At 71.2% G+C, this 55,044-nt stretch carries 51 protein-coding genes, 1 pseudogene and 1 riboswitch (1 of these 53 only partly in view); of the genes and pseudogenes, 24 read left to right on the forward strand and 28 right to left on the reverse strand.

The annotated features are described in order from the left end of the window. The first annotated feature begins 255 nt into the window (after nucleotides 1–255). The 3 genes from NFT33_RS07250 to NFT33_RS07260 all read left to right on the forward strand — a co-directional run bounded on the left by NFT33_RS07250 (nucleotide 256) and on the right by NFT33_RS07260 (nucleotide 3,484). Nucleotides 256–1,932, forward strand: a complete 1,677-nt coding sequence (locus NFT33_RS07250) for a long-chain-fatty-acid--CoA ligase (RefSeq protein WP_251674186.1) — start codon at nucleotides 256–258, stop codon at nucleotides 1,930–1,932. A 47-nt stretch (nucleotides 1,933–1,979) separates the two neighbouring features. Further along, entirely contained in the window at nucleotides 1,980–2,648 is a 669-nt protein-coding gene (locus NFT33_RS07255) for a hypothetical protein (protein WP_251674188.1), read from the forward strand. Between the two features lie 65 nt (nucleotides 2,649–2,713). After that, complete coding sequence (locus NFT33_RS07260) at nucleotides 2,714–3,484, forward strand: 5'-methylthioadenosine/adenosylhomocysteine nucleosidase (RefSeq protein ID WP_251674190.1); 771 nt, start codon at nucleotides 2,714–2,716, stop codon at nucleotides 3,482–3,484. On the opposite strand, the gene NFT33_RS07265 is transcribed toward NFT33_RS07260, so the two are convergent. From NFT33_RS07265 to NFT33_RS07275, 3 genes are read right to left on the reverse strand one after another with little or no spacing between them, the layout of a single operon-like run. After that, nucleotides 3,471–4,748, reverse strand: coding sequence for a serine hydrolase domain-containing protein (locus NFT33_RS07265; RefSeq protein WP_251674192.1), 1,278 nt, complete (start codon nucleotides 4,746–4,748; stop codon nucleotides 3,471–3,473). The two genes, NFT33_RS07260 and NFT33_RS07265, sit on opposite strands and share 14 nt — an antisense overlap. 49 nt (nucleotides 4,749–4,797) lie before the next feature. Further along, entirely contained in the window at nucleotides 4,798–6,297 is a 1,500-nt protein-coding gene (locus NFT33_RS07270) for a M20/M25/M40 family metallo-hydrolase (protein ID WP_251674194.1), read from the reverse strand. Between the two features lie 52 nt (nucleotides 6,298–6,349). After that, complete coding sequence (locus tag NFT33_RS07275) at nucleotides 6,350–6,856, reverse strand: hypothetical protein (protein ID WP_251674196.1); 507 nt, start codon at nucleotides 6,854–6,856, stop codon at nucleotides 6,350–6,352. Nucleotides 6,857–7,039: 183 nt separating this feature from the next. Here NFT33_RS07275 and NFT33_RS07280 point away from each other — a divergent pair, with 183 nt between their 5' ends. Continuing rightward, a complete protein-coding gene (locus tag NFT33_RS07280) occupies nucleotides 7,040–7,738 on the forward strand; it encodes a GGDEF domain-containing protein (RefSeq protein ID WP_251674198.1) in 699 nt (232 codons plus the stop codon). Here the strand turns inward: NFT33_RS07280 and metW are convergent. Then, nucleotides 7,719–8,303, reverse strand: a complete 585-nt coding sequence (gene metW, locus NFT33_RS07285; protein ID WP_037481606.1) for a methionine biosynthesis protein MetW — start codon at nucleotides 8,301–8,303, stop codon at nucleotides 7,719–7,721. The two genes, NFT33_RS07280 and metW, sit on opposite strands and share 20 nt — an antisense overlap. Beyond that, a complete protein-coding gene (gene metX, locus NFT33_RS07290) occupies nucleotides 8,300–9,433 on the reverse strand; it encodes a homoserine O-succinyltransferase MetX (protein ID WP_220787865.1) in 1,134 nt (377 codons plus the stop codon). The genes metW and metX overlap by 4 nt, the downstream gene beginning before the upstream one ends. Nucleotides 9,434–9,498: 65 nt before the next feature. Continuing rightward, nucleotides 9,499–9,570: riboswitch (SAM riboswitch) on the reverse strand. Nucleotides 9,571–9,756: 186 nt separating this feature from the next. On the opposite strand from metX, the gene NFT33_RS07295 reads away from it, so the two are divergent. Further along, nucleotides 9,757–10,551: a sensor histidine kinase gene (locus tag NFT33_RS07295; RefSeq protein ID WP_251674200.1), complete on the forward strand. Its 795-nt coding sequence runs from the start codon at nucleotides 9,757–9,759 to the stop codon at nucleotides 10,549–10,551. Here the strand turns inward: NFT33_RS07295 and NFT33_RS07300 are convergent, their stop codons facing one another. The 7 genes from NFT33_RS07300 to NFT33_RS07330 form a co-directional block, all read right to left on the reverse strand. Then, the gene (locus tag NFT33_RS07300) at nucleotides 10,552–11,181 is read right to left on the reverse strand and encodes a glutathione S-transferase family protein (protein WP_251674203.1); all 630 of its coding nucleotides are present in this window, start codon (nucleotides 11,179–11,181) and stop codon (nucleotides 10,552–10,554) included. It abuts the gene before it with no gap. Nucleotides 11,182–11,296: 115 nt separating this feature from the next. Continuing rightward, nucleotides 11,297–12,589: an amidohydrolase family protein gene (locus NFT33_RS07305; RefSeq protein WP_251674205.1), complete on the reverse strand. Its 1,293-nt coding sequence runs from the start codon at nucleotides 12,587–12,589 to the stop codon at nucleotides 11,297–11,299. Between the two features lie 34 nt (nucleotides 12,590–12,623). After that, the gene (locus NFT33_RS07310) at nucleotides 12,624–13,670 is read right to left on the reverse strand and encodes a diguanylate cyclase domain-containing protein (protein ID WP_251674208.1); all 1,047 of its coding nucleotides are present in this window, start codon (nucleotides 13,668–13,670) and stop codon (nucleotides 12,624–12,626) included. 204 nt (nucleotides 13,671–13,874) lie between these two features. Next, entirely contained in the window at nucleotides 13,875–14,528 is a 654-nt protein-coding gene (gene upp / locus NFT33_RS07315; RefSeq protein ID WP_149502023.1) for a uracil phosphoribosyltransferase, read from the reverse strand. A gap of 36 nt (nucleotides 14,529–14,564) precedes the next feature. Continuing rightward, nucleotides 14,565–15,818, reverse strand: a complete 1,254-nt coding sequence (locus tag NFT33_RS07320) for a URC4/urg3 family protein (RefSeq protein ID WP_251674210.1) — start codon at nucleotides 15,816–15,818, stop codon at nucleotides 14,565–14,567. Continuing rightward, nucleotides 15,811–17,091, reverse strand: coding sequence for a GTP cyclohydrolase II (locus NFT33_RS07325; protein ID WP_251674212.1), 1,281 nt, complete (start codon nucleotides 17,089–17,091; stop codon nucleotides 15,811–15,813). Before NFT33_RS07325 ends, NFT33_RS07320 begins: the two co-directional genes overlap by 8 nt. A gap of 16 nt (nucleotides 17,092–17,107) precedes the next feature. Next, complete coding sequence (locus tag NFT33_RS07330) at nucleotides 17,108–17,947, reverse strand: HDOD domain-containing protein (protein WP_251674214.1); 840 nt, start codon at nucleotides 17,945–17,947, stop codon at nucleotides 17,108–17,110. Nucleotides 17,948–18,270: 323 nt separating this feature from the next. Between NFT33_RS07330 and NFT33_RS07335 the strand changes: the two genes are divergently transcribed. After that, on the forward strand, nucleotides 18,271–19,101 hold the full coding sequence (locus NFT33_RS07335) for a hypothetical protein (protein WP_251674217.1): 831 nt from the start codon (nucleotides 18,271–18,273) through the stop codon (nucleotides 19,099–19,101). A 21-nt stretch (nucleotides 19,102–19,122) separates the two neighbouring features. Here the strand turns inward: NFT33_RS07335 and NFT33_RS07340 are convergent, their stop codons facing one another. From NFT33_RS07340 to NFT33_RS07350, 3 genes are all read right to left on the reverse strand, one after another. Further along, entirely contained in the window at nucleotides 19,123–19,929 is an 807-nt protein-coding gene (locus NFT33_RS07340; protein WP_220787856.1) for a hypothetical protein, read from the reverse strand. A 163-nt stretch (nucleotides 19,930–20,092) separates the two neighbouring features. Further along, nucleotides 20,093–20,356, reverse strand: coding sequence for a hypothetical protein (locus NFT33_RS07345; protein WP_149502034.1), 264 nt, complete (start codon nucleotides 20,354–20,356; stop codon nucleotides 20,093–20,095). A gap of 124 nt (nucleotides 20,357–20,480) precedes the next feature. Then, the gene (locus NFT33_RS07350) at nucleotides 20,481–21,794 is read right to left on the reverse strand and encodes a DUF445 domain-containing protein (protein ID WP_251674219.1); all 1,314 of its coding nucleotides are present in this window, start codon (nucleotides 21,792–21,794) and stop codon (nucleotides 20,481–20,483) included. 167 nt (nucleotides 21,795–21,961) lie between these two features. Between NFT33_RS07350 and NFT33_RS07355 the strand changes: the two genes are divergently transcribed. From NFT33_RS07355 to NFT33_RS07370, 4 genes are all read left to right on the forward strand, one after another. Further along, on the forward strand, nucleotides 21,962–22,762 hold the full coding sequence (locus NFT33_RS07355; RefSeq protein ID WP_251674221.1) for an IclR family transcriptional regulator domain-containing protein: 801 nt from the start codon (nucleotides 21,962–21,964) through the stop codon (nucleotides 22,760–22,762). A 24-nt stretch (nucleotides 22,763–22,786) separates the two neighbouring features. Beyond that, nucleotides 22,787–23,989, forward strand: a complete 1,203-nt coding sequence (pobA, locus tag NFT33_RS07360) for a 4-hydroxybenzoate 3-monooxygenase (RefSeq protein WP_251674223.1) — start codon at nucleotides 22,787–22,789, stop codon at nucleotides 23,987–23,989. Nucleotides 23,990–24,087: 98 nt separating this feature from the next. Then, complete coding sequence (locus NFT33_RS07365) at nucleotides 24,088–25,896, forward strand: SulP family inorganic anion transporter (protein ID WP_251674226.1); 1,809 nt, start codon at nucleotides 24,088–24,090, stop codon at nucleotides 25,894–25,896. A gap of 135 nt (nucleotides 25,897–26,031) precedes the next feature. Then, the gene (locus tag NFT33_RS07370) at nucleotides 26,032–26,922 is read left to right on the forward strand and encodes a DMT family transporter (RefSeq protein ID WP_251674228.1); all 891 of its coding nucleotides are present in this window, start codon (nucleotides 26,032–26,034) and stop codon (nucleotides 26,920–26,922) included. Between the two features lie 12 nt (nucleotides 26,923–26,934). On the opposite strand, the gene NFT33_RS07375 is transcribed toward NFT33_RS07370, so the two are convergent. The 11 genes from NFT33_RS07375 to NFT33_RS07425 all read right to left on the reverse strand — a co-directional run bounded on the left by NFT33_RS07375 (nucleotide 26,935) and on the right by NFT33_RS07425 (nucleotide 38,199). Then, nucleotides 26,935–27,231, reverse strand: coding sequence for a hypothetical protein (locus NFT33_RS07375; RefSeq protein ID WP_149502046.1), 297 nt, complete (start codon nucleotides 27,229–27,231; stop codon nucleotides 26,935–26,937). A 71-nt stretch (nucleotides 27,232–27,302) separates the two neighbouring features. Then, nucleotides 27,303–29,108 carry a feruloyl-CoA synthase gene (locus NFT33_RS07380; RefSeq protein ID WP_251674230.1) on the reverse strand — a complete coding sequence of 602 codons (1,806 nt, stop codon included), beginning with the start codon at nucleotides 29,106–29,108 and terminating at the stop codon, nucleotides 27,303–27,305. 12 nt (nucleotides 29,109–29,120) lie between these two features. Next, nucleotides 29,121–29,834, reverse strand: coding sequence for an ABC transporter ATP-binding protein (locus NFT33_RS07385; protein ID WP_251674232.1), 714 nt, complete (start codon nucleotides 29,832–29,834; stop codon nucleotides 29,121–29,123). Beyond that, nucleotides 29,834–30,598 carry an ABC transporter ATP-binding protein gene (locus tag NFT33_RS07390; protein ID WP_251674234.1) on the reverse strand — a complete coding sequence of 255 codons (765 nt, stop codon included), beginning with the start codon at nucleotides 30,596–30,598 and terminating at the stop codon, nucleotides 29,834–29,836. The genes NFT33_RS07385 and NFT33_RS07390 overlap by 1 nt, the downstream gene beginning before the upstream one ends. Then, entirely contained in the window at nucleotides 30,595–31,569 is a 975-nt protein-coding gene (locus tag NFT33_RS07395; RefSeq protein WP_251674236.1) for a branched-chain amino acid ABC transporter permease, read from the reverse strand. Before NFT33_RS07395 ends, NFT33_RS07390 begins: the two co-directional genes overlap by 4 nt. A 7-nt stretch (nucleotides 31,570–31,576) precedes the next feature. Further along, on the reverse strand, nucleotides 31,577–32,443 hold the full coding sequence (locus tag NFT33_RS07400) for a branched-chain amino acid ABC transporter permease (RefSeq protein WP_251674237.1): 867 nt from the start codon (nucleotides 32,441–32,443) through the stop codon (nucleotides 31,577–31,579). Between the two features lie 3 nt (nucleotides 32,444–32,446). Next, a complete protein-coding gene (locus tag NFT33_RS07405; RefSeq protein ID WP_251674239.1) occupies nucleotides 32,447–33,619 on the reverse strand; it encodes an ABC transporter substrate-binding protein in 1,173 nt (390 codons plus the stop codon). A 44-nt stretch (nucleotides 33,620–33,663) separates the two neighbouring features. Next, nucleotides 33,664–34,491 carry an alpha/beta fold hydrolase gene (locus tag NFT33_RS07410; protein ID WP_251674241.1) on the reverse strand — a complete coding sequence of 276 codons (828 nt, stop codon included), beginning with the start codon at nucleotides 34,489–34,491 and terminating at the stop codon, nucleotides 33,664–33,666. 16 nt (nucleotides 34,492–34,507) lie between these two features. Then, nucleotides 34,508–36,109, reverse strand: a complete 1,602-nt coding sequence (locus NFT33_RS07415; RefSeq protein WP_251674243.1) for a benzoate-CoA ligase family protein — start codon at nucleotides 36,107–36,109, stop codon at nucleotides 34,508–34,510. A gap of 15 nt (nucleotides 36,110–36,124) precedes the next feature. Beyond that, complete coding sequence (locus NFT33_RS07420; RefSeq protein ID WP_251674246.1) at nucleotides 36,125–37,717, reverse strand: 3,4-dehydroadipyl-CoA semialdehyde dehydrogenase; 1,593 nt, start codon at nucleotides 37,715–37,717, stop codon at nucleotides 36,125–36,127. Nucleotides 37,718–37,725: 8 nt separating this feature from the next. Beyond that, nucleotides 37,726–38,199 (reverse strand): 4-hydroxylaminobenzoate lyase, encoded by a 474-nt coding sequence (locus NFT33_RS07425; RefSeq protein ID WP_251674248.1) that lies wholly within the window; start codon nucleotides 38,197–38,199, stop codon nucleotides 37,726–37,728. A 113-nt stretch (nucleotides 38,200–38,312) separates the two neighbouring features. Between NFT33_RS07425 and NFT33_RS07430 the strand changes: the two genes are divergently transcribed. The 9 genes and pseudogenes from NFT33_RS07430 to NFT33_RS07470 all read left to right on the forward strand — a co-directional run bounded on the left by NFT33_RS07430 (nucleotide 38,313) and on the right by NFT33_RS07470 (nucleotide 48,490). Next, nucleotides 38,313–39,260, forward strand: a complete 948-nt coding sequence (locus NFT33_RS07430) for a helix-turn-helix transcriptional regulator (protein WP_251674251.1) — start codon at nucleotides 38,313–38,315, stop codon at nucleotides 39,258–39,260. Nucleotides 39,261–39,459: 199 nt separating this feature from the next. Continuing rightward, nucleotides 39,460–41,136, forward strand: coding sequence for a 2,3-epoxybenzoyl-CoA dihydrolase (gene boxC, locus NFT33_RS07435; protein ID WP_251674254.1), 1,677 nt, complete (start codon nucleotides 39,460–39,462; stop codon nucleotides 41,134–41,136). Between the two features lie 29 nt (nucleotides 41,137–41,165). Beyond that, nucleotides 41,166–42,593: a benzoyl-CoA 2,3-epoxidase subunit BoxB gene (gene boxB, locus NFT33_RS07440; RefSeq protein WP_251674255.1), complete on the forward strand. Its 1,428-nt coding sequence runs from the start codon at nucleotides 41,166–41,168 to the stop codon at nucleotides 42,591–42,593. A gap of 33 nt (nucleotides 42,594–42,626) precedes the next feature. After that, on the forward strand, nucleotides 42,627–43,910 hold the full coding sequence (boxA, locus tag NFT33_RS07445; protein WP_251674417.1) for a benzoyl-CoA 2,3-epoxidase subunit BoxA: 1,284 nt from the start codon (nucleotides 42,627–42,629) through the stop codon (nucleotides 43,908–43,910). A gap of 113 nt (nucleotides 43,911–44,023) precedes the next feature. Then, the gene (locus NFT33_RS07450; RefSeq protein ID WP_251674257.1) at nucleotides 44,024–44,833 is read left to right on the forward strand and encodes an enoyl-CoA hydratase-related protein; all 810 of its coding nucleotides are present in this window, start codon (nucleotides 44,024–44,026) and stop codon (nucleotides 44,831–44,833) included. Next, nucleotides 44,830–46,393: pseudogene (locus NFT33_RS07455) on the forward strand (3-hydroxyacyl-CoA dehydrogenase). Before NFT33_RS07450 ends, NFT33_RS07455 begins: the two are co-directional and overlap by 4 nt. Continuing rightward, entirely contained in the window at nucleotides 46,390–46,830 is a 441-nt protein-coding gene (locus NFT33_RS07460; protein WP_149502083.1) for a MaoC family dehydratase, read from the forward strand. Before NFT33_RS07455 ends, NFT33_RS07460 begins: the two are co-directional and overlap by 4 nt. A 23-nt stretch (nucleotides 46,831–46,853) precedes the next feature. Then, complete coding sequence (gene pcaF, locus NFT33_RS07465) at nucleotides 46,854–48,056, forward strand: 3-oxoadipyl-CoA thiolase (RefSeq protein ID WP_251674259.1); 1,203 nt, start codon at nucleotides 46,854–46,856, stop codon at nucleotides 48,054–48,056. 23 nt (nucleotides 48,057–48,079) lie between these two features. Continuing rightward, the gene (locus tag NFT33_RS07470; RefSeq protein ID WP_251674261.1) at nucleotides 48,080–48,490 is read left to right on the forward strand and encodes a cupin domain-containing protein; all 411 of its coding nucleotides are present in this window, start codon (nucleotides 48,080–48,082) and stop codon (nucleotides 48,488–48,490) included. Between the two features lie 15 nt (nucleotides 48,491–48,505). Here the strand turns inward: NFT33_RS07470 and NFT33_RS07475 are convergent, their stop codons facing one another. After that, nucleotides 48,506–48,988 carry a MarR family winged helix-turn-helix transcriptional regulator gene (locus NFT33_RS07475; RefSeq protein WP_220786816.1) on the reverse strand — a complete coding sequence of 161 codons (483 nt, stop codon included), beginning with the start codon at nucleotides 48,986–48,988 and terminating at the stop codon, nucleotides 48,506–48,508. Nucleotides 48,989–49,083: 95 nt separating this feature from the next. Between NFT33_RS07475 and NFT33_RS07480 the strand changes: the two genes are divergently transcribed. From NFT33_RS07480 to NFT33_RS07500, 5 genes are all read left to right on the forward strand, one after another. Then, nucleotides 49,084–50,322 carry a 3-hydroxybenzoate 6-monooxygenase gene (locus NFT33_RS07480; protein ID WP_251674263.1) on the forward strand — a complete coding sequence of 413 codons (1,239 nt, stop codon included), beginning with the start codon at nucleotides 49,084–49,086 and terminating at the stop codon, nucleotides 50,320–50,322. A gap of 21 nt (nucleotides 50,323–50,343) precedes the next feature. After that, the gene (locus tag NFT33_RS07485; RefSeq protein WP_376744136.1) at nucleotides 50,344–51,414 is read left to right on the forward strand and encodes a cupin domain-containing protein; all 1,071 of its coding nucleotides are present in this window, start codon (nucleotides 50,344–50,346) and stop codon (nucleotides 51,412–51,414) included. A gap of 67 nt (nucleotides 51,415–51,481) precedes the next feature. Then, nucleotides 51,482–52,183 (forward strand): fumarylacetoacetate hydrolase family protein, encoded by a 702-nt coding sequence (locus NFT33_RS07490; protein WP_220786819.1) that lies wholly within the window; start codon nucleotides 51,482–51,484, stop codon nucleotides 52,181–52,183. Between the two features lie 11 nt (nucleotides 52,184–52,194). Beyond that, nucleotides 52,195–53,181 (forward strand): Bug family tripartite tricarboxylate transporter substrate binding protein, encoded by a 987-nt coding sequence (locus tag NFT33_RS07495; RefSeq protein WP_251674267.1) that lies wholly within the window; start codon nucleotides 52,195–52,197, stop codon nucleotides 53,179–53,181. Nucleotides 53,182–53,236: 55 nt separating this feature from the next. Beyond that, complete coding sequence (locus NFT33_RS07500; protein WP_149502095.1) at nucleotides 53,237–53,896, forward strand: DUF502 domain-containing protein; 660 nt, start codon at nucleotides 53,237–53,239, stop codon at nucleotides 53,894–53,896. Nucleotides 53,897–53,929: 33 nt separating this feature from the next. Here the strand turns inward: NFT33_RS07500 and NFT33_RS07505 are convergent, their stop codons facing one another. Next, on the reverse strand, nucleotides 53,930–55,044 hold the 3' portion of the coding sequence (locus NFT33_RS07505) for an ATP-binding protein (RefSeq protein ID WP_251674270.1). Its footprint extends 481 nt past the window's final position; 1,115 of the gene's 1,596 nt are visible here — the last part of the coding sequence; its start codon lies off the right edge, out of view; its stop codon occupies nucleotides 53,930–53,932.

The raw sequence follows: 55,044 nt of genomic DNA on the forward strand, positions 1-55,044 counted from the left end.
AGCTCGACGCCAGCAAGGGCAGCCAGAAGACCAAGCGCAAGCGCATGGGCTGGAGCGATGACTACCTGCAAGGGCTCTTCGGTTTGACGCCCGGTTCAGTCAGCCATGCACAAACTTCGAGCGATGGCTAATGCAATCGCCCTGGTGACGTGAGGCCTTGATATGAGTAACAAGGGCGACAGCTTCTGAATGAATCCCCTGATGTCCGCCTGAGCGGCCTCCACCAGAATAGTCCGCAGCACTGGAGACATCTGAATGGACAAAGTCTGGTTGAGGCACTACCCCGAAGGGGTTCCCGCCGAGATCGAGGTGAGCCGCTACGCATCGCTGGTCGCGCTGCTGGACGAAAGCTTCGCGAGCTTTCGCGACCGCGATGCCTACCGCTACATGGGGCAGACCTTCAGCTATGCCCGCATCGACGAGATGTCGCTCGCCTTTGCGGCCTGGCTGCAGGCGCAGGGGCTGAAGAAGGGCGACCGGGTGGCGGTCATGCTGCCCAACGTGCCGCAGTATCCGATCGCGGTGGCCGGCATCCTGCGTGCGGGCATGGTGGTGGTCAACGTCAATCCGCTCTACACCCCGCGCGAACTCGAGCACCAGCTGCGCGATGCCGGCGCGAAGGTGCTGCTGATCCTGGAGAACTTCGCGCACACGCTGCAGCAGGTGCGTGCCTCGGTGCCGGTCGAGAAGGTCATCCTGACCTCGTTGGGCGAGCTGCTCGGCTTTCCGAAGGCGGCGATCGTCGATTTCGTGGTGCGCCGGGTCAAGAAGCTGGTGCCCGCCTTCGAGCTGAAGGGCACCCTGCGCTTCCGGGATGCGCTGGCGCAGGGTCGGTCGCGCAGCCTGCAGCCGGTGGCGGTGGGGCCGGAGGACCTGGCGGTGCTGCAGTACACCGGCGGCACCACCGGCGTGGCCAAGGGCGCGATGCTGCTGCACCGCAATCTGGTCGCCAATGTGCTGCAGTGCGATGCCTGGTACCAGCCGGCCCTCAAGCGTCTGCCCCCCGGCGAGCAGCTGGTGCAGATCTGCGCGCTGCCGCTCTATCACATCTTCGGCTTCAACACGAACATGATGCTGGGCTCGCGGGTCGGCGCCTGCAATGTGCTGATCCCGAATCCGCGTGATCTGCCGGCGCTGCTCAAGGAGCTCTCGGGCATCCGCTTCCATACCTTTCCGGCGGTCAACACGCTGTTCAATGCGCTGGCCAACCATCCCGCCTTCGGGTCGGTCGACTGGAGCCATCTGCTGATCTCGGTCGGGGGCGGCATGGCGGTGCAGCAGGCCACCGCGAAGCTGTGGCTGCAGAAGACCGGCTGCTCCATCTGCGAAGGCTACGGCCTGTCGGAGACCTCGCCGACGGTCAGCTGCAACCCGACCGACAGCCATGCCTTCACCGGCACCATCGGCCTGCCGCTGCCCGGCACCGAGATGTGCCTGCTCGACGACGACGGCCGCGAGGTGCCGCCGGGCACCGCCGGCGAGATCGCGATACGCGGTCCGCAGGTCATGGCTGGCTACTGGCAGCGCCCGGACGAAACCGCCAAGGTCATGACCGCCGACGGCTTCTTCCGCACCGGCGACATCGGCATGGTCGACGAGCGCGGCTACTTCCGCATCGTCGACCGCAAGAAGGACATGATCCTGGTGTCGGGCTTCAACGTCTACCCGAACGAGATCGAGGATGTGCTGACGCAGATGCCCGGCGTGGCGGAATGCGCCGCGGTCGGCGTGGCCGACAGCCGCACTGGCGAGGCGGTCAAGGTGGTCATCGTGCGGCGCGATCCGGCGCTGACCGAGGCCGATGTCCGGGCCTACTGCGAGCAGAACATGACCGGCTACAAGCGCCCGCGTGTCGTCGAGTTCCGCGACGAGCTGCCCAAGACGCCGGTCGGCAAGGTGCTGCGGCGCGAGCTGCGCGACCGCAAGCCCTGACTGCCGCAGCGCGCATGCAGGGTCGCCGCAGCAGTCAGGCAGGGACCATGGCCGAGTACTACGCCAAGTCGGTGCGCGGCCGACAGGTGCTGCGTGACCGGCACTACCCGCTGCCGCGTTCGGCGCGCAATCTGCTGCTGCTCCTCGACGCGTCGAAGCCGGTCCGGCAGTGGCTGCAGATGGTGCACGGCGTCGGCTGGGCCGAGGTGGGCGTGCTCGAGCAGGCCGGCCTGATCGAGCCGGTGCCGGAGGCCGGACCTGCCGAGACCCGTCCGGCGCCGCTGCCCAGCGATTTCGGTCCGGTCTTTCGCGCCGACGAACTGGCCCGGCTGGCGCTGCCGATCCCGCTGCAGGTGCCGCGGTTCGTCTCCCCCGCGTCTGGCACGGTGCCGCCTGCGTCCGCTCCCGCGCCTGCGCCGGTCATCGTGCCGCAGCAGGCGGATCCGCAGAGCGCCTTCATTCCTCTGAGCACGCGGCCCCGGCTGCACTCCACGCTGGCTTACACCGATCTCTATGACAGCCTGAACGCGCTGGCGCGCCAGACGCTCGGCCTGTTCCGGGGCTACCGCTACACGCTGCGCATCGAAAAGGCGCAGGATCTCGACGACCTGGAGCAGGTCGCCACCGACTTCGTCGCCGAGGTCGAACGCCTGCGAGGGCTGGCCACGGCGCGCACCGTGCGGCGCGCCCTGGGCCTGGAAGATCTCGGCGACTGACGCGCGCCGGCTGGCGTATGCTCGCGCCGATCATGAGCACGCCGTCCTGCCCGTCCCCTTCCGAGATGTCTTGCCCGACCCCGATCCGGCCGCTGGCGATCGTCAGTGCCCTGCACCAGGAACTCGCCGCGCTGCTGGCGCGCGGCCACGAGGCCGACTTCGAGCGCCAGCGCCATGCCGGGCGCGACTTCCTGGTCGGTCAGCTGCACGGCGTGCCGGTGGTGCTGGTGCTGTGCGGCATCGGCAAGGTCGCGGCGGCGACCACCGCGACGCTGCTGGCCGAGCGCTTCGGCGTCGGCGCGCTGGTCTTCACTGGCGTGGCCGGCGGCCTGGGCGACGGCGTGAAGGTGGGCGATCTGGTGCTGGCCGACACGCTGCTGCAGCACGACATGGATGCCTCGCCGCTGTTCCCGCGCTTCGAGGTGCCGCTGACCGGGCGCTCGCGCTTTCCGGCCGATGCGGCGCTGACCCAGGCGCTGGCCAGGGCCTGCGAGGCGGTGCTGGCCTTGCCGCAGCCCTTCGGCCCGACGGCCGAGGCGCTCGGCGTGAGCCGTCCGGCCCTGCATCGCGGCCTGATCGTCAGCGGCGACCGCTTCGTCGGCGCCGCGGCCGAATGTGCGGCACTGCGTCAGGCGCTGCCGGATGCGCTGGCGGTCGAGATGGAGGGCGCGGCGCTGGCGCAGGCCTGCCATGACCTCGGCCTGCCGTTTGCGGTGCTGCGCAGCATCTCGGACCGCGCCGACGACAGCGCGCATGTCGACTTCATGCGCTTCATCGACGAGGTCGCCTCGCGTGCCAGCGCGGCGATCGTCGACGGCTGGCTCAGCGCGCGCTGAGCGCCTCGACCCCCGGCTCGGTGCCGTCCAGGCCGCTGCGCGCGATGCGGCCCAGCACGCCCGGCCACCAGGTGCCGGGCCGGCGATCGGTGCCCAGCCGCACGACGACGGTGCGCTGGCGCGGCGCCACGAAGATGTACTGGCCGTGCTGGCCCTGCGCGTAGAAGTCGGTGCCCGGCACCAGGGTGGCCGGGTCGCGCCCGGAAGCCGGATCGGGGCGCATCTCCAGCGGGCCCTGCGGCAGGCGGCGCCACTGGCCGGTGTAGAAAGCCGCTTCCGGCCGGCCCGGCAGCTCGATGTTGCGCTGTGCGGCCGCATCGTCGCCGGGATGGGTCTGCACCGTCAGCAGTGTGTCGATCCATTCTGCCGGCACCACCTGGCGTGCGCCGACACGGCCGCGGTCCAGCATCAGCTGGCCGATGCGGGCGAAGTCGAGCGCACGGGCGTTCAGGCAGCAGAAGGCACGCGCCTGGCCGAGCACCGCGCTGTCGACGCTCCAGCTGGCATCCATGCCGGCACCCATCGGCGCCCACAGGTCCTGCGCGACCCGCTGGTGCAGCCGCTGGCCGGTCGCGCGCTCGATCGCCATGCCCAGCAGCTGGGTGTCGCCGCTGCTGTAGCGGTAGCGCTGGTCCGGCGGCTCGGCGATCTTCAGGCCGGCCACCGCGCGGCCCAGGTCCTGCGTCAGGTAGAAGACCGCCACATCCGACCACGGCGAGCTGTACTTTTCCTGGAACGCGATGCCGCTGCGCATCGCCAGCAGGTCGCGCAGCCTCACCTGGGCGAAACGCGGATCCTGGCGCTCCAGCTCGGGCAGGTAGCGGGTGACCGGATCGTCGATGCCACGGATGTGGCCGTCGCGGATCGCCTGGCCCAGCAGCAGCGCCACCACCGACTTGGCCACCGAGAACGAGGTCAGCAGCGTGTCACGCTGGCGGCCGGCGAAATACTGCTCGTGCACGATGCGACCGTCGCGCAGCACGATCAGCGCGACCGTGCCCTGCTGCTCCAGCCAGGGGCCGAGATCGCCGCCGTCGGGCGCGGCGGGCAGCTTCAGCGCCTCGGGCGCGGTCGGCAGCGGCACCGGCTGGCGCGAGGCCGGAATCGGTGCGTTGTCGAAGTGCTGATGGTCGGTGATCATCGTGCGCTGCTGGCCGATGATCCAGGCCGGTGGCAGCAGCGTGCCGCAGCCGGACAGGGCCAGCGGCAGCAGCAGCGCGCCCAGGGCGCGTGACGGAAGAAGGCGAGGCAGTCGGAAGGGCATGGCAGGAACGGCAGGCCGCACCAGGCAGCCTGCACAAGGGCCGCAAGGCTCAGGGGTGGGCGGCAATGACCTGCGCGACCGCGGCGGTCAGCCGGCGCGCGTAGGCCAGGTCGATGAACTCGTTCGGGCCGTGCGCGTTGCTCTTCGGGCCGAGCACGCCGCAGACCATCATCTGCGCCCGCGGGAAGCTCTTCTGCAGCAGGTTCATCAGCGGGATGGTGCCGCCCTGGCCGATGTAGCCCAGCGGTGCGCCGAACTGGTCGTGCGAGGCGCGGTCCATCGCGCGCTCCAGCCACGGCGCCAGCTCGGGCGCGTCCCAGCCGCTGGCGCCCCAGGCGCCGGCACGGCCGTCGGGCTGGAAGGTCACGCGGGCGCGGTAGGGCGCGTCGGCCTCCAGCAGCGCCTTCAGGTGTTCGGCCGCGGCGTTGGCGTCGACCGTCGGCGGCAGGCGCAGGCTGAGCTTGAAGGCGGTGAAGGGGCGCAGCACGTTGCCGGCGCTCGACAGCGGCGGCAGGCCCTCGGCGCCGGTCACGCTCAGCGTCGGCCGCCAGGTGCGGCCCAGCAGCGCCTCGACCGGATCGTCGGTCATCGGCAGCACCGGCTGGCCCTCGGCGCCGCAGGCCCAGGGCTGGCGCTTCCAGACCTCGTCGCCCAGCACCGCGGCGGTGGCGCGCGCCTGCGCCAGCCGCGCCGCCGGGATCTCGACATGGAAGGCGCCGGGCAGCAGCCGGCCGGTGGCGCTGTCCTCCAGCCGGTCGAGCAGGTGGCGCAGGATGCGAAAGCTCGACGGCACCACGCCGCTGGCGTCGCCCGAATGCACGCCTTCCTCCAGCACCTCCACCTTCAGCGCACCGCTGACCAGCCCGCGCAGCGAGGTGGTCAGCCAGAGCTGCTCGTAGTTGCCGGCGCCCGAGTCCAGGCAGACCACCAGGCTCACCGCGCCGAGTCGCTCGCGCAGCGCGTCGACGTAGAAGGGCAGGTCGTCGGAGCCGCTTTCCTCGCCGGTCTCGATCAGGCCGACGATGCGCGGGTGCGGCACGCCCTGGTCCTTCAGCGCCTCGATCGCGGCGATCGCGGCATAGACCGCGTAGCCGTCGTCGGCGCCGCCGCGGCCGTAGAGGCGCTCGTCGATGCGCTTCGGGGTCCAGGGGCCGAGATCGGCGCGCCAGCCGGTGAACTCGGGCTGCTTGTCGAGGTGGCCGTACATCAGCACGCTGGGCTGCTGCGCGGTGCCGACCGCCACCTCGTGGCGGGTCGCGGCGACCTCGAAGAACAGCACCGGCGTGCGCCGCCGGCCGGCGGCGTCGTGCAGCTGCACGATCTCCAGCGTCAGACCGGGCACGCGCCGCGCATTCACCCAGTCGGCGGCGCGGCGCACCACGGTGTCGAGATGCCCGTGCGCGGCCCAGTCGGCGTCGAACATCGGGCTCTTGGCCGGAATCGCGATGTAGTCGGTCAGCTCGCGGACGATGTCGCGGTCCCAGGTGGCGGCGACATGCTGCGCCAGCGCGGTCGGGTCGGGACGGATCAGGGTGTCGGGGGCATTCATGCGGACCTCGTGTCCGGCCGGAGGCGGCCGTCCGGCGGTCAGTGTAGCCAGCTCAGCCCAGCGCGTCGTCAAGCAGCGCCGGCAGCGCGTCCAGACCCTCGATGAGCTGTGGGGGCAGCGTGCCGTCGGGCAGTCGCGGCAGCTCGTCGGTGGCATGGAACTGGATGCGCGAGCCGCCGCCGGCCTCGGCGGTGATGCGCATCGTCAGCGGCAGGCTGACGATCTGCTCCGGATCGTCGCTCTGCACGATCGCGGTCTCGTCCTCGGCCAGGCCGAGCACCAGCCACTCGCCGCGGCCCTCGCGGTCGTGCAGCGGAATGCGGGCAAAGACGCTCAGGCCATAGGCCTGCGCATGGGCGGCGAGCCGGGCGATCGTCTCGGTGGGCGAGAACCGGCTGAGCCGCGCCAGGCTGCCGCTGTGGTGCGAGCCCAGACTGGTGACGGTCAGGGCCACCACCGTCAGGCCGCCGGTGATCCAGCAACGCCACAGAGGCGCGCGGCGGTGGGTGGGGGAACGCTTGTCCTGAAGCTGCCGGTCCTGATCATCGAGTGGCTGCATGGGAACTCCTCGGCGGACGGGTGGCGCGATGCCACGACAAAGATCGAATTCCGCACTCTACAGGCTTGAATTCGTCAGATTGGTGAAAGCCGAGCCGGAGTGCGGGTTGATCCGGGGCGGAATCATCCGGATTTACAGCTTTATATGAAACAATGTGTAAGCAACTGGCTACACGGATGTCTGATGAACCTGCGCGCGCGCATCGATCTTGCCGTGGCTCTGGCCGCGGTGGTCGCCAGCGCCGGTCTGGGCCTGCTGACCTGGATGGACCGGGAGGACTGGCGCCAGCACCTGCCGCCGCGGGTGCTGGCGCTGCTGCTGATCTTCCTGCTGCTGAACCGGGCCCTGCACCGGCTGGTACGCCGACCTGCGCGTGAGCACAGCCAGGCGCTGCGCCGGCTGGCGCTGCATGACAGCCTGACCGGCGCGGTGAACCGGCGCGGCTTCATGGATCGACTGGCGCAGGCCCAGCAGCATCAGCAGGCGCTGCTGTCGCTGGTGATGATCGACATCGATCACTTCAAGCGCATCAACGACCGGCATGGTCATGCCGCAGGCGACGGGGTGCTGCGCGAGGTGGCTGCCCGCCTGCGCCGGCAGATGCGCGGTGCAGACCTGCTGGGCCGGCTGGGTGGCGAGGAGTTTGCGCTGCTGCTGCCCGCGACCGATCTGGCCGGAGCGCTGGCTCAGGCCGAGCTGGCCCGGCAGGCGCTGCGCCGCGAGCCGATGGCGATCGCCGGCACGGTCACCGCCAGCTTCGGCGTGGCGCAGTGGGACGGCAGCGAATCGGCCGCCGACTGGCTGCACCGTGCCGATCTGGCGCTGTACCAGGCCAAGCGGCGCGGCCGCGACCAGGTGAGCCTCAGCGGTGCTCGAACTTGAAGACCGCGGTGCTGGCCAGCAGATTGGGCCAGTGCCGTACCACTTCACCCTCGTGCAGGCCGAAGGCGTCGAGGATGTGCAGACCGTTCTTGCGCGCCAGGATCTCGAAGTCGGCGAAGGTGCCGACGCGGATGTTGGGCGTGTCGTACCACTGGTAGGGCAGCACCTTGGTCACCGGCATGCGGCCCTGCAGCACGCGCAGCCGGTTCGGCCAGTGCGCGAAGTTCGGGAAGCTGACGATGCCGATGCGCCCGACGCGCGCGGTCTCGCGCAGCATGTCCTCGGTGTTGCGCAGGTTCTGCAGCGTGTCGAGCTGCAGCACCACGTCGAAGCTGTTGTCCTCGAAGAGGCTCAGGCCTTCTTCCAGGTTGCGTTGCAGCACGTTGACGCCGCGCTGCACGCCCGCCAGCACCTTGGCGTCGTCGAGCTCGACGCCGTAGCCGCGGCAGCCGCGCCGGTCGCGCAGCAGCGCCAGGAGGGCGCCGTCGCCGCAGCCGAGGTCGAGCACACGGCTGCCCTGGGGCACCAGATCGGCGATCAGTTCGAGGGCCTGGCGGTTGCTCATGCGCCGATCTCCCGGGCGATGTTGTCGTAGCAGGCGCGCACGATGCCGTGGTAGCGCGCGTCGTCCAGCAGGAAGGCATCGTGGCCGTGCGGCGCGTCGATCTCGGCGTAGCTCACGTCGATCCGGTTGTCGAGCAGGCCCTTGACGATCTCGCGCGAGCGCGCCGGCGAGAAGCGCCAGTCGGTCGTGAAGCTCACCACCAGGAACTTCGCCTGCGCGCGCGCCAGCGCCCGCGACAGGTCGCCGCCGAACGCCCGGGCCGGGTCGAAGTAGTCGAGCGCGCGCGTGATCAGCAGGTAGGTGTTGGCGTCGAAGTACTCGCTGAACTTGTCGCCCTGGTAGCGCAGGTAGCTCTCGATCTGGAACTCGATCTCCTGCGTCGAGTAGGCCAGCTCGGCCGAGCGCAGCTCGCGGCCGAACTTGGCCTCCATCGAGTCGTCCGACAGGTAGGTGATGTGGCCGATCATGCGCGCCACCCGCAGGCCGCGCTTGGGCACGACGCCGTGCGCGTAGAAATGGCCGCCGTGGAAGTCCGGGTCGGTGACGATCGCGCGCCGGGCGACCTCGTTGAAGGCGATGTTCTGCGCCGACAGGTTGGGCGCCGAGGCGATCACCAGCGCATGGCGCATGCGCTCGGGGTATTGCAGCGTCCAGCTCAGTGCCTGCATGCCGCCGAGGCTGCCGCCCATCACCGCGGCGAGCTGATGAATGCCCAGCCGGTCGAGCACGCGGGCCTGCGCGTTCACCCAGTCCTCGACGGTGACGACCGGAAAGTCGCTGCCATAGAGGCGGCCGGTGTCCGGATTGACATGCATCGGGCCGGTCGAGCCGAAGCACGAGCCGGGGTTGTTGATGCAGATGACGAAGAAGCGGTCGGTGTCGAGCGGCTTGCCCGGACCGATCAGGTTGTCCCACCAGCCGACGTTCTTCGGGTTGTCGGCATGCGTGCCGGCGACATGGTGGCTGGCGTTGAGCGCATGGCACACCAGCACCGCGTTGCTGCGCTCGGCGTTGAGCCGGCCATAGGTCTCGTAGACCAGCGTGTAATCGCGCAGCGTGGCGCCGCTGCGCAGCTTCAGCGCTTCGCTGAAGTGCATCTTCTGCGGGGTGACATGTCCCTGCATCGACATCGGGAGAGCTCCCAGAGGTTTCCGACCACGAAAAAAACCCGGCGCTGCCTGAGGCGGACACCGGGTCGTCGAGTGCCCCTCTTTAGCGGAATTTCTAGAGCGCCCGCAAGCCGGACCAAATCGGCGCTGTGAGGCGCGAGTGTAGCGCGAGCGCGAATGCGGCATGAACTGCGATTTTGGTGGTGCTCCGGCCCCTCGTGCAGGTGGCTGCCGCAGCTGCCGGACCCGTAGCCCCGGGGTGGCGAGTCCGGCCCCTGGGTCGTGACAATTCTCTCGCTCCCCCTTCTGGATGAAGCTGAACCGCTCCGAACCCGTCTGACACCGTGAATCCGACTGCTGTACCCGATCTCTCGAGTGATGCCTGGCTGCTGGCGCTGGGCACGATGCTGGCGCTGGCGCTGGTCGGCCGGCTGTGGCATCGCTGGCAGCAGGGCCGGGCGGACGAGCAGGCGCTGCCGTGCCGCTCGCTGCCTTTCGACTCCACGCTGGCGCGCTGGCCGGGGATGCCCGAGGCGGACACCGACATGCAGCGGCTGGTCGGTGAGGTCCAGGACCGGCTCGGGATGCAGCTGCTGGCCGCGCGCACGCTGGCGCGCACCGGCGATGACCTGCCCGGTCCGGCGCGGCTGATGCATCTCGACCAGCAGCTCGCGCAGGCGCTGCTGTCGCTGCGGCTGATGCGCGAGGCCGTGCGTGCCGAACCGGCGGCGCTGGGTGACGGCCTGCACGGTCTGCAGGCCCATTTCCAGCCGATGCTGGCCGAGCGGGGCATCCGGTTGAGCTGGCAGGTCGACGAGGCCGCCGCGGCGCTGCATCTGCCGGCGCGCAGCCGGCTGCATCTGATGCGGCTGGTCCAGGAGGCGCTGGACAATGTGGTGCGTCATGCCGAGGGCGCGCATGCGGCCGGGTTCGAGCTGCGGCTGCTCGAGGAGCGTTCGCAGCGCAGCCTGCGCCTGCGCATCAGCGATGATGGCCGCGGCAAGCCCGAGGGGCGCCGCGCCGAGGCCACCGCCCGCGGCATCGCGATGATGGAGCGCATCGCCAGCGATCTGGGCGCACCGCTGGCGATCGGCCCGGCCCGTCCGGGCTGGGTGGTGGAGCTGACGCTGAAGCTCTGATCAGGCCGGCGGGGCTGCCGGCGGCTGCGTGGCCGCGAAGCTTGCGCGCTGCGACAGGCGCTGCATCAGCCGGTCCAGATTGGGATGCGCATCGCGCCAGGCGATCGCCGGAAAGCGAAAATCAAGATAGCTCAGCGCGCAGCCGACCGCGATGTCGGCCAGCGTCGGATGCAGGCCGGAATACCAGTTGCGTTCGCCCAGGCCTGCGGACAGGGTGCGCAGCGCCGCGTCGATCTTGCCGAGCTGGCGCTCGATCCAGGCCGGGCAGCGCTGGCTGGCGTCGCGGCCGGGCCAGGTCGATTCCAGCCGTGCCAGCAGCGCGGCATCCAGCAGGCCGTCGGCCAGCGCCTCCCAGGTGCGGACCTCGGCGCGCTCGCGGCCCTTTTCCGGAATCAGCCGGCCGACCGGCGAGAGCGTGTCCACATATTCGACGATGACCCGCGAGTCGTAGAGCGCGTCACCGCCCTCGAGCACCAGGCAGGGGACCTGGCTGAGCGGGTTGGCCGAGGTCAGGCCGACCGGATCCGACCACGGATCCTCGATGACGAGCTTGTAGTCGAGCTTCTTCTCCGCCAGCACGATGCGCACCTTGCGCACATACGGGCTGGTCAGCGAACCGATGAGTTTCATGAGCGGGGCAGGTTTGTCGTTCTGAGTTTCGGGGCAGGACCATTCTAGCCACGAGCCTTTCGGGCCAGCGGTCCGGCTCCCCCCTTGGAAAAGCGTGATGCGGGGTGATCGACCTTCAGCGCTGCAGTGTCCAGTCGACCGTGGCAGGTCCGCGCCCGGGCAGGTCGAGCACGGCCTGGGCGGGTGCGCGGCGCGCGATCACCTGTCCGCGCCGCACCACCGCCAGCCGGGTCGCGCGCAGCCGGATCGCCTCGACCGGCGAGCGCGCCTGCAGCAGCACGACATCGCCGTGGCAGCCGATGTCCAGCCCGTGGCCGTCGAGCCCGAGCACCTTCGCGGCATTCGTCGTCACCGCGTCGAAGCAGGCGCGCATCTGCGCCTGCGAGGTCATCTGCGCCACATGCAGGCCCATCTGCGCCACCTCCAGCATGTCGCCCGAGCCCAGCGAATACCACGGGTCCATGACGCAGTCGTGGCCGAAGGCGACATTGACGCCGGCGGCCATCAGCTCGGGCACGCGCGTCATGCCGCGGCGCTTCGGGTAGGTGTCGTGGCGGCCCTGCAGCGTGATGTTGATCAGCGGGTTGGCCACCGCATGCACGCCGGCCTCGGCGATCAGCGGCAGCAGCTTGGACACGTAGTAGTTGTCCATCGAGTGCATGGACGTCAGGTGCGAGCCGGTGACGCGGCCCTGCAGCCCGAGGCGCTGTGCGTGATGGGCCAGCGTCTCGATGTGGCGCGACAGCGGATCGTCGCTCTCGTCGCAGTGCATGTCGACGCGCAGGCCGCGTTCGGCGGCCAGCTCGCACAGCAGGCGCACCGACTCGGCGCCGTCCGCCATCGTCCGCTCGAAGTGCGGGATGCCGCCGACCACCTCGACGCCCAGGTCGAGCGCGCGCGTCAGGTTGGCCAGCGCGCCCGGGCGGCGCAGCACGCCGTCCTGCGGGAAGGCGACCAGCTGCAGGTCGAGGCAGGGCGCGACGCGGCGTCTGACCTCCAGCAGCGCCTCCACCGCCAGCAGTCGGTCGTCACAGATGTCGACATGGCTGCGGATCGCCAGCAGCCCCTTGGCCACCGCCCAGTCGCAGTACTGCAGCGCGCGCTCGACCAGCGCTTCCTGCGTGAGCTGCGGCTTGAGCTCGCCCCACAGCGCGATGCCCTCCAGCAGCGTGCCGCTGGCGTTGACCCGCGGCAGGCCGTAGGAGAGCGTCGCGTCCATGTGGAAATGCGCGTCGACGAAGGGCGCGCTGAGCAGCCAGCCCCGGGCGTCGAGCGTGGGCAGGCCCGGCGGCGCGGCCAGCGCCGGGCCGACCGCGGCGATGCGCCCGGCCAGGATCAGCAGGTCCTGGCCGGTGCGGCCGTCGGGCAGCGTGGCATCGCGGATCAGCAGGTCTCGGGCTTCGGTCATCGGGACGTCTCCGCGGCAGAGGGGCAATCGGGTGTCAGGCCGCGATGCGGCGGCGGCGGCGGCGGCCGGCGGCCATCTCGGCCTCGCAGCGCTGCATCAGTGTCTGCGGCGTGTCGCCCGGTCCGGCCTGGGCATGGCTGATGTCGATCTGCAGCAGGCGATCGCCGCTCAGGGCCGACCAGTCGCGCTCCTGCACCGCCTGCGCGATGCGCTGGCAGATGCGCGCGGCATCATCGGCCGATGCCTGCGGCAGCAGCACCGCGATCTGCTCGTCCGACCAGCGGGCCGCCAGATCGCCGGCCCGCAGCGTCAGTCCGATCAGCTGGCCGAAGGCGGCGAGCACCCGTTCGTGCCGGGCCTGGGCGGGCGGATCGATGTCGCTGGCCGACAGCAGCAGCACCGCGCAGTCCTGATCCGCCGGCAGCGGCAGCAGGCGGTGCGCCTGCTGCATGAAGGCCTGCCGGTCTGGCAGCGCGGGCAGGTGCTCGGCGTGCTCGGGCACCAGCGCAGGCTGCACGCTGGCCTGCAGCTGCGTCAGATAGCGCGACAGCCGCGCCGAGGACGGCAGGCTGGCGCTGTCGCGGGCCTCCAGACCCTGACGCCGGCGCGCCATCTGCTCGGTGTCCAGACAGCGGGCCAGGCAGCGTTCGCCCAGATCCGCCAGTGGCCGATGACCGATCCGGGCCGCCTCGTCGGCCAGACGCAGCGCGGCGGCTTCCAGCGCCGCCGCATCCTGCCGGGCCTGCGCGATCAGCACGGCCACCCACAGCAGCGGCAGCTCGGTGTTCTCGGGTGCGGGGTCCGTGGTGTCCTGGCCGGGCGCCTGCCGGGGCGGCGGGCTGCTGCGCAGCCGGGCCAGATGCTGGCGCGCGGCGTCCGGCTCGCCGTCCAGCACCCGCTGCAGCGCCTGCAGCCAGCCCAGGCGCCAGGCGCTTGCCGCATCGGCGGGGCGGGCGCCGGCCAGGTCGATCGCCTGCCGCACCGTGCTCAGCAGCTGCGCATCGGAGGCGGCGCAGCCGTCGAGAAGCTGGCGAGCCAGCGTGCTGCTGTGCTGAGGGTCCTGGCGCTCCGGTTCGTTCATGCATTCCCCATCTCGTGTCATCCGGTCTGCCCTTGTGGCGGCTGGCACGCGCCCCGGGCCTCTTCTCCTGCGGCAGCGCGGAGGCCTGCGGGCCGCGATCCGCTCTGGATCCGGCAGAATCCGGCCGCCGGCACGCCCATTCGTGCCGCTTCCGGATGAGAGGAATTGAACCACAGCCGTACCCGGACCCGACATCGGCCCGGCTTACTTGGTGCCGAACATCCGGTCGCCGGCGTCGCCCAGGCCGGGAACGATGTAGCCGTGGTCGTTGAGCTGGCGATCGATCGCCGCGGTGTAGACCGGCACGTCCGGATGGGCCTCGTGGAAATGCTTCAGGCCCTCGGGCGCCGCCAGCAGGCTGACGAAGCGGATCGAGCGCGGGCGGGTCTCCTTCAGCCGCTCGACCGCGGCCGCGGCCGAATTGCCGGTGGCCAGCATCGGATCGAGCACGATGGCATCGCGCTCGTGCATGTCGCCGGGCATCTTGAAGTAGTACTCGACCGCGACCAGCGTCTTGGGGTCGCGGTACAGGCCGATGTGGCCGACGCGCGCGCCCGGCACCACCTGCAGCATGCCGTCGAGAAAGCCGCTGCCGGCGCGCATGATGACGACGAAGACGGTCTTGCGGCCCTCGATGACCGGGCTGAGCATCGTCTCGAGCGGCGTCTCGATCTCGATCATCTGCGTCGGCATGTCGCGGGTGACCTCGTAGGCCATCAGCATGCTGATCTCGCCGAGCAGGCGGCGGAAGCTGTTGGTCGAGCGGTCCTTCTGGCGCATCAGCGTCAGCTTGTGCTGCACCAGCGGGTGATCGACGACGTGGACCTGGCCGGCGCCGGGGGTGTTCATCGTGCTCATGGGGTCTCTCCTCGCGGGTTGCGGATCAGGTTGGGATCAGAAGACGGTGCCGTCGCTGGCGATGCGCAGCGGCGGTGCGCCGCCCGGCCGGCGCTCGGCGGCGATCTCGCGGCCGGCGGCCCAGCTGCCGCCCTCGAGCATGCACGCCAGCGGCAGCTGCTGCGCATCAACGCCCAGCTCGGCGCGCACCAGCGGCGCCAGGTCGTCGAGCAGCGCCACCGTCAGCGCCCGCCACTCGATCACCCATGGATCGTCGACCGTTCTAGGCCGGGCGGCGAAGTCGGCCGCCAGCGGCACCAGCGCGCCGCCGTCGATCAGCAGGCCGCCGTTGCGGTATTCGGGCAGGCCGGTGAGCGCGTCCAGCCCTTCCACCGCGATGCCGGCCCACTCGAAGGGCTCCAGCAGCGAATAGGTCAGCCACTGCGACAGCTTGTGGAAGGGCACCCGGCCGGCGGCCGGCGCGTCCGGCGCACTGGCCTGCGGGTGCGGCCAGACATCGCCGATCGGCCGCCCGTCCAGACTCTGGCCCGAGGGCCAGATCGGCGCGAGCGACGCCAGCAGCTCGACCAGCAGCTCGGCGGCCTGCAGCGCCGGTGCGGTGCTCGAGCGCTGGCGCGCGCGCGCGGCCAGCCGGTCGAACAGGCCGCCGGGGCGGCCGTCGTCGCCGAAGCGCTCGGGCTGCGCCGCCATCACCGCGCCGAGCCGGCGCAGCAGCGCCGCGCGCCCCTCCAGGCCGACGAGCGGATTGTCCGGCCGGACCTGGAAGACGGCGGCCAGCGGCGCGGCCTCCATCCGGCCGAGCGCGCGGGCGTCGACCCGGCAGGGCTCGTCCGGCCGCGACGAGAAGGCGCCGGCCGCGAAGGCGCGCAGCGTCGCCACCGCCAGCCCTTCCGAGCGCGCCAGGCGCTGGCCGGTCTCGGCCTCGTCGTAATGCCAGTCGGGGCCGGCGCCGGCATCGAGCAGCACGCTGATCAGCGCGAGATCGATGCGCGCACGCGCCAGGCCGGCACTGCCAAGCGGGCGCAGCAGCGCGTCGATCTCGTCCTTGCGGTCGACGCCGCCGGCCTCGAAATGGCGCCAGCGGCTGTGATACGGGATCTGCAGGTCGGGGAATCGCCGGCGCGTCAGGGCGGCGATGCGCCGCGCGATGGCCGGCAGCGCGCCGCGGTCGAGGCGGAAATGCGCCGAGTGGCCGCTCTCCACCGCCGCAGTGATCGCATGGCAGCGCCGGCGTACGGTGGCCGGGTCGTTCAGCACGACCAGCGGGTCGAGGCGGTGATGTTCACTCAAGGCCGCGCCCCTTCACGGCGGCCAGATCCGCCTCGTCCGGCACCTCGCCGGTGGTGAAGTAGCCGGCGGCGATCTTGGCCTGGATCTCGACCATCGCGTCGGCCGGCACCAGCTCGTCCGGGATCTTGATGCGCTCGACCACCTCGATGCCGCTGCCGGTGATGGCGTCGAACTTGTCGTTGCTCATCGACACCAGCCGGTGGATGCGGCGGATGCCCAGCCAGTGCAGCACGTCGGGCATCAGCTCCTGGAAGCGCATGTCCTGCACGCCCGCCACGCACTCGGTGCGCAGGAAGTACTTGTCGGCCGAGTCGCCGCCCACCTGGCGCTTGCGCGCGTTGTAGACGAGGAACTTGGTGACCTCGCCCAGCGCGCGGCCCTCCTTGCGGCTGTAGGCGATCAGGCCCACGCCGCCGCGCCCGCCGTGCGCGACGCTCTGCGCGCCCTCGATGCACTCCTCGATCGCGTGCGTGAGGTAGGGGCGACAGGTGCAGATGTCCGAGCCGAACACGTCCGAGCCGTTGCATTCGTCGTGGATGCGCGCGGTCAGCGTCACCGACGGATCGGCCAGGTCGCGCACGTCGCCGAAGACATAGAGCGTCTGCCCGCCGATCGGCGGCAGGAAGACCTCGATGTCGCTGCGGGTGACCAGCTCCGGGTACATGCCGCCGGTCTCCTCGAAGAGCGCGCGGCGCAGCTCGGCCTCGCTGACGCCGAAGCGCCGGGCCACGCCGGGCAGCCACCAGACCGGCTCCACCGCGATCTTGGTCACCGCCGCCGAGCCGTCCTCCAGCAGGATGCGGCCGTCGGGCTTCAGGCGCTGGAAGGCCATGGCCTGGCGCACCTCGGGCAGGTGGATGTGCGCCTTGGTGACGGCGATGGTCGGGCGGATGTCCATGCCTGAGGCGATCTGCTCGGCGAAGACCTCGGCGACCAGCGCGCCCCACGGATCGATCGAGACGATGCGCTCGGGCTCGGACCACTGCGGATAAGGGCCGATGCGGTCGGTCGGCGCGGTGTTGGTCAGGTCGGCGCGGTGGCCGCGCTCGAGGTTGCCGGCCGCCACCGCCAGCGCGCGGTAGACGCCGTAGCTGCCGCTGTGCGTGCCGACGACATTGCGCTGGTGGCGCGAGACGGTCGTACCGACGACCGGGCCGCGTGCGTGCGGATCGGCTTCGCCCCAGCGGATCGGCGGGGCCCCGGCCGCACCCTGGCCGGGATGGGAGGTGAGCCGGATGTGGCCGGCCGGGGAGGGGGAGGGGTCGCGGGCCATGGGGGTTCCTCGGGTGTCAGTCGATGATCTGCAAGCCGCGTGCCCGCAGCTCGCCCAGCTGATGCCAGTGCGGTGCCACCGCGTCGCGCAGCGCCTGCTCGGGCAGGTCGGTGCTGGCGGGCAGCCCGGAGAGCGCTGACAGCGCCGCCGGCGCGCCCGGGCCGCCGTCCTCGTGCAGCAGCGCCTCGGTGGCGGCGCCCAGCGCGAGCAGCCGGCGCAGCATCGGCTCCAGCGGCGGGCGCTGCGCTGGGGCTCGCACCCGTTCGCGCACGAAGCTGACGACCGGCCCGGCCAGCCCCCAGCTGGCACACAGCACGCTGCCGTAGGCGGCATGTCCGATGCCCCAGGCGCTGGTCTCGGCCACGTCCAGCGCGGCGGCGTCGGTGCCGAAGGCCTCGAGCATCGCCTCGTAGGCCGGGCCCAGATGCGCCAGCATCAGCGCCTGGCCGCTGCATGCGAACAGGCCCGCGGTGTGCGCCTGCAGCGGATCGACGCCCAGCGCCGCAGCGCTGCGGCCCATCAGCAGGCCGCTCAGCCCGGCGGTGCGCCACAGCGCGTTCATGCGCGGCGAGGGCGGGAAGGCCGCACGCAGCGCGCTGGCATAGCTGATCGCCACCACCTCCCGGGTGCCGAGATAGCGCAGCGCCTCGCCGACCGTCTCGACCCGCCGCAGCAGGCCGTACATCGCCGAGTTGACGGTGCGCACGACCGCGGCGGCCAGCGCCATGTCGGACTCGATCAGCGCGGCGATCTCCGGCAAGGCGCGCTCGTCATCGCGCATCAGGGTCTGCAGTTCCAGCAGCACACGCGGGCAGGCCGGCAGATCGGCCTGGAGGCTGCGCAACGGTGCGGGCAAGGGCACGTGCTTCTCCGATCCCCAAGACGGTGTTGAACAGGCCTTCAGCGTACGTCGGCTCACCCCGGTGGTGCATCTGGGGTGACCCGTGACGGTGCACTTTCCGGGCAAGTCCGGCAATGCGGCGCGCTCCGGCGTGGTGTTTTCCCCGTGGGCGCCGTCGTCACGAGCATCCCAGGCCCTTGCGGTACCTCAATGAAAATTGATCGGCACGACTTTTGCCTTCGTATTGCCTTCGAAATCTGATTGAATTCGTGACACTTGTCGCGCTTTGTGGGGTGGGGACTCTGATGGACACAGCCGTGAAACAGGGGATGGCAGAAATGGCAGGCGCGAGCCGGGTTGCTGTGCAATGTCGTGCGCCGTCCAGAGGCGCGATCCGTTTCGATGAAGTGCTGGCGGCGGCGGTGCGGCTGGCGCGCTGGCGCATGGGCGCCTGCGTCAGCTACCGGCCGGAGGCGGACGAGTCGCCCGCCGAGGTGGTCGCGCGTCTGATCGGCAGCATGGCCCGGCTGTCCGAACTGCCTGCGGAGGCCGCGCTGCTGGTGCAGCCGGCCGCGCTGGGTCAGGACGCGGTGCAGATGATGCGGCTGCTGGCGGCGGCCCGCTCGCGGGCGATGCCGGTCACGCTGGATCTGGTGGCGCCCGAGGCGACCGGCCGGCTGATCGACCAGCTGGCGATGCTGCGCGTGCATCACGACCGCCTGGGTCTGTCGCTGTCGGCCGATCGAGAGTCCAGCCTGCACGATGCCGACCGCGCCTGCGAGGCCGGCGTGCGGCTGCGGCTGGTGCATGAGCGCTGGGCCGACACCGGTGCGGCGCGCCGCCAGTCGACCGAGGCCTTCGAGCGGCTGGTCGACCGGGTGGCCGGTCGTGCCACGCAGGTCATGCTGGCCTGCCACGACCCGCAGACGCTGGATCGCAGCGTCGAGCAGCTGCGCCGTGCAGGCAGCGCGGTCACGCTGGAGCTTCAGCCCGATCAACCTCGCCAGGGTGTGCTGTGGGTGGCCCGCAGCCGCCAGGTGCCGGTGCGCAGCCTGCTGCACTACGGCCGGCCGGCCGCACCGACGCGGCTGGGCACGCTGGCCCGTCAGCCCCGGGTGCTGTGGTGGTCGACGCTGAGCAGCAGCCTCAGCACGCTGCTGCCGGCCTGAGTCCCGCGGGCCGCGGCCGCCTCACGCGCTGTCATCCGTCAGCGGACCGGTGTTTTCCAGGCTGTCGCCCAGGCGCAGCTGCAGGCTTTCCGGGCGCGGCACCGGCACCGCCCGAGCCAGCGCCATCCAGACCGCGAAGGGCAGGCCAGACTCCTGCGACAGCGGGCGCATCGGTGCCGGGCGCAGCGTGTGCAGCAGACCGCCGCGCATCTCGATGACGCCGCATTCGGCCGGAATCTCCTCGGCTCGGGCGATGCCTTCGGCGAGCACGTAGTACAGGCCGCCGGCCATGTCGAGGTAGGCCGCCCGCTTGGTCGGCTGGCGCAGGTCGGCCAGCAGGTCGGCCCGGCTGACCTTGATCTCGTGCACCAGCGGCTGCAGATAGGCCGCCACCGAGCTGTGCCGCACCGAGAAGACATCGGGCATCGCCAGCTGCCAGGTCCGGTCATCGACCGGGCCGGGGTCGACCGAGGCGTCATGGGCCGACAGCTCCATCGGCACGGGCGTGCCGCCGCCGGATTCGCCCGGCACGCGGGCACGCAGCGTCAGGCCGCGCCAGGCGATGCGGCCTTCGCGGATCATGGCCAGCGCGACCTGCTCGACCAGGGCCTCGTGCGCACTGCGGGCGGCGCGGTTGCGCGCGGCGGAGTCGGCCAGCGCCTGGATGCCGGCATCGGTCACCCGGATGGTGCAGCGCCCGGCGCTGTCGTGATGACGCTCGAGCAGTCCGGCGGCCAGCAGCTCGGCCTCGAGAATGTCCTGCGCCGGCCAGCCGGCCGAGCGCCAGACCTCGCGCAGGCGCCGGCGATGCGCGCTGGTCAGGCGCATCGGCGCCGGGGCGGGGCTCGGAACGGAATTCGGAACGGAATTCGGTGCGGGACTCGGGGCATCGGCGCTCATGCCCCCGAGCGTAACAAGATCGTGTTCCTCGTCACGGACAGCAAGCAGGGCGCCGAGGTCATTGCAGCTCACGGGCAGATTCCTCCGGCCTTCAACGGCTGCCGGCGGGCGGGAAGGCGCGGTCCCGGGGCTGGAAGACGGCCTGGCACAGGGCGGCCGGCACGCTGTACTCGGTGATCTCGAGGCCGGAGAACTCGCCCGGCTGGGTGTCGTACCAGGTCCAGCGGGCGTCCTCGGCGCTGATGGACGCCGGCACACGCGGGGCTGGCGCGCGGGTCGAGACCGGCATCAGGCGGGTGCCTGGCAGTCGGCCCAGTTCGTTCAGCAGCAGTTCCAGCGCGCCTCGAGCGGTCATCTCTTTCTCCCTGCGTGAATGAAGTCACGGCGTTTCTGAATGACGTTTCCGATCTGTGACGATTGTTTCACTCAAGGCTTGCCTGCGTGCATCGCTCCAACAGATGAAGCGTCGTGTCCGGCCGTCAACCGCCGAGGGCGTGCAGCACCAGTCCGATCAGCCCGCCCACCAGCGTGCCGTTGAGCCGGATGAACTGCAGGTCGCGGCCGATCGCCAGCTCGATCTCCTGCACCAGCTGCTCGTCATGCCAGCCGCGCACCGTGCGCGCGATGTGGGTGGCGGCCAGATCGCGCAGCGCCGGCGCGCTCTGCTCGACCACCGTGCGCAGATGCGCCTGCAGCGCAGCGCGCAGCACCGCGTCGTTGCCCAGCGCCCGGCCCAGGCGCTGCGCCGCCAGCAGCATCTGCTCCTGCAGCCGCGACTGCGGCGAGGCCAGATCGGCCAGCAGCCAGGCACGCAGCTCGTCCCACAGGCCGCGCACATAGTCCTGCAGCACCGGCTCGTGCAGCCAGCGGTCCTTGGCGGCATTGATGCGTGAGGCGAAGTCCGGGTCCTGGCGCAGCCGCTCGACCAGCTCGGCGACGCTGCGATCGAAGGCCAGCCGGCGCGGATGCTGCGGATCCTCGCAGACCTCGTGCACCCAGCGGGTCAGGCCGCGTGCGGTCGCCGAGGCCAGCCGGCGGCCGAACTCGTCGGTGTCGGCGACCAGGCCGATGGTGCGCAGCGCCAGCGGATATTCCTGTCCGGCGATCTCCAGCAGCACCGAGGCCAGCGTGCGCTGCACCGGCTCGCTGTCGACCTGCTCGGCCAGCTGCAGCAGCGCCTGCTCGAAGAGCTGCTGATGGCGGCCCTGCGCGGTCAGGGTGTCGAGCAGATCCCCGGCGGCATGCGACAGGTCGAGCCGCTCGAGCCGCTGCGTTACCGCCCCCTGCAGCAGGCCGCGCACCCGTGCATCGTCGATGCTGCCCAGCAGCACGCCGCCCAGGCCCTGCAGATGCGTCGCCAGCCGGCGTGCGTTGTCTTCGCGGGCCAGCCATTCGCCCAGCCGCGCCAGCGGATCGAGGGCATCCAGCCGGGCCAGCAGCGTCGGCGTGTCGAGAAAGCGGTCGCGCATGAAGACCGCGAACTGGTCGGCGAGCTGCGGCTTGCGCCGCGGCAGGATCGCGGTGTGCGGGAAGGGCAGGCCGAGGGGGCGGCGAAACAGCGCCACCACCGCGAACCAGTCGGCCAGCGCGCCGACCACCGCCGCCTCGGCGAAGGCCGCCACCCAGCCCCAGAGGCCGCTGCGGCCCTGCTGGTGCGCCAGCGCCAGCAGCCCGGCGCACAGCACCAGCGCCAGCAGCGCCAGGTGCTTCATCCGGCGCAGCCGGGCGAGGCGCTCCTCGACCGGCGGGACCGAGGGAACGGACGGCGGGGGGGTCAGGGCCGGATCGCTCATGCATCGATTGTGCTCGGCTGCGGATGACGTGGTGCTGTCGGGGCCTGGGCCTGCCCGGTGGGCATGTCTGTGCGAATGCCGCACGATCATCACTGCATAGTGCGCATGTCGCACCGATCGTCGGCCGCCTGGCCGCGCTTCCTAACCTTGACCGACATCAGATCCCGATGAACACCTCCACCCCCCACCTTCCGCCGCTGCCCGAGACCGCCGACATCGCCGAGCGCGACCTGCTGGGCGGTCTGGAAAAGGGCCTGCGCGTCATCGAGGCCTTCGACCAGGACCGCCCGCGGCTGACGATCAGCGAGGTCGCGCTGCGCACCGGGCTCAGCCGCGCGGCGGTGCGCCGCTGCCTGCTGACGCTGGTGCACCTGGGCTATGCGCGCCAGGACGAGCGCCATTTCTCGCTCAGCCCGAAGGTGATGCGCCTGGGCCAGTCCTACATGCATTCGGCGAAGCTGCCGCGCGCGATCCAGCCGCAGCTCCAGCGCATCGCGATGGCGATGCAGGAGGCCGGCTCTGTCGGCGTGCTCGACGGCGACGACGTGATCGCGGTGGCGGCGGTGACCGCCGGCCGGGTGGTGTCGTCGACGCTGCAGCCGGGCACGCGCGTGCCGGCCTACTGCACCGCCAACGGCCGGGTGCTGACCGCCTGGCTGCCCGAGCCCGAGCGCGAGGCCTGGCTGGCCCGGCAGACGATGGCCGCGCGCACCGTGCAGACCCTCACCGACCGCGACCGCCTGCGCGAGGAGCTCGCCCGCGTGCGGGCCCAGGGCCATGCGCTGGTCGACCAGGAGTTCGAGCCGGGCCTGCGTACCGTGGCCGTGCCGCTGCGCAACCGCCGCGGCGAGGTGGTCGCCTCGATGAATGTCAGCGTGCACGCCGCTCGCGTGTCGATTCCCGATCTGCTCGATCGCTGCCTGCCGATGCTGCTGCAGGCGCAGGAGCAGCTCAAGCCCTTGCTCTAGCCCACCCCCCCAGAGGAGACACCCATGACCCTTCTCCGCCGCACCCAGGTCGTCATCGTCGGCGCCGGCCCGTCCGGCCTGCTGCTCGGCCAGCTGCTGCACAAGGCCGGCATCGACAACATCGTGCTCGAGCAGCGCAGCCCCGACTATGTGCTCGGCCGCATCCGCGCCGGCGTGCTGGAGCAGGTCTGCGTCGACCTGCTCGACGAGGCGGGCGTGGGCGAGCGCATGCACCGCGAGGGCCTGGTGCACGACGGCATCGAGCTGGCCTTCGGCGGCCAGCGCCACCGCATCGACATGAAGGCGCTGACCGGCGGCAAGACGGTGATGGTCTACGGCCAGACCGAGGTCACCCGCGACCTGATGGACGCGCGCCGCGCCGCCGGCCTGCCCACCGTCTACGAGGCGGCGGACGTGGCGGTGCACGACTTCGACACCACCGCGCCGCGGGTCAGCTTCCAGCTCGAGGGCGTGCGCCACGAGATCGCCTGCGACTTCATCGCCGGCTGCGACGGCTTCCACGGCGTGTGCCGCGCCAGCGTGCCCAAGGAGCGCATCACCCACTTCGAGCGCGTCTATCCCTTCGGCTGGCTGGGCATCCTGGCCGACGTGCCGCCGGTGTCGGACGAGCTGATCTATTCCAACCACGAGCGCGGCTTCGCGCTGTGCTCGATGCGCAGCAAGACCCGCGTGCGCCACTACGTGCAGTGCTCGCTGCAGGACAAGGTCGAGGACTGGAGCGACGAGCGATTCTGGGACGAGCTGAGGAGCCGCCTCGACCCGGCCGCCGCGGCTGCGCTGCAGGCCGGCCCGTCGATCGAGAAGAGCATCGCGCCGCTGCGCAGCTTCGTCGCCGAGCCGATGCGCTTCGGCCGCATGTTCCTGGCCGGCGACGCCGCGCACATCGTGCCGCCGACCGGCGCCAAGGGCCTGAACCTGGCGGCCGCGGACGTGCGCTACCTCAGCCGCGCCTTCATCGAGTTCTACGCCGACCACACCGAGGCCGGCATCGACGACTACTCGCGCAAGGCGCTGCGCCGCATCTGGAAGGCCGAGCGCTTCTCCTGGCACATGACCAGCCTGCTGCACAAGTTCCCGGCCGGCCCCGGCGACACCGGCGAGGTCGGCCACCGCATGCAGACCGCCGAGCTGGACTGGCTGGTCCACTCCACCGCCGGCATGACCGCACTGGCCGAGAACTACGTCGGGCTGGCCTTCGAGGACTGAACCTCGAGGCGCCGCGACAGGGCGCGCGCAGCGGCGCGGGGCGCACCGGCGCGGTGCAGCGGCTGTGGCAGGATACCCCCCTGCCTGTGCCTGACGCCATGACCGATCCGAACGCTCCCTCCCTGTCGCCGGCCACGCCGGCCCGCGCGCTGGCCGAGCGCCTGTTCGGCGCCTGGGTGCGCATCGTCTCGCCGGCGACGCTCAAGGCCGATGCGCAGGCCGGGCTGCTGGGCGCGCTGCTGGTGCTGCCGCAGGGCATCGCCTTTGCGTCGCTGGCGGGGCTGCCGCCGCAGTACGGCCTGTACAGCGCGCTGGTGCCCACCGTGGTGGCGGCGCTGGCCGGCTCGAGCTGGCATGTGGTGTCGGGTCCGACCAATGCCAACTCGCTGGCGCTGGCGGCGATGCTGGCGCCGCTGGTGGCGGCCGGCTCGCCCGGCTACATCGAGCTGGCGCTGATGGTGACGATCATGGTCGGGGTGATCCAGACCGCGGTCGGCGCGCTGCGGCTGGGGCTGCTGGCCGACTTCATCTCGCCGGCGGCGCTGCTGGGCTTCACCAGCGGCGCGGCCTGCCTGATCGGCATCCACGCGCTGCGTGATCTGCTCGATGCCGGGGTGCCGCGTGGCCTGGGGCCTGGCGGCGTGCTGGTGCAGAGCGCGCAGCATCTGCCGCAGCTCAGCCCGGCCGCGCTGCTGACCGGGCTGAGCGCGCTCGGGGTGGCTGCGGCGCTGCGCCGGCTGCGGCCGCGCTGGCCTTTCATGCTGATCGGGCTGGGCGCGGCCTCGGTGCTGGGCGCCTTGCTGCCGGTGCTGCTGCCGGGCTGGCGCGAGGTGCGCATTCTCGGCCCGCTGCCCTCGCCGTGGCCCGCCTTCCATGTTCCGCAGGTCGAATGGTCACGCCTGCCCGAGCTGGTGGACAAGGCGCTGGCGCTGTCGATCATCGCGCTGGGCCAGTCGGTGTCGATCGCCAAGGCGATGGCGGCGCGCTCGGGCCAGCGCATCGACACCAACCGCGAGTTCCTCGGCCAGGGCCTGTCGAACCTGGCCGGCGGCTTCTTCTCCTGCTATCTCAGCTGCGGCTCGCTGAACCGCTCGGTGCCCAATCTGGAGGCGGGCGCGCGCACGCCGCTGGCCGGCGTGGCCTCGGCACTGTGGCTGCTGCTGCTGGTGGCGGTGTCGGCGCCGCTGCTGGCGCACATTCCGCTGCCGGCGATCGCCGGGCTGCTGATGCTGGTGGCCTGGACGCTGCTGGACCTGCCGCGCTGGCGCCGCCTGGCGCGCCTGGACCGCACCGACCTGGCGATCGCCGCCACCACGCTGGCGGCCACGCTGCTGCTGCGGCTGGAGATCGCGATCCTGATCGGCACCGGGCTGTCGCTGGTGGCCTATCTCTACCAGACCTCGCGCCCGGCGATGCGCACGATGGGCTTCGACAGCCGCCGCGCCGACCGCCGCTTCATCGTGCGCGACGACACGCCCGGCGCGCTGCCCGAGTGCCCGCAGCTGAAGCTGCTGCGCATGGAGGGCGAGATCTACTTCGGCGCCGCCACCCATGTCGCCGAGCACCTGCACGCGCTGCGCCAGAACCATCCCGGCCAGAAGCACCTGCTGGTGATGAGCAAGAGCATGAACTTTCTCGACCTGGCCGGCGTCGAGCTCTGGGAGACCGAGCTGCGCGAGCGCCGCGCCGCCGGCGGCGACCTGCATTTCCACCGCCCGCGCCCGCAGGTGATGGCGATCTGGCGCCGCACCGGCTTCCTGGACCGGCTGGGGGCCGACCACGTCTTCCCGGACAAGCAGCAGGCGATCGCCGGCATCTTCCGCCGGCTCGATCCGGCGGTCTGCGCGCGCTGTCAGGCACGGGTGTTCCGCGAATGTCAGCCGGACGACCCTGGCGCGGCAATCTGAGCCCTTCTCCCCCATTTCACGGAGTTCAGGGTTTTCCAGAAGCCTCCAGAAGCCGCTAGAGTGCGTGGCACCGCGCCCACCGGTGCTTTCACCTCCTCTTCTGCGCACGCCGATCCTGGCGTGTGTTGCCCGCCGATGCCTTCTTCCGACACCCGCCCGCTTCAGGGCGTCCTGCTTGTCATTGCCGCGGTGGCGCTGTTCGCCTGCTTCGACACCGGCGTCAAGATCGCCAGCGCGCTGGCGCCGGTCGGGGTGGTGGTCTGGGCGCGCTATCTGTTCCAGGTCGGGGTGACCGCGGTGACGGTGCTGCCGCGCCGCGGCCGCGCACTGCTGCGCACCGAGCGGCCGGGCCTGCAGCTGCTGCGCGGGCTGTGCCTGCTGTCGCTGAGCGTGCTGGCCTTCTTCAGTCTGCAGGTGATGCCGGTGGGCGAGTTCACCGCCATCGTCATGCTCACGCCACTGCTGATCACGCTGCTGGCGGCGCTGACGCTGGGCGAGCGCATCTCGGCCTGGCGCTGGCTGCTGCTGGCCGGCGGCATGGCCGGCGCGCTGATCGTCATCCGCCCGAAGGGCGAGGCGCAGGATCTGGGCTGGGCGGCGCTGCTGCCGCTGGGGCTGGTGGTGTCGAATGCGCTGTTCCAGATCATCACCAGCCGGCTGGCGCGCACCGAGGATCCGGCGACCACCCATTTCTACACCGGCCTGACCGGCGCGCTGCTGACCAGCGCGGCGCTGCCGTGGAGCTGGCAGCAGCTCTCGCCCACCACCTGGGCGCTGCTGGCGCTGCTGGGCGCGCTGAGCTCCTCCGGGCATTTCCTGCTGATCCTGGGCTACATGCGCGTCCGTGCGGCGACGCTGACACCCTTCCTGTATTTCCAGATCGTCTTCGCCACGCTGGTGGGCTGGATCGGGTTCGGCCATGCGCCCGATGCGCTGACGCTGCTCGGCATCGCGATCATCACCGGCTGCGGCGTGCTCGGCACCTGGCTGGCCAGCCGCGAGCCGGTGCCGACGCCGGCTCGCTGAATCGTGCCGAGCTCAGGGGCCGGGCACTGATCGTCCGGCGCACAGGCCCGGACAGTGGCGCTCCAGCAGCGAGCGGCGACACACCGCCGTCGGCCACAGGCAGGGCCACAGCAGCAGCGTGGCCGCCCCGAGCAGCAGCGCCGACAGCAGCGGGGGCGGCAGCGGCGGCTCGTGCGGCGGCTGCATTGCCCGGCGCATCCGGGCCTCCTGCATCGCATCGACGATGAGCCGGTGCAGCGGGCCGACATGCAGCAGCACCACCCCGATGCCGAGGTAGGCGCTCATCAGCCAGGTCAGGGCATGGGACATCGAGACAGCACGGAGGCGGCCGGATTGGCCTCCCCGCATGCTGTCACAGTCCTGGATCCGTGTGGTACCACTCAGTCACGGGGCTGCGGGCGCAGCACGTCCGCCCCGCCGCGCTCCAGGCGCTCGACCGCCTCGGCGCGCCGCGCCAGCACCGCGCGCTGGTTGATGTAGCCCTTGTCGGTGATCTCGCCGGCATCGACGCTGGGCGGCTCGTCGAGGATCAGCGCGCGCGTCGGCGTCTGCGAGGAGCCGCCGCCCTCGGCCTGCAGCGCGTGCAGGCCGGCACGCAGATGGGCCTCGAGCTCGGCGCGCGGCAGCGCGCGGGCCTGCGGCGTCGGGAAGACCAGCAGGCCGATCTCTTCGCGGCCATGGCCGGTGACGACGACATCGGCCACATGCGGCGCCAGCGCGCTGACCGCACGCACCCGCAGCGTGCCGACGCTGACCCAGGTGCCGCTCATCAGCTTGAAGTCCTCGGCCACGCGGCCGTCGAAGAGAATGCCCCGCTCGGGGCGGGTCTCGTCGAGCAGCTTCGCGGCGTCGCCGATGCAGTAGAAGCCGTCGGCGTCGAAGGCCTGGGCGGTGACCTCGGGGGCGTGGCGGTACTCGGAGAAGATGTTCGGTCCGCGCACGCGGATCTCCAGCTTGCCGCCGTTGGGCAGCAGCTTCAGCTCGATCCCGGGCAAGGGCAGACCGATGCAGCCGGCGCGGTCGATGCGCCAGTGCACGCTGGTGACGGCGGGTGCGGTCTCGGTGGCACCCCAGGACGAGGTGAACCACAGCGGCCGGTTGCGCACCTTGGCGACCACCGCTTCGAGCCGCGCCCACAGGCTCTGCGGCAGCGCGGCGCCCGCGTAGAACACGCCTTCGAGGTTCTCGATCACGTCGCGGGCCAGTGCCTCGTCCGCTTCGAGGTAGGGCAGCAGCATGTCGAAGCCGCGCGGCACGTTGAAGTGGAAGTTCGGCCGCACGTCGCGCAGATTGGCCACCGTCTTCTCGATCAGGCCCGGCACCGGGCGGCCCTCGTCGACCCAGAGGCTGCCGCCGTGGGCGAGCACCATGTGGAAGTTGTGGTTGCCGCCAAAGGTGTGGCTCCACGGCAGCCAGTCGAGCAGGCGCAGCTGGTGGCGCGTGAGGAAGGGCCAGGCCTGCGCGATCTGCTTCTGGTTGGCGCAGAGCATGCGGTGGCTGTTGACGACCACCTTGGGCACGCCGGTCGAGCCGGAGGTCAGCAGGTACTTGGCCGGCCAGTGCGGGCGGATCGCGGCGAAGGCGTTCATCACGGCCGGCGACTCTTCGCGGTCGAGCAGTTCGGCGAAGGAGCGTGCGCCCTCGAAGGCCGCCGCGTTCTGGCTGAACACCACCGGCACCGCGCGTCCCCAGGCACGCACGGGCGGGCCGTAGACGCCGGGGTCGACCGCATAGACCAGCCCGGGGTCGAGTGCGTCGAGGATGGCGTGGATCTTCTCGAAGTCCTTGGTCAGCCGGCAGTAGGCGCTCGACACGGTGCAGGCCACGCGGCCGAGGTGCATCGTCGCCAGGATCAGCAGCGCGTGGTCCACGCTGTTGTCCGACAGGATCACGACCGGCTTGTCGGCGGGCAGGTTCAGGTCGAGCTGCGCCTGCGCGAGCCGGCCGACCGCGTCGCGGGTCTGGCGGTAGGTGAGCTGGCGCCAGCCGCCGGTGGCATCGCGTTCGGCGAGGAACACCGCGTCGGGCGTCGTGTCGGCCCAGTGCTCCAGCCACTCGCCGATGCAGCGCACGAAGGGCTGCAGCGGCTCGGGCGAGCGCAGGATGAAGCCGCCGTCGGGCAGGTCCTCGCGCACGACACGCGGCGGGGCGAGCGCTGCGGCATCGCCGAACAGGGTCAGGTCCATCGTCTTGTCTCCTTACACGCCCAGGTAGCCCGCCAGCTCCGCGCTGCCCTGCAGCGCCTCCGACGGGCCTTCGAGCACCAGCCGGCCCTTCTGCATCACCACCAGCCGGTCGGACTCGGCGCAGACCTTGCGGTAGTCGCGGTCCACGATCAGCGTGGCGATGCCGCTGCGGCGGATGCTGGCGATGACGCGCCAGATCTCGGCGACGATCAGCGGCGCCAGGCCCTCGGTCGCCTCGTCGAGGATGATCGCGTCGGGGTTGGTCATCAGCGCCCGGCCGATCGAGAGCATCTGCTGCTCGCCCCCCGACAACTGGCTGCCCAGGTTCGTCAGCCGCTCGGACAGGCGCGGGAAGGTCTCCATCACCCGCTCGTAGGTCCAGTCCTTCTGGCCGGCGGTGCCGGCGCGGGCGGCCATCACGAGGTTCTCGCGCACGGTCAGCGTCGGGAAGATGCCCCGGCCTTCCGGCACATAGGCCACGCCGAGCTGCGCGACCTGGTGCGGCAGGCCCTTGGAGAGATCCTTGCCGGCGACGTGGATGCGTCCCTCGCGCTGGCGCACATGGCCCAGCAGCGTGCGGATCAGCGTGGACTTGCCCATGCCGTTGCGCCCGAGCAGGCCGACCGTCTCGCCCTTGGCGAGCTTGAAGTCGATGCCGTGCAGGATGTGGCTGCTGCCGTACCAGGCTTGAATGCCCTGGGCGTCGATGATCAGTGGTGCCGACATCAGTGGCCTCCCAGGTAGGCGGCCTGCACGTCGCGGTTGGTGCGCACCGCGTCGGGCGTGCCGGTGGCGATGACCGCGCCGTTGACCATCACGGTGATGCGGTCGGCGACCGCGAAGACGGCGTCCATGTCGTGCTCGACCAGCAGGATCGCGTGACCGCGCTTGAGTTCGCGCAGCAGGTCGAGCATTCGGTGCGACTCCTCCGGCCCCATGCCCGCCAGCGGCTCGTCGAGCAGCAGCACACGCGGCTCGGTCGCCAGACACATCGCGATCTCCAGCTGGCGCTTCTGGCCGTGCGACAGGCTCGCCGCCGTGCGCTCGGCCACCGCCGCGAGGCCGGCGCGCTCGATCGACGCCCGGGCCCGCTCGGTGCTGGTGCGGCAGCCTCTTGCCGATTCCCACCACGCCCACGGCCGCTGCACGCGGGACTGCGCGGCCAGCCGGCAGTTCTCGAACACCGTCAGCGGCAGGAAGATGTTGTTGCGCTGGTAGCTGCGGCCAATGCCGGCGTGGGCGAGCTTCGGTTGCGGCCAGCGCGTCACGTCCGCGCCGCCGAGCACGACCGCGCCGCTCGACGGCGGCAGCTCGCCCGACAGCAGGTTGATCAGCGTGGACTTGCCCGCGCCGTTGGTGCCGATGACGGCGTGGATCTCGCCCTCGTGCAGCGCCACCGACACGTCGCTGACGGCCACCAGGGCGCCGAAGCGGCGGGTGAGGCCACGGGCTTCGAACAATGCGGCGCTGGTGTGGGTGCTGGCGCTCATGCGGCCTCCTTGCGCTGTTGCAGCCGCGCCCACAGCCCGGCCAGCCCCTGCGGCAGCAAGGCCACCGCGACGATGATGAAGCCGCCGAACAGCAGCTGCCAGTGCTTGGTCAGCGCCGAGAACACTTCCGACAGCAGCACGAACGCGAACGCCCCCGTCACCGCCCCGCCCAGGCTGCCCAGCCCGCCGAGGATGATCATCACCAGCGCGTTGCCGCTGTAGTGCCAGGACAGGATCTCGGGCGTCACGAAGCCGTATTGCGCCGCGTAGAGAAACCCCGCCAGTCCGGCCAGCTTGCCCGCCACGACGAAGGCGGCGAGCTTGTAGAGCAGCGTCGAATACCCGGCCGCCCGCATGCGCTGCTCGTTGTGCTTGATGCCGACCAGCGCGTGCCCGAAGCGCGAGCGCAGCAGCAGCGCCAGACTCCCCAAGGCCAGCACCAGCGCGCCCAGCACGAACCAGTAGAAGCTGTCGGCCTTCTCCAGATCGATCCACTGCCAGCCCGCGATCGCGAAGTCCGGCTTGAAGTAGACGTAGGCGCCGTCGCTGCCGCCGGCGATCTTGGTGTCGTGGAAGACGAAGTAGACGAGCTGCCCGAAGGCCAGCGTCACCATGATGAAGTAGATGCCCTGCGTGCGCATCACCAGCGCGCCGATGACCAGCGCCAGCAGCGCTGCCCCGGCCGTGGCCGCCAGCAGCATCAGCCAGCCGTTGCCGGCCTCCGACATCGGCGCCAGCATCGCCACCGCATAGGCGCCGAAGCCGAAGAAGGCCGCATGCCCCAGGCTCACCAGCCCGGTGTAGCCCACCAGCAGCTGCAGGCTGGCCGCGAAGATCGCCATGATCATCACCTTGGCGAGCAGCTCGGTGTGGAACTTGCCGCCGATCGGCTCGGGCAGCAGCGGGAACACCGCCAGCAGCGCGAAGGCCAGCGCCCAGGCGACGGTGGAAAGAGATTTGTTGGAAGTCATCGCCTTGTCACCCCGCCTTGAACAGACCGGCCGGGCGCCACAGCAGGATGGCCGCCATCAGCACATAGACCAGCGCCCCGGCCCCCTCCTGCCACAGCACCTTGCCGAAGGTGTCGACGAAGCCGATCAGCAGCGCGGCGATCAGCGCGCCCTTGATCGAGCCGATGCCGCCGATCACGACCACCACGAAGCAGATGATCAGCACCTGCCCGCCCATGCCCGGATAGACCGAGGACATCGGCGCGGCGATCATCCCGGCGAACACGGCGAGTGCCACGCCCACCGCGAACACCACCCGGTACAGCAGCGTGATGTTGATGCCCAGCGACTGCACCATCTCGCGGTTGGTCGCCCCGGCGCGCACCATCATCCCCAGCCGCGTCTTGCTGATCAGCAGGTACATGCCGAGCGCCAGAGCCAGGCACACGCCCGAGACGAACAGCCGGTAGACCGGGTAGGTCATGCCGTTGCCGATGGCGATCGAGCCCGCCAGCAGCTCCGGGATCGCCACGCCGTGCACGTCGTCGCCGACCAGGATGCTGCGCAGTTCCTCGAAGACCAGGATCAGCCCGTAGGTCATCAGCACCTGCTGCAGGTGCTCGCGGTCGTAGAGGTAGCTGAAGAACACCCACTCCAGCAGGTAGCCGAAGGCCACTGCCAGCACGGTGCCGACGGCCAGCGCCAGCGGCAGGCTGCCCAGCAGCGAACTCAAGCTGAACGCCAGGTAGGCGCCGATCATGTAGAAGCTGCCGTGGGCGAGGTTGATCACGCCCATGATCCCGAAGATCAGCGTCAGGCCCGAGGCCACCAGGAACAGCAGCAGGCCGTACTGCACGCTGTTGAGGCACTGGATGAGGAAGGTGGTGAGGTCCATGGGTCAGAGCCGGCAGCCGCGCGCCGGGTCAGCCAGACCCTTGACCGCGATGCCCACGTTCCTGTTCACCTTGCCGCTGACCTCGCGCAGGTAGATGTCCTGCACCGGGTTGTGCGCCCGGCTCAGCGTGAAGGCGCCGCGCGGGCTGTCGATCTTCGCGCTCTCGATGGCCTTGACCAGCGCGTCGCGCTGCTTCATGTCGCCCTTGACCGCGTTGACGCCGGCCGCCAGCATCTGCGCCGCGTCGTAGCCCTGCACCGCGTAGACATCGGGCTGCAGCTTGTAGGCCTTGGCGTACTGCAGACGGAAGGCCTTGTCCTTCGGATTCGTCAGGTCGTCGGCGTAGTGCAGCGTCGTCAGCAGGCCCTGCGCGGCCGCGCCCTGCGCCTCGAGCGTGCCGTCGGTCAGAAAGCCCGCGCCGATCAGCCGGATGCTGCTGCCCAGCCCGGCCGCCGCCCAGTCCTTGACGAACTTCACCGCGCCGCCGCCGGCGAAGAACACGTACACCGCGTCCGGCTTGAGCGCGGCCACCTCGGTCAGCAGCGCCTGGAACTCGACATTGGGGAAGGGCAGGTTCAGCTCCTTGACCACCTTGCCGCCGCCGGCCTCGAAGCCCTCCTTGAAGCCGCGCACCGACTCGTCTCCGGCGGCGTACTTCCAGGTCAGCGTCACCGCGGTCTTGATCTTCCTGTCGGCGGCGACCTTGCCCATCGCGAAGCCGGGCTGCCAGTTCGAGAACGACGAGCGGAAGATGTTGGGCGCGCACAGCGGGCCGGTGATCGCGTCCGCGCCGGCGTTGGGCACGATCAGCAGCGTGTTGTTGTCCTTGGCGACCTTGGCCATCGCCATCGCCACGCCCGAGTGCACCGTGCCGATCATCACGTCGACGTTGTCGCGCTTGACCAGCTTGTTGGCGTTGTCCGAGGCCTTGGCCGGGTCGGACTCGTCATCGACCTTCACGAACTCGACGGTCTTGCCGGCGAGCTTGCCGCCCTGCTCGTCGATGTACTGGCGAAAGCCGTTCTCGATGGCGGTGCCCAGCGCCGCGAAGGTGCCGGTGTAGGGCAGCATGAAGCCGACCTTGATCTTGTCCTGCGCGCTGGCTGGAGCGGCGACGGCCGCCAGCAGCGCGCTGCCGAGCAGGGTGCGGGCCAGGAGGGAAGGGCGGATGCGCATGGCGTGTCTCCTCGTTGTGGTCGGGTCAGGCTTCAGGGCGTCGTTCAGGGCGTCATTCGGGGGGGCGAGCCGTCGTGACGCTGCAGGAAATCGCGGGTGGCCTCGATCAGGGCCTGCGGCTGGTCGCGGTGCGGGCTGTGGCCGCAGGCCGCCAGCTTCAGCAGCTCGGTGCGGCGCGACGGGCGCAGCGCGGCGATGCGCTCGATCTGCGCCATCGTTCCGTACTCGTCGTCCTCGCCCTGCACCGCCAGCACCGGGCAGGTGATGCGGGCGACCTCGGCCTCGAGGTTCCAGTCGCGGAAGGCCGGGTCGAGCCAGATGTCGTTCCAGCCGAAGAAGGCCGAGTCGGGGTCGGCGTGGTGGCGGGCCAGCCGGGCGCGCAGGTCGGTGGTCTCGTAGGCGACGCGGGCCTGGCGGATGCTGTCGATCGTCAGGTCCTCGACGAAGAGGTGCGGCGCGGCCACCACCAGCGCGGCGACCCGCTCCGGGTGCGCGGCCGCGTGCAGCAGCGCGATCGAGCCGCCGTCGCTGTGGCCGAACAGCACGCAGGGCCCGGCCACGCCCAGCGCGTCGAGCAGCGCCGGCAGCAGCTCGCGCGCCTGGCGGTGCATGAAGTCGGGCTGCCAGCGTTCCTCGGGCGGGCGCGGCGTCGAGCGGCCGTAGCCCGGGCGCGAGTACACCCAGCCGGCGCGGCCCAGCGCGGCGCACAGTCGCGCCGGAAAGTCGCGCCACAGCGACAGCGAGCCCAGGCCCTCGTGCAGGAAGACCAGCGGCGCGCGTGCCGACGCGCCCGCCGGCGCGTCGATGCGCGCCCACTCGATCTGCACCGGCCGGCCGGCGGGCTCGAGCGTGACGAATCCGGTGGCGTCCATGGTGCAGCGTCCGGTCTCAGGTCGAGGTGCGGGCCTGCGCACGCTCGCGCTCGCGCAGCCGGAAGCGCTGGATCTTGCCGGTGGCGGTCTTGGGCAGCTCGTCGACGAACTCGATCTGGCGCGGGTACTTGTAGGGCGCGAGCCGGTCCTTCACGAAGGCCTTCAGCTCGGCCTCGGTGGCGCCGCCGGGCGCCTTCAGGATCACGAAGGCCTTGGTCTTGGTCAGGCCCTCGGCGTCCTCCACGCCGATGACCGCCGCCTCCAGCACCGCCGGGTGCTGCACCAGCGTGGCCTCGACCTCGAAGGGGCTGACGTAGATGCCGCTGACTTTCAGCATGTCGTCGGAGCGGCCGCCGTAGGTGTAGGTGCCGTCGGGGTTGCGCACGTACTTGTCGCCGCTCTTGGTCCAGCCGCCCTGGAAGGTCTCGCGGGTCTTCTCGCGGTTGCCCCAGTACATCATCGCGGCGCTCGGGCCCTGGATGTAGAGGTCGCCGGGCTCGCCCTCAAGCACCTCGCGGCCGTCGTCGCCGCGCAGCTCGACCCGGTAGCCCGGCACCGGCCGTCCGGTGGTGCCGTAGCGCACGTCGCCGGGGCGGTTGCTCAGGAAGATGTGCAGCATCTCGGTCGAGCCGATGCCGTCGACGATGTCGACGCCGAAGCGGGCCTTGAAGCGCTCGCCCAGCTCGGCCGGCAGGGCCTCGCCCGCCGACGAGGCCAGGCGCAGCGCCACCGCCTCGCGCGCCGGCAGCTTCGGATGCGCGAGCATGCCGGCATAGCCTGTCGGCGCGCCGAAGAAGACGCTCGGGCGCACCCCGCCCACGCCGCCGAGCCAGCGCTGGAACACCGCCTCCGGCGTCGGCCGATCCGCCATCAGGATCGTCGTCGCGCCCACGCTGAGCGGGAAGCTCAGGCCGTTGCCCAGCCCGTAGGCGAAGAAGAGCTTGGCGGCGGAGAAGCACACATCGTCCTCGCGCAGGCCCAGCACCGCGCGGCCGTAGAGTTCGGCGGTCCAGTAGGGGTTGCCGTGCGAGTGCACCGTGCCCTTGGGTCGGCCGGTCGAGCCGGAGGAATAGAGCCAGAAGCCGGGCGCGTCCGGCCCGGTGGCCGCCGCCTTCTGCGCCGGCGCGTGCGCGGCCAGGAAGGCCTCGAGCTCGACCTCGGACGGATGCAGCGGCGCCACCGGCCGCGACACGATCACCTTGCCCACCTCGTGGTCCGACTTGACCAGCGCGGCGTTGAGCGTCGGCAGCAGCGCGCCCGACACCAGCACCGCCTGAGCCCGCGAGTGCTCGAGCATGTAGGCGTAGTCGTCGGCGGTCAGCAGCGTGTTGACCGCCACCGGCACGATGCCGGCATGCATCGCGCCGAGAAAGCTCACCGGCCAGTCGTTCACGTCCTGCATCAGCAGCAGCACGCGCTCTTCCCGCTTGATGCCCAGCCCGCGCAGGCCGCTGGCCAGGCGGCGCACCCGCTCGTCGAGCGCGCGGAAGGTGAGGGTGCCGAGATCGTCGACGAAGGCCGCCTTGTCCGGCCGGCCGGCATTGAGCGCGAGCAGGTGCTGGGCGAAGTTGAAGTCCGCGCCGGGCGCGGCGACGGGCAGGTCGGTGGGGTCGCTCATGGCGGGTCTCCTGGATCAGGCGGCAGACGGCGTCGGCGGGGTCAGCCGCGACAGCACGGTCGGCGCGGCCTGCACGGCGGCGCGCCGGTGATGGAAGTTCAGCGCGCGCAGGCCGCCCAGCTCCTCGCCGCCGCCGGCGCGGCCCGGGCCGCCGTGCAGCGACTGCGGCATGACGTTGCCGTGGCCGGTGTGCAGCGCGGCCACCGCCGGCGTCACGACATGCACGCGGCCGTGCACGGCCGCCAGGTCGAGCGCGGTGGCGGCCAGCGCGTCGGCGGCCGCGTCGTCGTCCTCGCCGTACAGCGAGCAGGCCAGCGAGCCCTCGCCGCGGGCGACCAGCGCGCGGGCATGGTCGAGGTCGCGGTAGGGCATCAGCGTGGCCACCGGACCGAAGACCTCGGTGGTGTGCAGCAGCGCGTGCCTGTCCGGGTCGCGCGAACCCAGCAGCACCGGCGCCACGCAGGCGGCCACCGCCGGATCGGCATCGACCAGCGCGGCGCCGCGGCCGTCGTGCAGCGTCTCGGCCACGCCCTGGAGCTGCGCGATGCCGGCCTGCACCGCGTCGAACTGCGCCCGGCTGACCAGCGCGCCCATGCGCACCGACTCGTTCCTCGGGTTGCCCACCGTGACCCGGGCCAGCCGCGCGCCGATCGCCTCGGCCGCCGCGCCGTAGAGCGCCTCGGGCACCAGCACGCGGCGGATCGCGGTGCATTTCTGGCCCGACTTCTGCGTCATCTCGCGGGCGACTTCCTTGACCAGCAGATCGAAGGCGGCGCTGCCCGGCGTGGCGCCCGGCATCAGCAGGGCCGAGTTGACGCTGTCGGCCTCGATGTTGACCCGCACCGAGCGCTCGGCCACCGCCGGGTGGCGGCGCAGCAGCGCGGCGGTGTCGGCCGAGCCGGTGAAGCTCAGCCCGTCGAAGGGCTGCAGCGCATCCAGCAGCCCGGCCGAGCTGCCGCACACCACGTTGAGCGCGCCGGCCGGCAGCACGCCGGCGTCGATCACGTCCTGCACCATGCGCTGCGTCAGCCACGCGGTCGCGGTGGCCGGCTTGACCACCACCGGCACGCCCGAGAGCAGCGCGGGCGCGGCCTTCTCCCACAGGCCCCACGACGGGAAGTTGAAGGCGTTGATGCACAGCGCCAGCCCGCGGGTCGGCACCTGCACATGGCGGCTGCCGAAGGCGCCGCCCTTGGCCAGCGCGACGAACTCGCCGTCGGCCAGCACGCGTGCGTCGCCGAGCGCCTCGCCCAGCTTCGCGTAGACGCCGATCGTGTAGATCGCGCCGTCGATGTCGACCGCGGAGTCGTTCTTCACCGTGCCCGAATTGGCGGTGGAGAGGGCGAAGTAGGCGTCGCGGCCGGCCTGCAGCACCTGGGCGACGGCCTTGAGCAGACCGGCGCGCTCGCGGTAGCTCAGCGCACGCAGCGCGGCGCCACCGTGGGTGCGCACCCGCTCGAAGCCGCCGGACAGGTCGAGGCCGGTCGCGTCGACCCGCACCAGCGCGTCGCCGAGCACCGGATCGAACAGCGTCGTGCCGGCACCGGTGCCGACATGCCGCTGGCCGCCGAGGTGGTTGGGCAGCAGCTCGGCGGGGGAGACGTTCATGGCGGCGCTCATGCGGCGGCTCCGGTGAACTCGATCGCGCCCTGCGGCAGCAGGTAGAGCACGAAGGCGCGCCCGCCCGCGACGGTCGGCCGGTGCGCCGAGCCGGGGCCGTAGACGCACCAGCCCGCACCGCGGCCGTCGAAGGTGGCGCCGGCATCGACCGGCACGATCAGGTCGATCTCGCCGTGCGGATGGCGGTGGTGCGGGCCGGCGATGTCGCTCATGTCGACCACGTCGACCGAGCAGCCGGCCAGGTCGTCGGCAGCCTTGAAGATGCGGCCGTAGCGGATGCCGCCGCCCTCGCGCTGGCACAGCCAGCCCTCGGCCACGCCGGTGTGGATGGCCTCGGCCAGCCGGTTGAAGGTGGGGGAATCTGCACCATGGTGCAGGTTCAGCCAGGCATCGAGCGTGTCGTCGAGCGGCCGACCGGCCAGCTCGGCTGCCAGTTCGCTCAAGGCGGCCCGGAAGGAGGCTTGTGACATGATGGATTGGCGGCTTCAGAGGGATGCACTATTGTGCGTTCTGGAAAACGATAGTTATCGCTCTGATCCGTGTCAAGCAATATAGTGCATACATGGTGTTTCCCCTAGGCGCGATGCAGACCTCCCGCAGCCCCGATTCCGGCCGCTCCGATGCCGGCCCCGCCCTTGCCGCCGACGAGGCCGGCGAGGCCAAGAACCCCTTCCTGGTCGCGCTGGGCGAGCGGGTGCGCGAGCTGCGCGCCCGGCGCGGGCTGACGCGCAAGGCGGTGGCGCAGATGTCGGAGGTGTCCGAGCGTCATCTGGCCAACCTCGAGTACGGCATCGGCAACGCCTCGATCCTGGTGCTGCAGCAGGTGGCGGGCGCCTTGCAGTGCTCGCTGGCCGAGCTGATCGGCGACATGACCACCGCCTCGCCGGAATGGCTGATGCTGCGCGAGCTGCTCGAGCACCGCAGCGAGGCCGATCTGCGCCGCGCGCGCGAGGCGCTGGTGCGTCTGTTCGACGGCGCGGCAGCCGCACCGACGCAGCGCAGCCGCTGCATCGCGCTGATCGGCCTGCGCGGCGCGGGCAAGTCCACGCTCGGCCAGATGCTGGCCGATGCGCTGGGCTGCCCCTTCATCGAGCTGAGCCGCCAGATCGAGGCCTTCGCCGGCTGCAGCATCAGCGAGATCCACAACCTCTACGGCACCAACGCCTACCGCCGCTACGAGCGCCGCGCGCTGGAAGAGGCGATCCAGATCTATCCGGAGGCGGTCATCGCCACGCCGGGCGGGCTGGTGTCGGACGCGGCCAACTTCAACCTGCTGCTGAACCACTGCACCACCGTGTGGCTGCAGGCCACGCCCGAAGACCACATGAACCGCGTCGCCGCCCAGGGCGACCTGCGCCCGATGGCGGCCAGCCGCGAGGCGATGGACGACCTGCGCCGCATCCTCGCCGGCCGCTCCGCCTTCTACGAGAAGGCCGACCTCACGCTCGACACCAGCGCCCAGGATCTGGAGGCGACCTTCGCGCTGCTGCAGGCGCGGTTGAGGCAGGTTCTGGGTCAGCCTGTGGCTTGACATGTGGGCCCCCGCCTGCGCGGGGGTGACGAGCGGGTGGGGTGGGGGCGCATCCCTCCGCACCCCGGACTTTCCCTGATTTCTGGCGTCATCTCCGGCGCATGAACCGGATTGCATTTGCGCCGCCTCAAGACAGGCATTATGATGCATTTCATCCGCTCACCGAATGCACGATCGTGCGTCCCGCCAGGAGACTCCGATGACCCAGACCGCTGTTGCCGCCGCCCCCGCTGCCGTCGACTACCAGACCCACCCGTCGCGCTACCGTCACTGGAAGCTGTCGTTCGAGGGCGCGGTCGCGACGCTGTCGGCCGACTTCGACGAGAACGCCGGCCTGCGTCCCGGCTACAAGCTCAAGCTCAACAGCTACGACCTGGGCGTCGACATCGAGCTCAACGACGCGGTGCAGCGCATCCGCTTCGAGCACCCGGAGGTGCGCACGGTGATCGTCACCAGCGCGAAGGAGAAGGTGTTCTGCTCCGGGGCGAACATCTTCATGCTCGGCGTCTCCAGCCACGCCTGGAAGGTCAACTTCTGCAAGTTCACCAACGAGACCCGCAACGGCTTCGAGGACTCGTCGAAGCACTCGGGCCTGAAGTTCCTGGCCGCGGTGAACGGCGCCTGCGCCGGCGGCGGCTATGAACTTGCGCTGGCCTGCGACGAGATCATCCTGGTCGACGACCGCTCGTCGGCGGTGTCGCTGCCGGAGGTGCCGCTGCTGGGCGTGCTGCCGGGCACCGGCGGCCTGACCCGCGTGACCGACAAGCGCCGCGTGCGCCACGATCTGGCCGACATCTTCTGCACCACCACCGAGGGCGTGCGCGGCCAGAAGGCCAAGGACTGGCGCCTGGTGGACGACATCGCCAAGCCGGCGCAGTTCGCCGCCAGGGTGCAGGAGCGTGCGCTGCAGCTCGCCGCGCAGAGCGATCGCCCGGCCGATGCCAAGGGCGTGGAGCTGACCCCGCTGGACCGCACCCTCGAGGCCGACGCGCTGCGCTACAGCCACGTCACCGTCGAGATCGACCGCGCCCGCCGTGTCGCCACCTGGACGGTGAAGGCGCCGAGCGGCGCGCAGCCGACGGATGTCGCTGGCATCGAGGCCGCCGGTTCGGCCTGGTATCCGCTGGTGCTGGCCCGCGAGCTGGAGGACGCCATCCTGTCGATGCGCACCAACGAGCTGGAGATCGGCACCTGGCTGATCAAGACCCAGGGCGATGCGGCGGCGGTGCAGGCGATGGACGCCACGCTGCTGGCGCATCAGGACCACTGGCTGGTGCGCGAGACGACCGGCCTGCTGCGCCGCACGCTCAGCCGGCTGGATGTGTCCTCGCGCAGCCTGTTCGCGCTGATCGAGGCGGGTTCGTGCTTCGCCGGCACCTTCCTGGAGCTGGCGCTGGCCTGCGACCGCAGCTACCACCTGGCGCTGCCGGACGACGAGACCGCCGCGCCGAAGATCACCGTCGGCGAGGTCAACTTCGGCCTCTACCCGATGGCCACCGACCAGAGCCGCCTGGCGCGCCGCTTCTACGGCGAGGCCGCGTCGATGGACGCGGTGCGCGCCGCGATCGGCCAGCCGCTCGATGCCGATGCCGCCTTCGCGCTCGGCCTGGTGACCTCCAGCCCGGACGACATCGACTGGGCCGACGAGACCCGCATCGCCATCGAGGAGCGGGTGGCCATGAGCCCCGATGCGCTGACCGGCATGGAGGCCAACCTGCGCTTCAACGGCGTCGAGAACATGGTCACCCGCGTCTTCGGCCGGCTCACCGCCTGGCAGAACTGGATCTTCCAGCGCCCGAACGCCGTCGGCGAGAAGGGCGCGCTGAAGGTCTACGGCAAGGGCGACAAGGCCGCCTTCGACTGGAACCGCGTCTGAATCCGAACCCCCACCCCCGGAGCACCGACATGTCTGGCATCAACTACAGCGAGAAGATCCCCAACAACGTCAACCTTGCCGAGGACCGCACGCTCAAGCGCGCGCTCGAGCAGTGGCAGCCCAACTTCCTGGGCTGGTGGGACGACATGGGCCCGGACGGCTCGCAGAACTTCGACGTCTACCTGCGCACCGCGGTCAGCGTCGATCCGCAGGGCTGGGCGCAGTTCGGCCATGTCAAGATGCCCGACTACCGCTGGGGCATCTTCCTGAACCCGGCCGAGGAGGGGCGCAAGATCCACTTCGGCGACCACAAGGGCGAGGAGGCCTGGCAGGACGTGCCCGGCGAATACCGCGCCAACCTGCGCCGCATCATCGTGACCCAGGGCGACACCGAGCCGGCCTCGGTCGAGCAGCAGCGCCACCTGGGCCTGACCGCACCCAGCCAGTACGACCTGCGCAACCTCTTCCAGGTGAACGTCGAGGAGGGCCGCCACCTCTGGGCGATGGTCTACCTGCTGCACAAGTACTTCGGCCGCGACGGCCGCGAGGAAGGCGAGGCGCTGCTGGAGCGCCGCTCGGGCCAGACCGACAATCCGCGCATCCTCGAAGCCTTCAACGAGCCCACGCCGGACTGGCTGAGCTTCTTCATGTTCACCTACTTCACCGACCGCGACGGCAAGTTCCAGCTCTGCGCGCTGGCCGAGTCGAGCTTCGATCCGTTGGCGCGCACGACGAAGTTCATGCTGACGGAGGAGGCGCACCACATGTTCGTGGGCGAGTCGGGTGTCAGCCGCGTCATCAACCGCACCTGCCAGGTGATGAACGAGCTGAAGACCGACGACCCATCGAGGCTGCGCGAGGCCGGCGTCATCGACCTGCCGACCCTCCAGCGCTACCTGAACTTCCACTTCTCGGTGACGATCGACCTGTTCGGCGCCGACGAGTCGAGCAATGCCGCGACCTTCTACTCGACCGGCCTGAAGGGCCGCTACGAGGAAGGCAAGCGCACGGACGACCACCAGCTCCGCGGCCAGACCTACCGCGTGCTGAACGTGCAGGGCGGCCAGCTCGTCGAGAAGGAAGTCCCGATGCTCAACGCGCTGAACGAAGTGCTGCGCGACGACTACATCAAGGATTCGGTGGCCGGCGTCGAGCGCTGGAACAAGGTGATCGAGAAGGCCGGCATCCCGTTCCGGCTGAAGACGCCGCACAAGGCCTTCCATCGCAACATCGGCAGCCTGTCGGGCGCCAAGGTGTCTCCGGACGGCCGCGTGGTGTCCGAGGCCGAATGGAAGGCCCGGGTCGACGAGTGGCTGCCCTCCGGCGCCGACCGCGCCTTCGTCGCCAGCCTGATGGGCCGCGTCGTCGAGCCGGGCAAGTTCGCCAACTGGATCGCGCCGCCGGTCATCGGCATCAACCGCCAGCCGGTCGATTTCGAGTACGTGCGCTTCAACTGAGCTGGACAACCGAGCTGGAGATCCGCCGTGGACATGGCCGACATCGCTGACCTGACTGTCATCCGGCAGCACCTGATCGATCCGGAGATCTGCATTCGCTGCAACACCTGCGAAGCGACCTGCCCGGTGGGTGCGATCACGCACGACGACCGCAACTATGTCGTCGATGCGGGCAAGTGCAATCTCTGCATGGCCTGCGTGCCGCCCTGTCCGACCGGCTCGATCGACAACTGGCGGCTGATGCCGCGGGCCCGCGCCTACACGCCGGCCGAGCAGCTGCTGTGGGACGAGCTGCCGGCCGAGCTGACGCCCGAGCAGCTCGCCGAGGCCGGCGTGGCGGCCGGCGCGGCGCCCGAGGTCGAGCCGGTGGCGCCTGCGCTGCCGGCCGCGGTCGACGGCACGCCAGCCTTCGGCAGCGCGCAGTGGGGCGCCACCGTGCCGCCGTGGTCGGCCGCGCATGCCTACACCCAGCTCTACGGCCCGAAGGCGCCCCAGAAGACGATCACCGCGACCGTCACCGGCAATGTGCGCGTCACCGCGGTCGGCCGCGACTACGACACCCACCACATCGTGCTGGACTTCGGCGCGATGCCCTTTCCGGTGCTGGAAGGCCAGTCGATCGGCATCGTCCCGCCCGGCGTCGATGCCCACGGCAAGCCGCACCATGCGCGCCAGTACTCGATCGCCAGCCCGCGCAACGGCGAGCGGCCCGGCTACAACAACCTGTCGCTGACCATCAAGCGCGTGCTGGAGGACCATCAGGGCCGCCCGGTGCGTGGCGTGGCCAGCAACTACATGTGCGATCTGCAGGTCGGCGACAAGGTGCAGGTGATCGGGCCCTTCGGCGCCAGCTTCCTGATGCCGAACCATCCGAAGTCGCACATCGTCATGATCTGCACCGGCACCGGCTCGGCGCCGATGCGCGCGATGACCGAATGGCGCCGGCGCCTGCGCGCCGGCGGCAAGTTCGAGAGCGGCCGGCTGATGCTGTTCTTCGGCGCGCGCACGCCCGAGGAGCTGCCGTACTTCGGCCCGCTGCAGAACCTGCCGCGCGACTTCATCGACATCGAGCTGGCCTTCAGCCGCGTCGCCGGCCAGCCGCGCCGCTATGTGCAGGACGCGATGCGCGAGCGCGCCGCCGATCTGGCCGCGCTGCTGGCCGACCCGGACGCCTGCTTCTTCGTCTGCGGCCTGAAGGCGATGGAGGAGGGCGTGGTGCTGGCGCTGCGCGACATCGCCACCCAGGCCGGGCTGGACTGGGACACGGTCGGCACCGCGCTCAAGCGCGAAGGCCGGCTGCACCTCGAGACCTACTGAGCGGGTATGCCGAGCCGGCGTTGACCTCCGGCAAATCCCGTATTCATTAGCCGACCGGTCGGTCTAACAATAAGGCCCACGAGACCGATCCGGCCTCTGCCCAGGATGCCCCGATGCCCGACACGACTGCGCCGCCCCTGCCGACCCTGACCCTGAGCCGACCGCGCCCCGGCGTCGCGCAGGTCACGATGTCGCGCCCGGCGGTCTTCAATGCCTTCGACGAGCAGATGATCGCCGAGCTGGACGCGGCCTTCGCGCAGCTGGCCGAGGACGAGGGCGTGCGCGTCATCGTGCTGGCCGGCGAGGGCCGGCATTTCAGCGCCGGCGCCGACCTGCAGTGGATGCAGCGCGCCAGCCTCGCCTCGCTCGAATGGAACCTGGCCGATGCACGGCGCTTTGCCGGCATGCTGGCGCGCATCGAGGCCTGTCCGAAGCCGACCGTGGCGCGGGTGCAGGGCGCGGCGCTGGGGGGCGGCGTCGGCCTGGCCTGCGCCTGCGACCTCGCGATCGCCGCCGACAACGCCAGCTTCGCGGTCAGCGAGGCCCGGTTCGGCATCCTGCCCGCGGTCATCGGTCCCTATGTGACCAATGCGGTCGGCAAGCGTCACGCCCGGCGGCTGGCGCTGACGACCACCCGCATCGGCGCGGCCGAGGCGCTGGCCATCGGCCTGGTGCAGCAGGTGGTGGCGCTGGATGCGCTGGACGTGGCGGTGGACCGCGCGGTCGACGAGCTGCTGGCCTGCGGGCCTGGTGCGCAGCGCGAGATCAAGCAGCTCTTCGCGCAGCTCGAGGTCGGCCCGATCACGCCCGAGGTGCGCGAGCTCACCGCGCAGACCATCGCCCGGGTGCGCGGCACCGACGAGGCGCGCGAGGGCTTCGCCGCCTTCCTGGGCAAGCGCCCGCCGAACTGGATGCCGCAATGAGTGCTGCAAGCGATTCTTCCTTCCCGCCCTCGCTGCAGGGCGCGCCGCTGCTGGTGGTCGGTGCCGGCATCATGGGCGCCGGCATCGCGCAGGTGGCTGCGCAGGCCGGCCATCCGGTGTGGCTGCACGATGCGCGCGAAGGCGCCGCGGCCGAGGCCAAGGCCCGGCTGGCCAGGAGCCTGGACACGCTGGTCGCCAAGGGCCGGCTGAGCGCCGAGGCGCTCACGCAGACGCTTGCGCGCATCACGCCGGTCGGCGCGCTGGCCGAGGCGGCGGGCGCACGGCTGGTGGTCGAGGCCATCGTCGAGAAGCTCGACGTGAAGCGCGCGCTGTTCCGCGAGCTGGAAGGCCTGGTCGCGCCGGACTGCGTGCTGGCGACCAACACCTCGTCGATCTCGGTGACCGCGATCGCCAACGGGCTGGCGCACCCGGAGCGGCTGGTCGGCATGCACTTCTTCAACCCGGTGCCGCTGATGAAGCTGGTCGAGGTGGTCAGCGGCCTGCAGACCGCGCCGGCGGTGGCCGAGGCGATCTTCGATCTGTCGACGGCCTGGGGCAAGACGCCGGTGCACGCGAAGTCCACGCCCGGCTTCATCGTCAACCGCATCGCGCGGCCCTATTACGCCGAGACGCTGGCGCTGCTGCTGGAGCAGGCGGCCACGCCGGCGGTGCTCGACGCCTGCCTGCGCGCGGCGGGCTTCCGCATGGGCCCGTGCGAGCTGATGGACCTGATCGGCCACGACACCAACTTCTCGGTGACGCAGTCGGTCTATGAGGCCAACTTCTTCGACAAGCGCTTCATGCCCTCGCTGGTGCAGCGCGAGCTGGTCGACGGCGGCCTGCTCGGGCGCAAGTCGGGCCGCGGCTTCTACGTCTATCCGGACGACGGCGGCGCTGCCGGTGGCGGTGCACGGCGCGCCCGAAACCGCCGGCGCGGTCGCGGTGCATGGCCAGGGCCCGATCGCCGACGCGCTGGCGCAGGCCGCCACCGCCGCGCTGGCCGACCAGGGCTGGGGCCCGGCGCGGGTGACCGACAGCGGCTGGACCGGGCTGGAGATCGACGGCGCGCGGCTGATGCTGACCGACGGCCGCTCGGCCTCGCAGGTGGCGGCCGAGACCGGCTGCCGCGATGTCGCGCTGTTCGACCGGCCGGTGCGGTTGCCGGTGGCGCCGGGCACCGCGCTGGCCTGGGCGCTGGCCGAGGGCGCCTCGCCCGCCTGGCGCGCGCAGGCGCCGGCCTGGCTGGCCGCGCTGGGCTTTGCGCCGCTGCCGCTGGCCGATGTGCCGGGCCTGGTGGTGGCGCGCACGCTGGCGATGCTGATCAACGAGGCCGCCGACGCGGTGCTGCAGGGCGTGTGCACGCCCGAGGGCGCGGACGCGGCGATGAAGCTCGGCGTCAACTATCCGGCCGGGCCTTTCGAGTGGCTGGTCGCCTGGCGTGCGTCCGAGGTGGCGGCGCTGCTGGACGCGCTCGACGCGCACCACCGCGGCGAGCGCTACCGCGTCAGCCCGTGGCTGCGCCGGCGGGTCTGGGCACGACAGACGGGAGATGCTGCATGAAGTTCGCCGAGTTCCATGTCGGTCAGGTCATCGAGGCCGGGCCCCATGTGCTGACCCAGGACGAGCTGCTGCGCTTCGCGCGCGACTGGGATCCGCAGTGGTTCCATACCGATCCGGAAGCGGCCGAATCCGGCCCCTTCCAGGGCCTGATCGCCAGCGGCTGGCAGACCTGCGGCATCGCGATGCGGCTGATCGCCGATGCGGTGCTGGCCGGCTCCGAGTCGTACGCCTCGCCGGGGCTGGCCTATGTGAAGTGGCCGCATCCGGTGCGCCCGGGCGACGCGCTGAGCGTGCGCGCGACCGTGCTGCAGGTGCGCCGCTCGTCCAGCCAGCCGCACCTGGGCCTGCTGCGCTGGCGCTGGCAGCTCTTCAACCAGGCCGGCCGCGAGGTGCTCGACCTCGAGGCGACCAGCCTGTTCGACCTCAACCGATCCTGAGCGGCCCCCGGCTGCGCTCCGCCATGACCCACGCCTACCTCTGCGACGCCATCCGCACCCCCTTCGGCCGCTACGGCGGCGCCCTGTCGAGCGTGCGCACCGACGACCTGGGCGCGATCCCGATCCGGGCGCTGATGGCGCGCCACCCCGCCGTCGACTGGGCCGCGGTCACCGACGTGCTCTACGGCTGCGCCAACCAGGCCGGCGAGGACAACCGCAATGTCGCGCGCATGTCGGCGCTGCTGGCCGGGCTGCCGGTGGCGGTGCCGGGCGCGACGATCAACCGGCTGTGCGGCTCGGGGCTGGACGCGGTGGGCTCGGCCGCGCGCGCGATCCGCGCCGGCGAGGCCGGGCTGATGATCGCCGGCGGCGTCGAGAGCATGAGCCGCGCGCCCTTCGTCATGCCCAAAGCAGAATCGGCCTTCAGCCGCAGCAACGCGGTCTACGACACCACCATCGGCTGGCGTTTCGTCAACCGGCTGATGAAGGCGCAGTACGGCGTGGACTCGATGCCGGAGACGGCCGAGAACGTCGCCGAGCAGTTCGGCATCGAGCGCGAGGCGCAGGACCGCATGGCGCTGCGTTCGCAGCAGAACGCGGTGCGGGCGCAGCAGGCCGGCTTCTTCGACGCGGAGATCTGTCCGGTCACGATCGCGCAGAAGAAGGGCGATCCGGTCGTCGTCGCGAAGGACGAGCATCCGCGCGACACCAGCCTGGAGGCGCTGGCGCGGCTCAAGGGCGTGGTGCGGCCGGAGGGCACGGTGACCGCGGGCAATGCCTCGGGCGTGAACGACGGGGCCTGCGCGCTGCTGCTGGCCAGCGAGGCGGCGGCCGCCCGCCACGGCCTGACGCCGCGCGCGCGGGTGGTCGGCATGGCCACCGCGGGGCTGGCGCCGCGCATCATGGGCTTCGGCCCGGCGCCGGCGGTGCGCAAGGTGCTGGCGCTCACCGGGCTGAGCCTGGCGCAGATGGACGTGATCGAGCTGAACGAGGCCTTCGCGGCGCAGGGCCTGGCGGTGCTGCGCGACCTGGGCCTGGCCGACGACGACGCACGGGTCAATCCGAACGGCGGCGCCATCGCGCTGGGCCATCCGCTGGGTGCCAGCGGCGCGCGGCTGGTGACCACCGCGATGAACCAGCTGCACCGCATCCAGGGCCGCTACGCGCTGTGCACGATGTGCATCGGCGTGGGGCAGGGCATCGCGATGGTGATCGAGCGGGTGTGAGGCCGGCGGCATACTCGCCGCCCATGACTGCCCCTGCTTCTGCCCCTGCTTTCCCGCCCGCCATCGTCCTGATCGACAACCATCCGGCCACCGCGCCCGCGGTGGATCACCCGCGCGCCGACCGGCGTCTGTCAGGCTGCCCGCGCCGCGAGACCTGGACCGCCTTCGAGGCGCCGCAGGGCGACCTGAGCGCCGGCGTCTGGACCTGCGAGCCGGGGCACTGGCGCATCGTCTTCCCGCCGCACAAGGACGAGTATTTCTTCGTGCTCGAGGGCCGGCTGCGGCTGCATGACGCCGCGCGCGGCACCGCCACCGAGGTGCAGGCCGGGCAGGGCGCGGTGATTCCGGGCGGCTTCGAGGGCGCGTTCGAGGTGATCGAGACGGTGCGCAAGCACTTCGTCGTCGTCGAGCGGCCGCTGCCGGCGGCGGCCTGAGCGCCGCGCGCGGGGTCAGCCCGCGCCGGGCGTGTCCTCGACCGCGCGGTGGCCGGCGATCAGCACCGCCAGCATGCGCATGAATTCGCCCCGCTCGGCCTCGGGCAGCGGCGAGAGGATGCGCTGCTGCGCCTGCAGCATCGCCGGCACCAGCGCGGCCAGCAGCGCGCCGCCGGCCGCAGTCAGCGTCAGCAGCCGCACCCGGCGGTCCTGCGCCGAGGCGTTGCGCTGCATCAGTCCGCGCGCCTCCAGCCGGTCGATCACGCCGGCGATGGTCGAGGTGTCGAAGCCGATGGTGCGCGCCAGCGTGCGCTGGTCCATGCCGGGCTGAAGGCCCACCGCCTGCAGCGCCGCGTACTGCACCGGCGTCACGCCGAAGGCCTCGGTCTCCTGCATGAAGATCGCCACCGAGATCTGGTGCAGCCGCCGGATGTCATGGCCCGGCAGGCCGTCGAGCGTCAGCGGCGGCGACAGGAATGACGGGGCGGAATCGGGCATCGGCTGAGGGTTTTCACGCGAACGGGAGCAGCGGATCCTAGCATTACACTGATCGTCAGCATGCTGATGATATGCGTGCTGACGAGGAGACTTCGATGGCTAAAACTCGTTCTTCCGGCACGCAGGCGGGCCTGGACACCGTGCTGGTGGCCGGCGGCGGCATCGGCGGGCTGGCGGCGGCGCTGGCGCTGACGCGGCGCGGCTTCCGGGTCACGGTGCTGGAGCAGGCGGCCGAGATCGGCGAGATCGGCGCCGGCATCCAGCTCGGCCCCAACGCCTTTGCCGCCTTCGATGCGCTGGGCGTCGGCCCGCAGGCGCGGGCGCGGGCGGTCTACACCGACTGCATGGTGATGCACGACGCGATCGACGAGACGCTGGTCGGCCGCATTCCCACCGACGAGGCCTTCCGCGCGCGCTTCGGCAATCCCTATGCGGTCATCCACCGCGCCGACGTGCACCGCTCGCTGCTGGAGGGGGCGCAGGCCAGCGGCCGGGTCGACGTCCACACCTCGACCCGGGTCGAGCGGGTCGAGCAGGACGAGACCGGCGTGAGCGTGATCGCGCAGGACGGCCGCCGCTGGCGTGGCGTGGCGCTGATCGGCGCCGATGGCGTCAAGTCGGTGGTGCGCCAGCAGTTCGTCGGCGACGCGGCGCGGGTGACCGGCCATGTCGTCTACCGCGCGGTGGTCGACCGGGCCGACTTTCCCGAGGAACTGCGCTGGAACGCCGCCAGCATCTGGGTCGGGCCGAACTGCCATCTGGTGCACTACCCGCTGCGCGGCGGCGAGCAGTACAACGTCGTCGTCACCTTCCACAGCCGCGAGACCGAGCAGTGGGGCGTGCGCGAGGGCAGCAAGGAGGAGGTGCAGAGCTACTTTCACGGCATCCGCCCGAAGGCACGCCAGCTCATCGACCTGCCGAAGTCCTGGAAGCGCTGGGCCACCGCCGACCGCGAGCCGATCGCGCAGTGGAGCTTCGGCCGCGTCACGCTGCTGGGCGACGCGGCGCACCCGACGACGCAGTACCTGGCGCAGGGCGCCTGCATGGCGATGGAGGATGCGGTGACGCTGGGCGAGGCGCTGCGCGAATGCGGCGACGGCCCGGGCACCGACTGGCCGCACGCGCTCGACCTCTACCAGCGCGCCCGCGTCGCGCGCACCGCGCGCATCGTGCTCTCCAGCCGCGAGATGGGGCGCCTCTATCACGCCAAGGGCGTCGAGCGCCTGGTGCGCAACGACCTGTGGCGCGGCCGTTCGCCCGAGCGCTTCCAGGACGCGCTGGAATGGCTCTACGGCTGGAACGTCGGCAACTGCCTCGACGCCGCCCGCCGCTGAATGTCGCAGACCCCCGAGGAGATGCAGATGCAAGACGACGCCCCGCTCGGCCGGCTCGAGGACCTGCCGGCCGACGATGTGCAGGCGATGCGCGCGCGCAACCTGGTGCCGCTGTGGCCCAGCCTGCGCGCGGTGCTGCCGCCCAAGGTGCCGACCCGCCCGACGCAGGCGGTGCACTGGGCCTATGGCGACATCCGCCCGCTGCTGATGCGCGCCGGCGACCTGACCCCCATCGAGAAGGCCGAGCGCCGCGTGCTGGTGCTGGCCAATCCCGGCCACACGCTGGAGAAGATGCAGGCCAGCAGCGCGATCTACCTGGGCATGCAGCTGCTGCTGCCGGGCGAGTGGGCGCCGTCGCACCGCCACACGCCCAACGCGGTGCGCATGGTGGTCGAAGGCGAGGGCGCCTGGACCACGGTCGACGGCGAGAAGTGTCCGATGTCGCGCGGCGACCTGATCCTGACACCCACCGGCCTGTGGCACGAGCACGGCCACGACGGCGACGCGCCGGTGGTCTGGCTCGACGTGCTGGACCTGCCGCTGGTGCATTACCTCGAGGCCAGCTACCACCTCAACGGCGAGCGCCAGAAGCCGCTGCCCGGCCGCGGCGACCGCGCCCACACCCGCGCCGGGCTGGTGCCGACACCGGTCTTCGGGGGCGACGGCCCCGGCCGCCGGCGCTATCCGGTGCTGCGCTACCCCTGGGTCGAGGCGCGCGCGGCGCTGCAGGCGCTGGCCGAGGACCGCCCGGAGCAGGAGGCGGTGCAGCTCACCTACGTCAACCCCGAGACCGGCGAGGACGCCGAGAACATTCTCGGCTTCCACGCGCTGATGCTGCGTCCGGGCCAGACGCTGCGGCTGCCGCCGCGCTCGCCGGCCAGCGTCTTCCACCTGATCGAGGGTGCGGTCGAGGCCGCGATCGACGCGCCGCAGCCGCGCCGCTTCGCGCTGGCCGAGGCCGACACCTGCGTCGCGCCGGGCTTCAGCGCGGTCACGCTGCGCAATGCCCGCACCGACGCGCCGGCCTTCGTCTTCATCGCCGACGAGTCGCCGCTGCACCGCAAGCTCGGCCTGCTCGAGCAGCGGGACTAGGCTGCGGCCTGGCCCGCCCGCCCTCTCTGCTTCTCTCCCCGTCTCTCCACCCCGCACCGCCACCGCCATGACGACCTACCTCTGGAACCCGCCCCCCGTCGCCTCGCTGCCCGTGCGCGGCACGGATGCCCGCCTGCCGGTCCACCGCATCTTCTGCGTCGGCCGCAACTACGCCGCCCATGCGATCGAGATGGGCCGCCCGGTCGACAAGTCGGTCGAGGTGCCGTTCTATTTCACCAAGTCGCCCTCGACGCTGGTGGAGAGCGGCGCGACCATCGCCTACCCGCCGCGCACCGCCAACTACCACCACGAGATGGAGCTGGTGGTGGTGATCGGCAAGCCGGGCTTCCGGGTCGCCGAGGCCGATGCGGCCGCGCTGATCTGGGGCTATGCCTGCGGCCTGGACATGACCCGCCGCGACCTGCAGCTCGCCCTGCGCGACAAGGGCCGCCCCTGGGACATCGCCAAGGACATCGAGCAGGGCGCGGTCATCTCCGAGCTGGTGGCGATGCCCGGCGTGGTCATCGCCTCCGGCGAGATCGCGCTGGAGGTCAACGGCCAGACGCGCCAGAAGTCCGACGTCGACAAGCTGATCTGGAACATTCCCGAGCTGATCGCCGACCTGTCGACGCTCTATCACCTGCAGCCCGGCGACCTGATCTACACCGGCACGCCCGAGGGCGTCGGCGCGGTGGTGGCGGGCGATGTCATCACCGGCCGGGTGGCGGGCGTGGGCGAGATCGCGCTGACGATCGGCGCGGCCGAGTGAGGGCGCCTGCGATGAAGCGAAAGACCTTTCTCGCCGTCGCCCTGATCGGCGCCGCCGCGGCCGCCCACCTGCCGGCGCAGGCGCAGAGCGCGGTCGACTTCCCGAACAAGCCGGTGACGCTGTTCACCGCGTTCGCCCCGGGCAGCGGCCCGGACGCGACGCTGCGCCTGGTGGCCGACAAGCTGGGCCGGCTCTGGAACCAGCGCGTCATGGTGGAGAACCGCCCCGGCGGCGGCGGCTTCATCGCGATGGAGGCGGCGCGCCGCGCGTCCGCCGACGGCTACACGCTGCTGCAGCTCGACAGCGACCACCTGGGCGCGGTGCCGCACCTGTACAAGCAGCGCGGCGCCGCGGCGGTCGGCGCCTTCGAGCCGGTGGCGTCGATCTTCCGCACCACCTTCCTGGTCGCGGTCGGCACCGATTCGAAGTGGAAGACCATGACCGACCTGATCGCCGCGGCCAAGGCCGAGCCGGGCCGGGTCAACTACGGCTCCTGGGGCGTGGGCAGCCCTGGCCACCTCGGCGCCGAGCTGCTCGAGGATCTGACCGGCATCCGCATGCAGCATGTGCCCTTCCGCGAGGTCAGCCAGCTCTATCCGGCGGTCGGCTCCGGCGACGTGGCCTGGAGCCTGGGCACGCTGCCCTCGAGCTCCGGCGCCTACAAGGCCGGCAAGCTGCGCTACATCGCGGTGGCCGCGACGAAGCGCCTGCCGCAGATGCCCGACGTGCCCACCGCGCAGGAGGCCGGTGCGCCGGCCGGCTTCGACGTCAACGCCTTTGTCGTGCTGGTCGCGCCGAAGGGGCTGCCGGCGCCGGTGCGCGCAAAGATCAACGCCGACATGGGCCGCGTGCTGGCCGATCCGGAGATCAGGGCGCGCTTCGACACCTTCGCCTTCGAGCCGATCAGCTGGTCGCCCGAAGAGATCGCGCGCGCTGCCGAGGCCAAGTCCAGGCTCTACGAGGGGCTGGTGAAGAAGGCGAACATCAGCCTGGAGTGATCTCTCCGGCCGCGGGCGTGCCGCACAATCGCGTCGCCTTCACGCCCGCCACGCCATGCCGATCCGCCGCTCCTCTCGCCATCTTGTCCGGTTCTTCGTCACCGGGGTGCTGGCCACCCTGCCGCTGGCGGCCACGGTCGCCATCTTCTGGTGGGCGGCCAGCCTGCTGCTGAAGTGGCTGGGGCCGGACAGCATGATCGGCGGCTGGCTGATCTTCCTGGGGCTGGGCGTCAGCGGCTCGGAGGTGGTGGGCTACCTGATCGGCATCGGTCTGGTCGCCTGCGCGATGGTGGTGCTGGGCGCGCTGGTGCATGCCGGCGTGCAGATCGGCATCAGCCGGCTGCTGGCCAACCTGATCGGGCGCATTCCGCTGGTGCGCACCGTCTACGAGCTGTCGCACCGCCTGGTCGACCTGATGCGCCAGAAGGACCGCGAGGGTCCGAAGTCGATGAGCGCGGTCTGGGTGCATTTCGGCGGGGTCGAGCAGCCCGGCGTGGCGGTGCTGGCGCTGCTGTCGCTGCCCGAGCCGGTGCTGCTGGCCGATCGCCCGCACCTGGGCGTGATCGTGCCGACCGCGCCGGTGCCGGTCGGCGGCGGCCTGCTCTTCGTGCCGGCCGACTGGGTCCGCCCGGCCGATGTCGGCATGGAGGCGCTGACCAGCATCTATGTGTCGATGGGCGTCACCGCGCGCGAGCATCTGCCGCGGCCGCACTGAGAGGCGGCCTGATCCCGATCCGGCGGGTGCTGTTCAGCCCAGCGTCTCGGTCTCGAAGCCGACGATGTTGCGCGAGTCCCGGCTGAACTCCACGCCGACCAGATGGATCGGCTGGCCGCGGCCGCGGTACTTGTCGGCGTAGCCCCGCTCGCGGATCTGTGCCAGCGCCCGACCCTCGGGCACCAGTTCGACCACCTTGAACTCGAACAGCCACACCGCCCCGGCGAACTCCACCGCCATGTCGATGCGCCCGTGGCTGGTCGTCTCCTCGACCCGGATGTCCAGGCCCAGCGCGGCGAAGTGGCTGTAGAACACGCTCGCGTAGTAGCCTTCGTAGCGCGCGATGTCGCTGCTGCGGTACCAGTCGTGCGGGATGCTGGCGTAGAAGGCGTGGAACAGGCCGCGCAGGCCCACCACGTCCTGCGCCTGCAGCAGCCGGTACAGGCGGCTCACCTGCGGCTCCGAGATCCGTGCCCCGCCGGTGAGCACCCGCAGCAGGCTGTCGTTCAGGCTCGCCTGCACCTCCTTGTTCGGGTACTTCAGCGTGTATTCCTTGCGCCCCGGAATCGCCCACACGCTGTCGATCGTCAGGTAGCCGGCCTGGAACAGCAGCGCTTCCGTCTCGATCCGGTCCACGTCGAACGCCGACAGCAGCGTCTCGGTCGCCACGGTGCGCGACAGGTCCGGCGTGTACCAGTGCCGGCTCGTCAGCATGTCGATCAGGAAGGTCGGCGTGCCCGTCTCGAACCAGTAGGGCTTGAACTCGCGCGTGTCGAACAGCAGCAGCAGATCGAAGGGGTTGTAGACCGACGTGCCCAGCCAGTTGTAGCCGTTGTACCAGCGGCGGATCTCCTCCCGGTCCAGCCCCGGCAGCTCCGGCGCGAACACCGTGTCCACGTCCTCGTCCGTGTAGCCGCACAGCGCGCTCCAGCGGGCGTCCAGCGTGATGTCGCGCAGGTTGTTCAGTCCCGAGAACAGGCTCACCTTGCTGAACTTGGACACCCCCGTGAGGAACACGAACTTCAGATGCTCGTCCGCGCCCTTCAGCACCGAATACAGGTTGCGTAGCCCGTCGCGCATTGCCCGGGCCGTCTCCCGGTCGGTGATGTTGTCCAGGATCGGCTTGTCGTACTCGTCCACCAGCACCA

Source organism: Sphaerotilus sp. FB-3, from assembly GCF_023706025.1.
GTDB lineage: Bacteria > Pseudomonadota > Gammaproteobacteria > Burkholderiales > Burkholderiaceae_C > Sphaerotilus > Sphaerotilus sulfidivorans.

Bases quoted from the DNA above. Each gene is read 5' to 3' on its own strand.
- NFT33_RS07270 (WP_251674194.1), bottom strand. From the start codon at position 6,297: ATGAATGCCCCCGACACCCTGATCCGTCCCGACCCGACCGCGCTGGCG.
- NFT33_RS07345 (WP_149502034.1), bottom strand. From the start codon at position 20,356: ATGACCGCTCGAGGCGCGCTGGAACTGCTGCTGAACGAACTGGGCCGA.
- NFT33_RS07385 (WP_251674232.1), bottom strand. From the start codon at position 29,834: ATGTCGGCACCACTGATCATCGACGCCCAGGGCATTCAAGCCTGGTAC.
- NFT33_RS07375 (WP_149502046.1), bottom strand. From the start codon at position 27,231: ATGTCCCATGCCCTGACCTGGCTGATGAGCGCCTACCTCGGCATCGGG.
- boxA (WP_251674417.1), top strand. From the start codon at position 42,627: ATGGCCGACATCGCTGACCTGACTGTCATCCGGCAGCACCTGATCGAT.
- NFT33_RS07400 (WP_251674237.1), bottom strand. From the start codon at position 32,443: ATGGACCTCACCACCTTCCTCATCCAGTGCCTCAACAGCGTGCAGTAC.
- pobA (WP_251674223.1), top strand. From the start codon at position 22,787: ATGACCCTTCTCCGCCGCACCCAGGTCGTCATCGTCGGCGCCGGCCCG.
- pcaF (WP_251674259.1), top strand. From the start codon at position 46,854: ATGACCCACGCCTACCTCTGCGACGCCATCCGCACCCCCTTCGGCCGC.
- metX (WP_220787865.1), bottom strand. From the start codon at position 9,433: ATGTCGATGCAGGGACATGTCACCCCGCAGAAGATGCACTTCAGCGAA.
- NFT33_RS07325 (WP_251674212.1), bottom strand. From the start codon at position 17,091: ATGGCCCGCGACCCCTCCCCCTCCCCGGCCGGCCACATCCGGCTCACC.
- NFT33_RS07490 (WP_220786819.1), top strand. From the start codon at position 51,482: ATGACGACCTACCTCTGGAACCCGCCCCCCGTCGCCTCGCTGCCCGTG.
- NFT33_RS07355 (WP_251674221.1), top strand. From the start codon at position 21,962: ATGAACACCTCCACCCCCCACCTTCCGCCGCTGCCCGAGACCGCCGAC.
- NFT33_RS07460 (WP_149502083.1), top strand. From the start codon at position 46,390: ATGAAGTTCGCCGAGTTCCATGTCGGTCAGGTCATCGAGGCCGGGCCC.
- NFT33_RS07480 (WP_251674263.1), top strand. From the start codon at position 49,084: ATGGCTAAAACTCGTTCTTCCGGCACGCAGGCGGGCCTGGACACCGTG.
- NFT33_RS07410 (WP_251674241.1), bottom strand. From the start codon at position 34,491: ATGGACGCCACCGGATTCGTCACGCTCGAGCCCGCCGGCCGGCCGGTG.
- NFT33_RS07365 (WP_251674226.1), top strand. From the start codon at position 24,088: ATGACCGATCCGAACGCTCCCTCCCTGTCGCCGGCCACGCCGGCCCGC.
- NFT33_RS07310 (WP_251674208.1), bottom strand. From the start codon at position 13,670: ATGAACGAACCGGAGCGCCAGGACCCTCAGCACAGCAGCACGCTGGCT.
- NFT33_RS07335 (WP_251674217.1), top strand. From the start codon at position 18,271: ATGGCAGGCGCGAGCCGGGTTGCTGTGCAATGTCGTGCGCCGTCCAGA.
- NFT33_RS07275 (WP_251674196.1), bottom strand. From the start codon at position 6,856: ATGCAGCCACTCGATGATCAGGACCGGCAGCTTCAGGACAAGCGTTCC.
- NFT33_RS07265 (WP_251674192.1), bottom strand. From the start codon at position 4,748: ATGCCCTTCCGACTGCCTCGCCTTCTTCCGTCACGCGCCCTGGGCGCG.
- NFT33_RS07415 (WP_251674243.1), bottom strand. From the start codon at position 36,109: ATGAGCGACCCCACCGACCTGCCCGTCGCCGCGCCCGGCGCGGACTTC.
- NFT33_RS07475 (WP_220786816.1), bottom strand. From the start codon at position 48,988: ATGCCCGATTCCGCCCCGTCATTCCTGTCGCCGCCGCTGACGCTCGAC.
- NFT33_RS07380 (WP_251674230.1), bottom strand. From the start codon at position 29,108: ATGGACCTGACCCTGTTCGGCGATGCCGCAGCGCTCGCCCCGCCGCGT.
- NFT33_RS07370 (WP_251674228.1), top strand. From the start codon at position 26,032: ATGCCTTCTTCCGACACCCGCCCGCTTCAGGGCGTCCTGCTTGTCATT.
- NFT33_RS07500 (WP_149502095.1), top strand. From the start codon at position 53,237: ATGCCGATCCGCCGCTCCTCTCGCCATCTTGTCCGGTTCTTCGTCACC.
- NFT33_RS07300 (WP_251674203.1), bottom strand. From the start codon at position 11,181: ATGAAACTCATCGGTTCGCTGACCAGCCCGTATGTGCGCAAGGTGCGC.
- metW (WP_037481606.1), bottom strand. From the start codon at position 8,303: ATGAGCAACCGCCAGGCCCTCGAACTGATCGCCGATCTGGTGCCCCAG.
- NFT33_RS07280 (WP_251674198.1), top strand. From the start codon at position 7,040: ATGAACCTGCGCGCGCGCATCGATCTTGCCGTGGCTCTGGCCGCGGTG.
- boxC (WP_251674254.1), top strand. From the start codon at position 39,460: ATGACCCAGACCGCTGTTGCCGCCGCCCCCGCTGCCGTCGACTACCAG.
- NFT33_RS07420 (WP_251674246.1), bottom strand. From the start codon at position 37,717: ATGAACGTCTCCCCCGCCGAGCTGCTGCCCAACCACCTCGGCGGCCAG.
- NFT33_RS07340 (WP_220787856.1), bottom strand. From the start codon at position 19,929: ATGCGCCTGACCAGCGCGCATCGCCGGCGCCTGCGCGAGGTCTGGCGC.
- NFT33_RS07255 (WP_251674188.1), top strand. From the start codon at position 1,980: ATGGCCGAGTACTACGCCAAGTCGGTGCGCGGCCGACAGGTGCTGCGT.
- NFT33_RS07450 (WP_251674257.1), top strand. From the start codon at position 44,024: ATGCCCGACACGACTGCGCCGCCCCTGCCGACCCTGACCCTGAGCCGA.
- NFT33_RS07305 (WP_251674205.1), bottom strand. From the start codon at position 12,589: ATGACCGAAGCCCGAGACCTGCTGATCCGCGATGCCACGCTGCCCGAC.
- NFT33_RS07390 (WP_251674234.1), bottom strand. From the start codon at position 30,598: ATGAGCGCCAGCACCCACACCAGCGCCGCATTGTTCGAAGCCCGTGGC.
- NFT33_RS07395 (WP_251674236.1), bottom strand. From the start codon at position 31,569: ATGACTTCCAACAAATCTCTTTCCACCGTCGCCTGGGCGCTGGCCTTC.
- NFT33_RS07430 (WP_251674251.1), top strand. From the start codon at position 38,313: ATGCAGACCTCCCGCAGCCCCGATTCCGGCCGCTCCGATGCCGGCCCC.
- NFT33_RS07425 (WP_251674248.1), bottom strand. From the start codon at position 38,199: ATGTCACAAGCCTCCTTCCGGGCCGCCTTGAGCGAACTGGCAGCCGAG.
- NFT33_RS07350 (WP_251674219.1), bottom strand. From the start codon at position 21,794: ATGAGCGATCCGGCCCTGACCCCCCCGCCGTCCGTTCCCTCGGTCCCG.
- NFT33_RS07405 (WP_251674239.1), bottom strand. From the start codon at position 33,619: ATGCGCATCCGCCCTTCCCTCCTGGCCCGCACCCTGCTCGGCAGCGCG.
- boxB (WP_251674255.1), top strand. From the start codon at position 41,166: ATGTCTGGCATCAACTACAGCGAGAAGATCCCCAACAACGTCAACCTT.
- upp (WP_149502023.1), bottom strand. From the start codon at position 14,528: ATGAGCACGATGAACACCCCCGGCGCCGGCCAGGTCCACGTCGTCGAT.
- NFT33_RS07495 (WP_251674267.1), top strand. From the start codon at position 52,195: ATGAAGCGAAAGACCTTTCTCGCCGTCGCCCTGATCGGCGCCGCCGCG.
- NFT33_RS07260 (WP_251674190.1), top strand. From the start codon at position 2,714: ATGTCTTGCCCGACCCCGATCCGGCCGCTGGCGATCGTCAGTGCCCTG.
- NFT33_RS07250 (WP_251674186.1), top strand. From the start codon at position 256: ATGGACAAAGTCTGGTTGAGGCACTACCCCGAAGGGGTTCCCGCCGAG.
- NFT33_RS07485 (WP_376744136.1), top strand. From the start codon at position 50,344: ATGCAGATGCAAGACGACGCCCCGCTCGGCCGGCTCGAGGACCTGCCG.
- NFT33_RS07470 (WP_251674261.1), top strand. From the start codon at position 48,080: ATGACTGCCCCTGCTTCTGCCCCTGCTTTCCCGCCCGCCATCGTCCTG.